General features: G+C 56.7%; 58 protein-coding genes (2 of these 58 only partly in view). 33 read left to right on the forward strand and 25 right to left on the reverse strand.

The annotated features are described in order from the left end of the window. Together ELY25_RS11805 and crtB are read left to right on the forward strand one after the other, a co-directional pair. Positions 1 to 432: the 3' portion of a phytoene desaturase gene (locus ELY25_RS11805; RefSeq protein WP_221885433.1), read on the forward strand. The gene continues 1,053 nt to the left of window position 1, outside the view; only the last 432 of its 1,485 coding nucleotides appear in the window; its start codon lies beyond the left edge, outside the window; the stop codon is at positions 430 to 432. Next, a complete protein-coding gene (gene crtB, locus ELY25_RS11810; protein ID WP_126951481.1) occupies positions 429 to 1,355 on the forward strand; it encodes a 15-cis-phytoene synthase CrtB in 927 nt (308 codons plus the stop codon). The genes ELY25_RS11805 and crtB overlap by 4 nt, the downstream gene beginning before the upstream one ends. On the opposite strand, the gene ELY25_RS11815 is transcribed toward crtB, so the two are convergent. Then, on the reverse strand, positions 1,294 to 1,824 hold the full coding sequence (locus ELY25_RS11815) for a sterol desaturase family protein (protein WP_126951482.1): 531 nt from the start codon (positions 1,822 to 1,824) through the stop codon (positions 1,294 to 1,296). The genes crtB and ELY25_RS11815 overlap by 62 nt on opposite strands. A 55-nt stretch (positions 1,825 to 1,879) precedes the next feature. Then, a complete protein-coding gene (gene tadA / locus ELY25_RS11820; RefSeq protein WP_221885434.1) occupies positions 1,880 to 2,332 on the reverse strand; it encodes a tRNA adenosine(34) deaminase TadA in 453 nt (150 codons plus the stop codon). A gap of 154 nt (positions 2,333 to 2,486) precedes the next feature. Between tadA and ELY25_RS11825 the strand changes: the two genes are divergently transcribed. Continuing rightward, a complete protein-coding gene (locus ELY25_RS11825; RefSeq protein ID WP_126951484.1) occupies positions 2,487 to 3,314 on the forward strand; it encodes an acyl-CoA thioesterase in 828 nt (275 codons plus the stop codon). Between the two features lie 83 nt (positions 3,315 to 3,397). Here the strand turns inward: ELY25_RS11825 and ELY25_RS11830 are convergent, their stop codons facing one another. Next, positions 3,398 to 4,669 carry a malic enzyme-like NAD(P)-binding protein gene (locus tag ELY25_RS11830; RefSeq protein WP_126951485.1) on the reverse strand — a complete coding sequence of 424 codons (1,272 nt, stop codon included), beginning with the start codon at positions 4,667 to 4,669 and terminating at the stop codon, positions 3,398 to 3,400. A gap of 311 nt (positions 4,670 to 4,980) precedes the next feature. After that, positions 4,981 to 5,196, reverse strand: coding sequence for a 50S ribosomal protein L31 (rpmE, locus tag ELY25_RS11835; RefSeq protein ID WP_087105934.1), 216 nt, complete (start codon positions 5,194 to 5,196; stop codon positions 4,981 to 4,983). Between the two features lie 148 nt (positions 5,197 to 5,344). Between rpmE and ELY25_RS11840 the strand changes: the two genes are divergently transcribed. From ELY25_RS11840 to tatC, 13 genes are all read left to right on the forward strand, one after another. Then, entirely contained in the window at positions 5,345 to 7,564 is a 2,220-nt protein-coding gene (locus ELY25_RS11840; RefSeq protein ID WP_126951486.1) for a primosomal protein N', read from the forward strand. 213 nt (positions 7,565 to 7,777) lie between these two features. After that, the gene (gene argS / locus ELY25_RS11845; RefSeq protein WP_126951487.1) at positions 7,778 to 9,463 is read left to right on the forward strand and encodes an arginine--tRNA ligase; all 1,686 of its coding nucleotides are present in this window, start codon (positions 7,778 to 7,780) and stop codon (positions 9,461 to 9,463) included. Positions 9,464 to 9,466: 3 nt separating this feature from the next. Continuing rightward, complete coding sequence (locus tag ELY25_RS11850) at positions 9,467 to 10,198, forward strand: SPOR domain-containing protein (protein ID WP_126951488.1); 732 nt, start codon at positions 9,467 to 9,469, stop codon at positions 10,196 to 10,198. Positions 10,199 to 10,342: 144 nt separating this feature from the next. After that, on the forward strand, positions 10,343 to 10,876 hold the full coding sequence (gene hslV, locus ELY25_RS11855; protein WP_018918810.1) for an ATP-dependent protease subunit HslV: 534 nt from the start codon (positions 10,343 to 10,345) through the stop codon (positions 10,874 to 10,876). 9 nt (positions 10,877 to 10,885) lie between these two features. After that, on the forward strand, positions 10,886 to 12,208 hold the full coding sequence (gene hslU / locus ELY25_RS11860) for an ATP-dependent protease ATPase subunit HslU (protein WP_126951489.1): 1,323 nt from the start codon (positions 10,886 to 10,888) through the stop codon (positions 12,206 to 12,208). A 105-nt stretch (positions 12,209 to 12,313) separates the two neighbouring features. Continuing rightward, a complete protein-coding gene (locus ELY25_RS11865; protein WP_126951490.1) occupies positions 12,314 to 12,709 on the forward strand; it encodes a gamma-butyrobetaine hydroxylase family protein in 396 nt (131 codons plus the stop codon). Positions 12,710 to 12,830: 121 nt separating this feature from the next. After that, positions 12,831 to 13,586, forward strand: a complete 756-nt coding sequence (gene ubiE / locus ELY25_RS11870; RefSeq protein ID WP_126951491.1) for a bifunctional demethylmenaquinone methyltransferase/2-methoxy-6-polyprenyl-1,4-benzoquinol methylase UbiE — start codon at positions 12,831 to 12,833, stop codon at positions 13,584 to 13,586. A 58-nt stretch (positions 13,587 to 13,644) separates the two neighbouring features. Next, positions 13,645 to 14,304, forward strand: a complete 660-nt coding sequence (locus tag ELY25_RS11875) for a ubiquinone biosynthesis accessory factor UbiJ (RefSeq protein WP_126951492.1) — start codon at positions 13,645 to 13,647, stop codon at positions 14,302 to 14,304. Further along, positions 14,301 to 15,923: a ubiquinone biosynthesis regulatory protein kinase UbiB gene (gene ubiB / locus ELY25_RS11880; RefSeq protein ID WP_126951493.1), complete on the forward strand. Its 1,623-nt coding sequence runs from the start codon at positions 14,301 to 14,303 to the stop codon at positions 15,921 to 15,923. Before ELY25_RS11875 ends, ubiB begins: the two co-directional genes overlap by 4 nt. A gap of 42 nt (positions 15,924 to 15,965) precedes the next feature. Then, the gene (locus tag ELY25_RS11885) at positions 15,966 to 16,325 is read left to right on the forward strand and encodes a phosphoribosyl-ATP diphosphatase (RefSeq protein WP_126951494.1); all 360 of its coding nucleotides are present in this window, start codon (positions 15,966 to 15,968) and stop codon (positions 16,323 to 16,325) included. A gap of 34 nt (positions 16,326 to 16,359) precedes the next feature. Beyond that, positions 16,360 to 16,623, forward strand: a complete 264-nt coding sequence (gene tatA / locus ELY25_RS11890) for a Sec-independent protein translocase subunit TatA (protein WP_126951495.1) — start codon at positions 16,360 to 16,362, stop codon at positions 16,621 to 16,623. 3 nt (positions 16,624 to 16,626) lie between these two features. Beyond that, complete coding sequence (gene tatB / locus ELY25_RS11895; RefSeq protein ID WP_126951496.1) at positions 16,627 to 17,061, forward strand: Sec-independent protein translocase protein TatB; 435 nt, start codon at positions 16,627 to 16,629, stop codon at positions 17,059 to 17,061. Continuing rightward, positions 17,058 to 17,840: a twin-arginine translocase subunit TatC gene (tatC, locus tag ELY25_RS11900; protein WP_126951497.1), complete on the forward strand. Its 783-nt coding sequence runs from the start codon at positions 17,058 to 17,060 to the stop codon at positions 17,838 to 17,840. The genes tatB and tatC overlap by 4 nt, the downstream gene beginning before the upstream one ends. 110 nt (positions 17,841 to 17,950) lie before the next feature. On the opposite strand, the gene elbB is transcribed toward tatC, so the two are convergent. Next, positions 17,951 to 18,628 carry an isoprenoid biosynthesis glyoxalase ElbB gene (elbB, locus tag ELY25_RS11905; protein WP_126951498.1) on the reverse strand — a complete coding sequence of 226 codons (678 nt, stop codon included), beginning with the start codon at positions 18,626 to 18,628 and terminating at the stop codon, positions 17,951 to 17,953. Positions 18,629 to 18,794: 166 nt separating this feature from the next. Between elbB and hemB the strand changes: the two genes are divergently transcribed. From hemB to ELY25_RS11920, 3 genes are all read left to right on the forward strand, one after another. After that, a complete protein-coding gene (hemB, locus tag ELY25_RS11910; RefSeq protein WP_126951499.1) occupies positions 18,795 to 19,808 on the forward strand; it encodes a porphobilinogen synthase in 1,014 nt (337 codons plus the stop codon). A 119-nt stretch (positions 19,809 to 19,927) separates the two neighbouring features. Further along, entirely contained in the window at positions 19,928 to 22,120 is a 2,193-nt protein-coding gene (gene ppk1 / locus ELY25_RS11915; protein WP_126951500.1) for a polyphosphate kinase 1, read from the forward strand. A gap of 311 nt (positions 22,121 to 22,431) precedes the next feature. Continuing rightward, on the forward strand, positions 22,432 to 23,370 hold the full coding sequence (locus tag ELY25_RS11920; protein WP_126951501.1) for a LysR family transcriptional regulator: 939 nt from the start codon (positions 22,432 to 22,434) through the stop codon (positions 23,368 to 23,370). Here ELY25_RS11920 and ELY25_RS11925 read toward each other — a convergent pair. Together ELY25_RS11925 and ELY25_RS11930 are read right to left on the reverse strand one after the other, a co-directional pair. After that, positions 23,333 to 24,928 (reverse strand): ATP-binding protein, encoded by a 1,596-nt coding sequence (locus ELY25_RS11925; RefSeq protein WP_126951502.1) that lies wholly within the window; start codon positions 24,926 to 24,928, stop codon positions 23,333 to 23,335. The genes ELY25_RS11920 and ELY25_RS11925 overlap by 38 nt on opposite strands. A gap of 21 nt (positions 24,929 to 24,949) precedes the next feature. Next, positions 24,950 to 25,708, reverse strand: coding sequence for a winged helix-turn-helix domain-containing protein (locus ELY25_RS11930; RefSeq protein WP_126951503.1), 759 nt, complete (start codon positions 25,706 to 25,708; stop codon positions 24,950 to 24,952). A gap of 225 nt (positions 25,709 to 25,933) precedes the next feature. On the opposite strand from ELY25_RS11930, the gene ELY25_RS18105 reads away from it, so the two are divergent. After that, entirely contained in the window at positions 25,934 to 26,068 is a 135-nt protein-coding gene (locus tag ELY25_RS18105; protein ID WP_260578994.1) for a hypothetical protein, read from the forward strand. A gap of 76 nt (positions 26,069 to 26,144) precedes the next feature. Here the strand turns inward: ELY25_RS18105 and ELY25_RS11935 are convergent, their stop codons facing one another. The 5 genes from ELY25_RS11935 to ELY25_RS11950 form a co-directional block, all read right to left on the reverse strand. After that, complete coding sequence (locus ELY25_RS11935; protein WP_126951504.1) at positions 26,145 to 26,324, reverse strand: PLDc N-terminal domain-containing protein; 180 nt, start codon at positions 26,322 to 26,324, stop codon at positions 26,145 to 26,147. A 72-nt stretch (positions 26,325 to 26,396) separates the two neighbouring features. Beyond that, on the reverse strand, positions 26,397 to 26,906 hold the full coding sequence (locus ELY25_RS11940; RefSeq protein ID WP_126951505.1) for a retropepsin-like aspartic protease family protein: 510 nt from the start codon (positions 26,904 to 26,906) through the stop codon (positions 26,397 to 26,399). A 23-nt stretch (positions 26,907 to 26,929) separates the two neighbouring features. Next, entirely contained in the window at positions 26,930 to 28,276 is a 1,347-nt protein-coding gene (locus tag ELY25_RS11945) for an MFS transporter (RefSeq protein WP_126951506.1), read from the reverse strand. 136 nt (positions 28,277 to 28,412) lie between these two features. Continuing rightward, positions 28,413 to 28,577 (reverse strand): hypothetical protein, encoded by a 165-nt coding sequence (locus ELY25_RS17810; protein WP_185856299.1) that lies wholly within the window; start codon positions 28,575 to 28,577, stop codon positions 28,413 to 28,415. Positions 28,578 to 28,620: 43 nt separating this feature from the next. Beyond that, on the reverse strand, positions 28,621 to 30,246 hold the full coding sequence (locus ELY25_RS11950; RefSeq protein ID WP_126951507.1) for a BCCT family transporter: 1,626 nt from the start codon (positions 30,244 to 30,246) through the stop codon (positions 28,621 to 28,623). Between the two features lie 322 nt (positions 30,247 to 30,568). Here ELY25_RS11950 and ELY25_RS11955 point away from each other — a divergent pair, with 322 nt between their 5' ends. Beyond that, positions 30,569 to 30,925 carry a hypothetical protein gene (locus ELY25_RS11955; protein ID WP_126951508.1) on the forward strand — a complete coding sequence of 119 codons (357 nt, stop codon included), beginning with the start codon at positions 30,569 to 30,571 and terminating at the stop codon, positions 30,923 to 30,925. Positions 30,926 to 30,978: 53 nt separating this feature from the next. On the opposite strand, the gene ELY25_RS11960 is transcribed toward ELY25_RS11955, so the two are convergent. From ELY25_RS11960 to trmB, 5 genes are all read right to left on the reverse strand, one after another. Further along, positions 30,979 to 31,872, reverse strand: coding sequence for an AEC family transporter (locus tag ELY25_RS11960; protein ID WP_126951509.1), 894 nt, complete (start codon positions 31,870 to 31,872; stop codon positions 30,979 to 30,981). A gap of 80 nt (positions 31,873 to 31,952) precedes the next feature. After that, positions 31,953 to 34,910, reverse strand: a complete 2,958-nt coding sequence (gene glnE / locus ELY25_RS11965; RefSeq protein ID WP_126951510.1) for a bifunctional [glutamate--ammonia ligase]-adenylyl-L-tyrosine phosphorylase/[glutamate--ammonia-ligase] adenylyltransferase — start codon at positions 34,908 to 34,910, stop codon at positions 31,953 to 31,955. Between the two features lie 26 nt (positions 34,911 to 34,936). After that, entirely contained in the window at positions 34,937 to 35,308 is a 372-nt protein-coding gene (locus tag ELY25_RS11970; protein WP_126951511.1) for a diacylglycerol kinase, read from the reverse strand. A 29-nt stretch (positions 35,309 to 35,337) separates the two neighbouring features. Beyond that, positions 35,338 to 36,762 carry a D-alanyl-D-alanine carboxypeptidase/D-alanyl-D-alanine endopeptidase gene (gene dacB, locus ELY25_RS11975; protein ID WP_126951564.1) on the reverse strand — a complete coding sequence of 475 codons (1,425 nt, stop codon included), beginning with the start codon at positions 36,760 to 36,762 and terminating at the stop codon, positions 35,338 to 35,340. A 132-nt stretch (positions 36,763 to 36,894) separates the two neighbouring features. Next, complete coding sequence (trmB, locus tag ELY25_RS11980) at positions 36,895 to 37,560, reverse strand: tRNA (guanine(46)-N(7))-methyltransferase TrmB (protein WP_126951512.1); 666 nt, start codon at positions 37,558 to 37,560, stop codon at positions 36,895 to 36,897. A gap of 209 nt (positions 37,561 to 37,769) precedes the next feature. Here trmB and ELY25_RS11985 point away from each other — a divergent pair, with 209 nt between their 5' ends. From ELY25_RS11985 to ELY25_RS12020, 8 genes are all read left to right on the forward strand, one after another. After that, positions 37,770 to 39,653, forward strand: coding sequence for a beta-ketoacyl synthase (locus ELY25_RS11985; protein WP_126951565.1), 1,884 nt, complete (start codon positions 37,770 to 37,772; stop codon positions 39,651 to 39,653). After that, the gene (gene coaD, locus ELY25_RS11990) at positions 39,650 to 40,144 is read left to right on the forward strand and encodes a pantetheine-phosphate adenylyltransferase (protein ID WP_126951513.1); all 495 of its coding nucleotides are present in this window, start codon (positions 39,650 to 39,652) and stop codon (positions 40,142 to 40,144) included. The genes ELY25_RS11985 and coaD overlap by 4 nt, the downstream gene beginning before the upstream one ends. Positions 40,145 to 40,224: 80 nt before the next feature. Then, positions 40,225 to 40,473: a YfhL family 4Fe-4S dicluster ferredoxin gene (locus ELY25_RS11995; RefSeq protein ID WP_126951514.1), complete on the forward strand. Its 249-nt coding sequence runs from the start codon at positions 40,225 to 40,227 to the stop codon at positions 40,471 to 40,473. A gap of 14 nt (positions 40,474 to 40,487) precedes the next feature. Continuing rightward, a complete protein-coding gene (locus tag ELY25_RS12000; RefSeq protein ID WP_126951515.1) occupies positions 40,488 to 41,777 on the forward strand; it encodes an MATE family efflux transporter in 1,290 nt (429 codons plus the stop codon). 123 nt (positions 41,778 to 41,900) lie between these two features. Next, the gene (locus ELY25_RS12005; protein ID WP_126951516.1) at positions 41,901 to 43,211 is read left to right on the forward strand and encodes a short-chain fatty acid transporter; all 1,311 of its coding nucleotides are present in this window, start codon (positions 41,901 to 41,903) and stop codon (positions 43,209 to 43,211) included. 57 nt (positions 43,212 to 43,268) lie between these two features. Further along, positions 43,269 to 43,784, forward strand: a complete 516-nt coding sequence (locus ELY25_RS12010) for an acyl-CoA thioesterase (RefSeq protein ID WP_126951517.1) — start codon at positions 43,269 to 43,271, stop codon at positions 43,782 to 43,784. Between the two features lie 59 nt (positions 43,785 to 43,843). Beyond that, entirely contained in the window at positions 43,844 to 44,848 is a 1,005-nt protein-coding gene (locus ELY25_RS12015) for an ion transporter (protein WP_126951518.1), read from the forward strand. Further along, on the forward strand, positions 44,841 to 45,446 hold the full coding sequence (locus ELY25_RS12020; RefSeq protein WP_126951519.1) for a LysE family translocator: 606 nt from the start codon (positions 44,841 to 44,843) through the stop codon (positions 45,444 to 45,446). Before ELY25_RS12015 ends, ELY25_RS12020 begins: the two co-directional genes overlap by 8 nt. Here ELY25_RS12020 and ELY25_RS12025 read toward each other — a convergent pair. Both ELY25_RS12025 and ELY25_RS12030 read right to left on the reverse strand, forming a co-directional pair. Continuing rightward, positions 45,443 to 45,793 (reverse strand): I78 family peptidase inhibitor, encoded by a 351-nt coding sequence (locus ELY25_RS12025; RefSeq protein WP_126951520.1) that lies wholly within the window; start codon positions 45,791 to 45,793, stop codon positions 45,443 to 45,445. The two genes, ELY25_RS12020 and ELY25_RS12025, sit on opposite strands and share 4 nt — an antisense overlap. A 95-nt stretch (positions 45,794 to 45,888) precedes the next feature. Beyond that, a complete protein-coding gene (locus ELY25_RS12030; protein WP_106373812.1) occupies positions 45,889 to 46,020 on the reverse strand; it encodes an entericidin A/B family lipoprotein in 132 nt (43 codons plus the stop codon). A gap of 186 nt (positions 46,021 to 46,206) precedes the next feature. On the opposite strand from ELY25_RS12030, the gene ELY25_RS12035 reads away from it, so the two are divergent. Continuing rightward, a complete protein-coding gene (locus ELY25_RS12035; RefSeq protein WP_126951521.1) occupies positions 46,207 to 46,629 on the forward strand; it encodes an HIT domain-containing protein in 423 nt (140 codons plus the stop codon). 7 nt (positions 46,630 to 46,636) lie between these two features. Here ELY25_RS12035 and ELY25_RS12040 read toward each other — a convergent pair whose 3' ends face one another. The 4 genes from ELY25_RS12040 to ELY25_RS12055 form a co-directional block, all read right to left on the reverse strand. Further along, a complete protein-coding gene (locus ELY25_RS12040; RefSeq protein WP_126951522.1) occupies positions 46,637 to 47,671 on the reverse strand; it encodes a nickel/cobalt transporter in 1,035 nt (344 codons plus the stop codon). Positions 47,672 to 47,693: 22 nt separating this feature from the next. Further along, positions 47,694 to 48,302 (reverse strand): DUF1007 family protein, encoded by a 609-nt coding sequence (locus ELY25_RS12045; RefSeq protein WP_236995727.1) that lies wholly within the window; start codon positions 48,300 to 48,302, stop codon positions 47,694 to 47,696. A gap of 77 nt (positions 48,303 to 48,379) precedes the next feature. Beyond that, positions 48,380 to 48,757: a hypothetical protein gene (locus ELY25_RS12050; protein ID WP_126951524.1), complete on the reverse strand. Its 378-nt coding sequence runs from the start codon at positions 48,755 to 48,757 to the stop codon at positions 48,380 to 48,382. Continuing rightward, positions 48,754 to 49,311 (reverse strand): hypothetical protein, encoded by a 558-nt coding sequence (locus ELY25_RS12055; protein WP_126951525.1) that lies wholly within the window; start codon positions 49,309 to 49,311, stop codon positions 48,754 to 48,756. Before ELY25_RS12055 ends, ELY25_RS12050 begins: the two co-directional genes overlap by 4 nt. A 106-nt stretch (positions 49,312 to 49,417) precedes the next feature. Here ELY25_RS12055 and ELY25_RS12060 point away from each other — a divergent pair, with 106 nt between their 5' ends. Both ELY25_RS12060 and ELY25_RS12065 read left to right on the forward strand, forming a co-directional pair. Continuing rightward, positions 49,418 to 50,557 carry a glycerate kinase gene (locus ELY25_RS12060; RefSeq protein ID WP_126951526.1) on the forward strand — a complete coding sequence of 380 codons (1,140 nt, stop codon included), beginning with the start codon at positions 49,418 to 49,420 and terminating at the stop codon, positions 50,555 to 50,557. Between the two features lie 200 nt (positions 50,558 to 50,757). Then, the gene (locus ELY25_RS12065; protein ID WP_126951527.1) at positions 50,758 to 51,234 is read left to right on the forward strand and encodes a Dps family protein; all 477 of its coding nucleotides are present in this window, start codon (positions 50,758 to 50,760) and stop codon (positions 51,232 to 51,234) included. 63 nt (positions 51,235 to 51,297) lie between these two features. On the opposite strand, the gene ELY25_RS12070 is transcribed toward ELY25_RS12065, so the two are convergent. Next, positions 51,298 to 52,764, reverse strand: coding sequence for an aminoacyl-histidine dipeptidase (locus ELY25_RS12070; protein WP_126951528.1), 1,467 nt, complete (start codon positions 52,762 to 52,764; stop codon positions 51,298 to 51,300). Between the two features lie 32 nt (positions 52,765 to 52,796). Continuing rightward, a complete protein-coding gene (locus tag ELY25_RS12075; protein WP_126951529.1) occupies positions 52,797 to 54,986 on the reverse strand; it encodes a tRNA(Met) cytidine acetyltransferase TmcA in 2,190 nt (729 codons plus the stop codon). 337 nt (positions 54,987 to 55,323) lie between these two features. Between ELY25_RS12075 and dctP the strand changes: the two genes are divergently transcribed. After that, a protein-coding gene (gene dctP, locus ELY25_RS12080; RefSeq protein ID WP_018918862.1) for a TRAP transporter substrate-binding protein DctP crosses the window boundary here: on the forward strand, positions 55,324 to 55,558 show its 5' portion. The gene runs 869 nt beyond the window's last position; only the first 235 of its 1,104 coding nucleotides appear in the window; its start codon is at positions 55,324 to 55,326; its stop codon lies beyond the right edge, outside the window.

Genomic DNA, 55,558 nt, shown 5'->3' on the forward strand with positions numbered 1-55,558 from the left:
TACCTGCATGCCCCGTGCGTTACCGACCCCTCATTGGCGCCGCCCGGCTGTGGCAGCTACTACGTACTTGCCCCCGTGCCGCACCTCGGCACCGCTGATCTTGATTGGGAGGTGGAAGGCCCGCGCCTGCGTGAGCGCATTTTTGATTACTTAGAGCAGCACTATATGCCGGGGCTTCGCGAGCAGCTGGTTACCCATCGGATGTTTACACCGTTTGATTTCCGCGACCAGCTAGGCGCGCATCATGGCTCGGCGTTTTCCATCGAACCCATCCTGACACAAAGCGCCTGGTTTCGCCCTCACAACCGCGACAGCCGCATTGCCAATCTTTATTTAGTGGGCGCGGGAACCCACCCAGGCGCGGGCGTACCGGGAGTGATTGGCTCAGCCAAGGCAACTGCCGGGTTAATGGTGGAGCAACTGGCCCCATGAACCAGCCCCTGCTTGACCATGCGACCCGCGCTATGGCCGTTGGCTCCAAGAGTTTTGATACGGCAGCCAAACTGTTCGATGCCGATACCCGACGCAGCGCTTTAATGCTATACGCTTGGTGCCGTCACTGTGATGACGTTATCGATGACCAGGAGATGGGATTCAATACCGGCGTCGCCAGTCAAACCGCCGCACAGCAGCGCCTGACCGTTCTCAAGGAGCAAACTCGGCAGGCCTACGCAGGCGAGCCGATGGAGACGCCCGCCTTTGCGGCATTTCAGGAAGTGGCCCTCAAACACGCCATTCCCCCACGACGGGCGTTTGAGCACCTGGAAGGCTTTGCCATGGACGTGCGTGAGGAACGCTACGTTACTTTTGAGGATACGTTGCGCTACTGCTATCACGTGGCAGGAGTGGTGGGTCTGATGATGGCTCAGGTCATGGGCGTGCGCGATGACAAGGTGCTGGATCGTGCCTGCGACTTGGGGTTGGCGTTTCAGCTCACCAATATTGCCCGGGATATCGTGGAAGACGCCCGCGTTGGGCGTTGCTATTTACCGGAAAGCTGGTTAGCCGAAGAACAGCTGTCCATAACCACTCTGGCTGACCCCAGCTACCGCCCGCGCTTGGCGCGGCTGGCCGGGCGCCTGATCAACGAGGCAGAACCCTACTACGCCTCTGCCCAGGCTGGGCTTTCCGGGCTTCCGCTCCGTTCGGCCTGGGCGATTGCCACGGCACACGGGGTATACCGCAAGATTGGTCTGAAAGTGGAGCGCGCTGGGGCGAATGCCTGGGATCAACGCCAGAGCACCAGCCGCCAGGAAAAGGTAGCGCTACTGACCAAAGGGAGCGCGCTGGCGCTCAGCTCTCGCGTGGCGACGCCAGTTCCTCGTCCGCCGGGGCTTTGGCAACGGCCGGCGTAGCCACTGGCTGGCGGTTTTTCAACGTCGCTTGAAGCTTTTCCACCGGCGGGGAGTACAGAAAACCAAACGACACGCACTCCTCCCGGCTCTTGACCGCATGATGCAGGCGGTGCGCCTTGTAGAGGCGCTTCAGGTAGCCGCGCCTGGGGATATAGCGAAATGGCCAGCGCTTATGTACCAGCCCATCGTGCACGATGAAATAGATCGCGCCGTAAGCCGTCATGCCCGCGCCAATCCACTGTAAGGGCCACACACCGGCAGTGCCTAGCGCAATCAGCCCAATGGCAAACAGCGCGAACACCACGGCATACAAATCGTTAAGTTCGAACCACCCCGTACGTGGCCGATGGTGCGAGCGGTGCCAGCCCCATCCCCAACCATGCATGATGTACTTATGGGCCAGCGTCGCGAAAATCTCCATGCCAGCGATCGTGAGCAGGACGATTACGGTATTCCACACTGCGAGCATATAGTCTCCATGCCACCTCAAGTGACCACTTAGTACAAAATCTACCCCGAATAGCCTAGCGCCTTGCTGCAAAAAACGCTTTTAACAATTTCCGGGACGCTGGCCCCAAAACACCTCCCGTCACCTCAACCTGGTGATTAAACCACGGTTGGGCCAGCAGATTGGCCTTGGATTCGACCATGCCGGTCCGCGGCTCGGCTGCTCCATATACCAGACGCTTCACACGAGCATGAACAATGGCGCCTGCACACATCATGCAGGGTTCCAGCGTGACATACAGCGTACAGCCCTCCAGACGATAATTGCCGCACTGCTGACCGGCTTCACGTAGGGCACGAATTTCCGCATGTCCGCTAGGATCACAGCTGGCGACAGGGGCGTTATGCGCAGTGGCTAGAATATCACCCTCGGCGTTCACTACCACGGCCCCCACCGGAACTTCGCCAGCCTCAGCCGCCAGATGCGCCTGCTCAAGGGCCCGGTGCATGTAAAATTCGTCGCTGCGTATCAAGGCAAACTCCGCTAAGGTAGCAAAATGATTGGTACGGCCAACTTGCCGTAGGCGGTAGGCTTTGTATGAAAACTGCTTGCGCTCAGCGACTTTTCGTACAAACCCTAGCTCGCCACCATGGACCGCATTGGATAGCCCAAGGATACCCAGAATGACCGACGCGCTGAACACGCTAGTAAATTTACTTGAGCTTGAAGCCCTCGAAGAGACGCTATTTCGTGGCCAGAGCCAGGATTTAGGCTTTCCTCAGCTATATGGTGGACAGGTACTTGGGCAGGCACTTTCCGCAGCCTCTCGCACGGTGCCTGCTGAACGTCGCCCGCACTCCCAGCACGGCTATTTTCTACGCCCCGGCGACCCTCACCGTCCGGTGGTTTACCAGGTGGACAACGTGCGCGATGGTGGAAGCTTTACCACCCGCCGCGTGACGGCTATCCAGAAAGGCCGGCCGATATTTTTCTGCAGCGCCTCGTTTCACAGCCCTGAGGAAGGCTTTCATCATCAGCGCGCCATGCCCGAGGTTAGCACGCCAGAATCACTGATCGAGAGCGGTGCCGCCAAGCACTCGCGCTTTCCTGGCCACCCTATCGAGTTTTTACATATCAAGGGCAATCCGGACAGCGGCGCTCCGGCCGGGCAGTGCCTGTGGTTTCGGTTTTCAGGCACGCTGCCTGATGACCCGGCGCTGCACCGGCATCTGCTTTCCTACGCCTCCGACTTCAACCTGCTGACCACCAGCCTGCTGCCCCACGGCATCGAGTTCACCGACCCGAAGCTTCGCATTGCAAGCCTGGACCATACGCTGTGGCTACATGAAGATGCCCGTTTGGATGAGTGGTTGTTATACGTGATCGACTCACCCTGGGCAGGCGGCTCGCGTGGGTTGGCGCGAGGGCACATTTATAGCCGCGATGGGCGCCTTATTGCCTCTACCGCGCAGGAAGGCCTGACCCGAATGCATGACGCGCCTATCCGTTAACCATTGAGATCAAAAGTCTGTGCTAAAAAAGCACAACGCCCGCAGCAAGTGCGGGCGTTGCTAACAGCAATCGAGCGAATCGATTAACCGCCGTAGACGTCGTTAATCGTCTTCAACGGGTAGTGGGCCGGGTAAGGCTTACGCGCCACGCCAGAATCCACTGCGGCCTGGGCAACCGCGGATGAAACACGCTCCAGCAGACGGATATCTACCGGCGTGGGGATAATGTACTCGCGGCCAAAGCTCATTTCCGTGCGCTCATAGGCGCTAAGCACTTCTTCCGGCACCGGCTCACGGGCCAGGTCCTTCAGGGCATGTACGGCGGCAAGCTTCATGGCTTCGTTGATGCGCGTTGCCCGCACATCAAGCGCGCCACGGAAAATGAACGGGAAGCCCAGCACGTTATTGACCTGATTGGGGAAGTCGGAGCGGCCGGTTGCCATGATCACATCCGGGCGTGCTTCACGGGCAACATCCGGGTGAATTTCCGGGTCCGGGTTGGTGCAGGCAAAAATCACCGGGTCTGCAGCCATTTTCTTGACCTGCTCTGCTGACAGCAGGCCAGGGCCGGAAAGACCGATAAACACATCGGCCCCGTCGATGGCGTCATCCAAGGTGCGCATCTCGGTATCGAGTGCAAACTCGGCCTTGTACTCATTGATGCCATCGCGACCGGCATGGATAACCCCACGACGATCCAGCATCACCAGATTTTCTTTTCTGGCGCCGCAAGAAACCAGCAAACGCATACAGGCGATGGCCGCCGCACCGGCGCCCATGCAAACGATCTTCACGTTTTCGATAGTCTTACCGGCGATTTCCAACGCGTTCAGCATGCCAGCGGCCGTTACAATCGCGGTGCCGTGCTGGTCATCGTGAAACACGGGGATGCTGCAGCGCTCAACCAATGCCTTTTCAATCTCAAAACACTCAGGCGCCTTGATATCTTCAAGGTTAATGCCACCCCAGGTATCGGCAATACGGGCAACGGTGTCGATAAATGCCTGCGGGCTTTCTGCGTCTACTTCAATATCCACCGAGTTGATTCCGGCAAAGCACTTAAACAGTACGCCCTTGCCTTCCATTACCGGCTTGCTGGCCAGTGGGCCAAGATTGCCCAGGCCCAAAATGGCGCTGCCATCGGTAATAACGGCTACCAAGTTACCCTTGCCCGTATAACGGTAAGCATTTTCTGGATCGCGAGCGATTTCGCGAACCGGCTCCGCGACGCCTGGACTGTATGCCAGTGCCAAGTCGCGGGCCGTTGCGGTGGGTTTGGTCAACTCCACCGACAGCTTGCCGGGAATCGGTTTTGCATGATAGTCCAGCGCTGCCTGCTTGTTTGCATCCGTCATGGTCGCGTCCAATTAGCCTAAAGTAGATAAGTCCTTTCAGAATATAGAAAAACTCAAGAAGCCTCAAGCACGCCGTCAACCCAAAAAGAAACCTATCCTTTTTAGCGAATTTCCCTCACGTTAATTACTTTTCACAGCTATTTACTGAAACTTATGCAAGTGAGCGTTAGCTATAACGCTTTGCTTATTGCTGTAATGCAGCATTTATGGAAATTTCTTCCATTCTCATAGGCAATAAAAAAACCCACGCCGGAGCGTGGGTTCTTCTACAACGCACGTGATGTGCTTGCAGTAGGCTGATCCGGTAAGGATTAGCCGCGCTTGACAGCAGCGCCGAAACGCTTGTTGAAGCGCTCTACGCGGCCACCGGTGGTCGCTTGCTTCTGCTTGCCCGTGTAGAAGGGGTGGCAGTTGGAGCATACGTCCAGCGAGAAATCCTGGCCAGAAGTAGAACCAACCTGGAAGCTAGCACCGCAAGAGCAGTTAGCGGTGACCGTGTTGTAATTCGGGTGAATACCTTGTCTCATCGTGATGACCTCATAAGCTATATGCCGCCACCTGATCCGTTGCCAGGCACCGCATACGGGTTTGGAAAAACTGCTAACCGGTTAACCACTCGATCGTTTAGATTCTGAGCGGCCGTATATTTTAGCAAAACTTATCGCCGGAGGCCAATTGCCTGACTCTGTTTCTTTGCAGGTGCTAAAAATCGCCTTGCCATCCCCACTGCGCCGCCTGTTTGACTATTTGCCGGCCAATCGGCCTCCCCCCTGCGGATGGCAGCCGGGGCTTCGCGTGCGCGTGCCTTTTGGACGGCGCGACGTGGTGGGTGTGGTTGTTGAACTTGCGAATGGCAGCGAGCTGCCACGCAGTCAGCTACGCGCCGTTACCGAGGCGCTGGACGACGCTCCTTTACCCGAAGACTGGCTATGGCTGTGCCGCTTTGCTGCGCGCTACTACCAGCACAGCCTGGGCGATACGCTCCACCACGCCATGCCGGCCAGGCTGCGTCAGGGTCACCCCATGGCCGGGCGCACGCAAACGCTATGGCTTGCCAATACGCAAGCGTCTTCGGATTTAAGCCGCGCTCCAAAACAGGCAGAGCTCTATGCGCTGCTTCGCCAGCATCCCCACGGCCTGCCCACTCGGGCAGTCAGCGCTCACGGGTTTACCCGAGAACAGCTTTCCGCGTTAATGAAAAAGGGCTTGGCAAGCCAGCGGGAAATTACCCTGACGGCTCCCGAGCCGCCCAGCGGCAGCCTGCTTGCTACACCGGCGCTGCCCCTCAACCGCGAACAAGCAACGGTGCTTTCAGCACTGCACGAAAAGCTAGATAGCTACCACCCTTGCCTGCTTGAGGGTGTGACCGGCAGTGGCAAAACAGAAGTGTATCTACAGCTTATTGAGGCGGTAGCCGCCAAGGGCAAGCAGTCGCTGGTGCTGGTGCCGGAAATCGGCCTGACCCCGCAAACCCTGGCGCGCTTTAGAAACCGCTTTCGCGTTCCCGTAGTGGCTTTGCACTCGGGTTTGACCGACCCCGAGCGGCTGGATGTCTGGGAAGCCGCGGCAAACGGGCGGGCACTGATTATCATCGGGACGCGCTCGGCAATCTTTACCCCGCTTGCCAATCCGGGTGCAATCATTGTCGATGAGGAGCACGACGGCTCTTACAAGCAGCACGACGGGCTTCGCTACCACGCCCGGGACCTGGCCGTGGCGCGCGCCCACTACCATGGCATTCCGTTGCTGCTGGGCAGCGCCACGCCCTCGCTCGAAAGTCTGCAACAGGCACTGTCCGGCAGCTACCGCCATTTGCGGCTTACCCAGCGCCCCAGCCGCCATCAGCCGGCCAAGCTCGAGTTGATCGATTTACGCCACCAGCGTCGCCAGGGCGGCTTGCTGCCTGGCGCCATCAAGGCGATCAAGTCAACGCTTGCCGCGGGTAAGCAGGTGCTGATCTTTATCAACCGGCGTGGCTTTGCGCCCACCCTTGCCTGCCACGCCTGCGGCTGGATAGCGGAGTGCGGCCAGTGTGATTCACGCATGACGCTGCACCGCCAACCGCCGTTGCTCGCCTGCCACCACTGCGATAGCCGTCGGGCGCTTCCAGATGCCTGCCCCGAGTGCGGCAGCGGCGACCTGCGTGCGCTGGGCAGCGGCACCGAGCGCACCGAAGAGACACTGCAAGGCCTCTTTCCTAAAGTGACCGTGCACCGTATCGACCGTGACAGCACGCGCAAGAAAGACAGCTTCGAGCAGATACTCAAGGAGATCCAGCGCGGCGAACCCTGCCTGCTGGTGGGGACGCAGATGCTCGCCAAAGGCCACCACCTGCCCCACGTGACGCTGGTCGTGGTCATCAATGCCGACGGCGGCTTGTATGCGGCCGATTTTCGCGCGCTTGAACATAGCGCTCAGCTTCTGGAGCAGGTTGCCGGGCGCGCCGGTCGGGCGGCCGATCGGGGCCGGGTATTGGTACAAACCCTGCATCCGGATGATCCGCACCTGGGCCAGCTCGCCGAACAGGGCTATGGGGCGCTGGCCAGAAATCTGCTTGAAGAGCGCCGTTTGGCCCAACTGCCGCCATTCACCTTCATGGCGCTTTTACGCATTGAAAGCCCCAAGGAGGAAGCCGCGCTAGCGCTTGCCCAGCAGGCCGGTCAGGCGCTTCGCCAATGGCTCAAGGAAACAGCACTTGCCACCAACTGCCTGGGTCCTGTGCCTGCGCCCATGGAGCGTCGCCAGAACCGCTACCATATTCACCTGATGCTGGCCGCCGGCAAGCGCAGTCAGCTGCACGCCGCCGCCAGTTGGCTTGTGCAATGGCTGGAAGCCAATCGCGAGGCGCGCAAGGTGCGCTGGTCGATTGATATCGACCCGCAAACGCTTGCCTGAGCGTTGCAACTGCCCTTGAAAATATAGCCAGCCCGCTGATCTGGCAGAAAGACTTGAGACATTGATCGCATCAACAACTTTGAAACTGGGCGCCAAATGCTGATAATGACCGTTTTGCCGCTGCACCTAGGCCAGGTTGATACACCTAATGTTGATGCACCTAGACAAGTGCGCGCCTGCACACGCCGCCACCGACGTTATCCGGATACCTAAATGAAAGACACGATTATTTCCCTGCTCAACGGCGCCGTAGACGCGCTAAAGCACCAAGGCGTGCTGCCCGCTGACCTTCAGCCCACTATCAAAGTCGACCCCACCAAAGACAAGGCCCACGGCGATTACGCGACCAATCTGGCGCTGATGCTGGCCAAACCTGCCGGTAAAAATCCCCGTGAGCTGGCCGGTGCGTTGATTGCCGCACTGCCCGAAAGCGACGCTATCCAGAAAACCGAGATTGCAGGCCCCGGCTTTATCAACTTTTTTGCCGCCGCCGACGCCGCTGCGCAAATTGTCGCCCAGGTGCTGGATAGCGGTGATGCCTTTGGCCGTAGCCTGGTGGGCAAAGGTGAAAAGGTGCAGGTTGAATTCGTTTCCGCCAACCCCACGGGCCCCCTGCACGTGGGCCACGGTCGGGGCGCGGCCATTGGTGACTGCTTAAGTCGCCTGCTGGAAGCCACGGGTTACGACGTTACCCGCGAGTTCTACTACAACGATGCGGGTGCCCAGATCGCCAACCTGGCGCGCTCGGTGCAGGCGCGCGCCAAGGGCCTGGGCCCGGACGACGCCAGCTGGCCGGAAGACGGCTACCGCGGCGAATACATTATTGATGTCGCCAACGACTATCTGGCCGGCAAAACCGTGACCGCAGATGATCGTGAAGTGACGGCCAAAGCTAACCCCGACGACCTGGACGCCATTCAGGAGTTTGCCGTGGCCTGGCTGCGCCGCGAACAGGACCTGGACCTCAAAGCCTTTGGCGTCGAGTTTGACGTTTACTTCCTCGAATCCTCGCTTTACGAAGATGGCAAGGTGGACGAAACGGTCGAAAAACTCGTCGCCAACGGCCATACCTATGAAGAAGACGGCGCCATGTGGCTGCGCACTACCGACTTCGGAGATGACAAGGACCGCGTCATGCGCAAGCGTGAAGGCGGCTACACCTACTTCCTGCCCGACGTGGCCTACCACCTGAACAAGTGGCAGCGCGGCTTTACCACGGTGATCAATGAACAGGGCGCCGACCACCACTCGACCGTCACCCGGGTTCGTGCAGGGCTTCAGGCGCTGGAAGTGGGCATTCCCAAGGGCTGGCCAGATTACGTGCTGCACCAGATGGTGATGGTTACACGCTCAGGCGTTGAGGTGAAACTTTCCAAGCGTGCCGGTAGCTACGTCACGGTGCGCGATTTGATCGACGAAGTAGGCCGGGATGCCACTCGCTTCTTCCTGGCGGCGCGCCGTGCCGACTCACAACTGACGTTTGATATCGACCTGGCGCGCTCGCAGTCCAACGACAACCCGGTGTACTACATCCAGTACGCACACGCCCGGGTCAGCAGCATGCTGCGCAAGGCCGAAGCTGCTGACCAGCCGTTTGACCACGCGCGGGCCATGGCTAACCTGGCCCTGCTGGATAGCGATCAGGAAAAGGCTGTACTTAACCGCCTAGCGCGCTACCCAGAGGTTGTTCAGACCGCCGCCAGAAACCGTGAACCGCAGCAAGTGGCTCAGTACCTGCTGGATCTGGCCGGCGATTTCCACACCTGCTACAACGCGGTCAAGGTAATGGTCGACGACGACACATTGCGTAATGTTCGACTGGCGCTTGGCCTGGCGACTCGTCAGGTGCTGCGCAATGGGCTGGATCTGATGGGCGTCAGCGCCCCAGAGGAGATGTAATTCATGGCTAGCCCGCGCAAAAAGCCCTCCCGCCGCGGCGCCACTTCGCAGCGCAAAGCCCCCCGCGCTGCCGGTGGCGGGTTCCGCCTGCCCGGTTGGCTCTGGGGGCTTGCCGGCATGGCGGCAGGCTTTTTCCTGGCCCAGCACCAGCACGGCACGGCACCCTGGCAGGACACATCTAATGACCAGCCCCAGGCAACAGTGCTTTCCAAACCGGAAAGCACTGAACGAGCCGCTGCACGGGATAGCGAATCAGCCAGCCAGCCCTCCATGCCTACCTTTGAGTTTTATACACTGCTGCCTGAAACCGAGGTGATTGCGCCGGGCGTTCGACTACCTTCCAACGTTACTCGCCCTGAAGTCGCCGAGCAGCCCGCCGCCGATGCTGATGATGCGCAAGCCCCAGGCGATGATCCGATTGCCCAGGTTATCGCGGCCAATACACGGCCCGAAGAGCAGGCAAGTGCCGTGCAACCGACAGCCGCCGCTAGCGCCGAGCCGAAACGCTACGTGCTCCAAGCCGCCTCTTTCCGCGAGCTAAGTGACGCCGAACAGTTGCGTGGCCGGTTACGCAACCTGAGCCTGCTGGCACAAATCAGCGAAGTACAGGCTGGCGGCGATACGTGGCACCGTGTCCAGGTAGGCCCCTATGAGGACACCCGCGAGCTAAACCGTGCCCAGGATTTAATGGCTACACAAGGCATTGAGCCCCTGTTGATTCAGCTGCAAAACTGATAAAGCGATGCGTGTTACCCGGCGGGCGGTTGATTTTTTATCAGCCGCCCGCACTTTATTGTCCATCGTCTTTGTAAGCGGTCGCTTTTTCGTTAAGCGGCCGGTCAGTTACCGGGAGCAAGCCTCCCTCAAGGAGTCATCTCCATGACCACTATCGTATCTGTACGTCGCGGTAATCAGGTTGCCCTGGCGGGCGACGGCCAAGTATCGCTTGGCAATACCGTGATGAAAGGCAACGCCAGCAAGGTGCGTCGCCTCTACCGTGGCAAGGTGCTTGCCGGTTTTGCAGGCGGCACTGCTGATGCGTTCACTCTGTTCGAGCGCTTCGAAGCCCAGCTTGAGAAGTACCAGGGCCACCTGACCAAGGCGGCCGTCGAGCTTGCCAAAGATTGGCGCACCGACCGCGCCCTGCGCCGGTTGGAAGCCTTACTTGCCGTAGCCGACCACAGCGCCTCGCTGATCATTACCGGCAACGGCGATGTGGTCGAACCTGAGCGCGGCATTATCGCCATCGGCTCAGGTGGCAACTTTGCTCAGGCGAGTGCCCGGGCGCTTCTGGAAAACACCGAACTTTCAGCGCGGGAAATTACCGAGAAATCGCTGCAAATCGCTGGTGACATCTGTGTATTCACCAATCACCACGTGACGCTCGAAGAGCTGAATATCAACGAACGTTGAGGTTGCCTTATGACTCAGATGACACCCCGCGAAATTGTTCATGCGCTTGATCAATATATCATCGGCCAGCAGGATGCCAAACGCGCCGTGGCCATTGCGCTACGTAACCGCTGGCGCCGCATGCAGCTTGATGACGACTTGCGCCCCGAAGTTACCCCAAAAAACATTTTGATGATTGGCCCCACGGGTGTGGGTAAAACTGAAATTGCCCGCCGTCTGGCCAAGCTTGCCCGCGCGCCGTTTATCAAGGTAGAGGCCACCAAATTCACTGAAGTGGGCTATGTAGGCCGCGACGTTGAGTCAATCATCCGCGACTTGATGGAAGCGGCCATCAAGATGGTGCGCGAACACGCCAAGGAAGAAGTCGGCCACCGCGCTGAAGATGCCGCCGAAGATCGCGTATTGGATGCTCTGCTGCCGCCACCCCGCGGTCAGGAAGACAAGCCCCGCGAAGATAACAGCACGCGCCAGTCGTTTCGCAAGAAGCTGCGCGAAGGCCAGCTGGACGATAAAGAGATCGATATCGAAGTATTGTCTCAGGGCCAGGGTGTCGACATCATGACCCCGCCGGGCATGGAAGAGATGACCAGCCAGCTGCAGAGCCTGTTCTCCAGCATGGGCCAGCAAAAGCGCGAGCAGCGCCGGGTAACGGTTAAAGAAGCCTTGGTGCTTCTGCGCGATGAAGAAGCGGGCAAGCTGGTCAATGAAGATGAGATCAAGGCACGCGCTGTTGAGTCCGTCGAGCAGCACGGCATCGTGTTCCTGGATGAGATCGACAAGGTCGCCAAGGGCAGCGGGCAGTCCAGCGGTGGCGAAGTCTCCCGCGAAGGCGTGCAGCGCGACCTGCTACCGCTGATCGAAGGGTCCACTGTCTCTACCAAGTACGGCATGGTGAAAACCGATCACATCCTGTTTATTGCTTCGGGTGCCTTCCACCTGTCGCGCCCGTCGGATCTAATCCCCGAGCTTCAGGGCCGCCTGCCGATTCGCGTTGAGCTCGATGCGCTCACCCCGAATGATTTCAAGCGCATCCTGACCGAGCCGTCGGCATCATTAACCAGGCAGTATCAGGCACTACTGGCAACCGAAGGATTGGATATTGAGTTTACCCCCGATGGTATCGAGCGTATTGCGGAGATCTCCTGGCAGGTAAACGAAGGCACCGAAAATATCGGCGCCCGCCGCCTCCACACCGTGATGGAGCGCCTGTTGGAAGAGGCCTCGTTCAAGGGGGGCGATATGGATAGCCCGCTGACCATCGATGCGGACTACGTGAACGCTCAGTTGGGCGAATTAGCCGTCGACGAAGATCTGTCGCGCTATATTCTGTAAATCCGCCCATCGGTATGGATGAAGACAGCTTGCCCTTGCGCATTCGCTACGGCTTAAATCGCGGGGCAAACTGCTTTTTACCGTCTATCGTCACGAGGTGATGTCATGAACGCTCCTACCCCCGCCCCCATTCCCCGCCGGGTTCACTACCACAAGCAGGCTCGTGAGCTGGAGCTTGGCTACTCAAACGGCGACAGCTATCGACTGCCGGTCGAGCTTTTACGGGTCTATTCCCCGTCTGCCGAGGTGCGCGGCCACGGTGGCGACAGCGCCGTGCTGCAGGTGGGCAAAAAGCTCGTCGGGCTTGAGAACATTACCCAGTCGGGCAACTATGCGTTAAAGCTTTCTTTTGATGATGGCCACAACAGCGGCCTTTACAGCTGGGAGTATCTGTTCGAGCTTGCCACTCACCAGCAGGCGTACTGGGATAACTACCTACAGCGTCTTGCCGACGCCGGTGCTTCACGGGAGCCCGCAAGCATTCATTTCAAGGCACTCTAATACAGCGCGCCTGCTCAGGCGCAGACAAATCGGGGCAGACAAGGCTACAATATCGTCAATCTTTTAACACGGCGACCACCTGGTCGATTGTTACCGCCTCGAACTCGGGAGCTAGAGCCCCATGCGCCCCACGGAAAAACGCACCACCGATTTTGGTTACCAAGAAGTCCCGGTCGATGAAAAAGCATCACGTGTGGCGGATGTCTTCCACTCTGTCGCCGCCCGTTACGACGTAATGAACGATTTGATGTCGATGGGTATTCACCGTATCTGGAAACGCTTCACCATCGAGCGTGCGGGCGTGCGCCCCGGCCAGCATGTACTGGATATTGCAGGGGGTACAGGCGATTTAACGCTTAAGTTTTCACGTTTAGTTGGCCCGCGAGGCAAAGTGGTTCTGGCCGATATCAACGCCTCGATGCTTAAGGTGGGCCGCGACAAGCTGATCGACAACGGCGTCGGCGGTAACGTGGAGTACGTTCAGGCCAACGCCGAATGCCTGCCGTTCCCGGACAACAGTTTTGACTGCATCACGATTGCCTTTGGCCTGCGTAACGTCACTGACAAAGACGCTGCGCTTCGCTCCATGGCACGAGTGCTGAAACCGGGTGGCCGCCTGCTGGTGCTGGAGTTCTCCAAACCCAACAACCCGCTACTCTCCAAAGCCTATGATGAGTACTCATTCCGCCTGCTGCCTAAAATGGGTGAGCTTGTTGCAGGCGATAGCGAAAGCTATCGGTACTTGGCTGAATCCATCCGTATGCACCCGGACCAGGAAACACTCAAGGCCATGATGGAAGCTGCGGGCCTTGAGCGGGTGGAGTACACCAATCTTACTGGCGGCATCGTCGCCTTGCACCGCGGCATCAAACTATGACGTTGCAGCCACTGATGATCTGGCAACGCCTCAAAGTGTCCCTTATCAAGAGGTTAGCATGCTGGTAACCCCGACCCTGCTATTGGCCGGTTGTGAACGCACGCTTAATGCCCTGCTGGCCCGTGACCCTGCGGCTCCTTCCCGCCTGGCAGCGTTGGCCGGTAGCCGTCTGCTGGTCCGCCTGGAAAAGCCTCATCTCCAGCTGGTGCTGCACTACCATCTGGCGGGGGTTGATCTGCTGCGCGGCGACGATGTAGAAGAGACTGACGTGGATGCGGTGGTAGAGCTTACTCCGGAAACGTTTTCCGAGTGGGTCAGCGGGGCATCCATTGAGAGGCTCATGTTTGACGGCAAACTTGCCGTTCGCGGCCAAATCCATCTACTGGAAGCCACGCGTGATTTGCTGTTTGATCTTGATATCGACTGGGAAGGCGAGCTTGCTCGCTGGCTGGGCGATATGCCGGCCCACTCGCTTGCCGAGGGGGTACGCCGCCTGACACGCTGGGGGCTGCGTGCCAAGGACGAGCTTCTTCAGGATGTCTCTGAATATGTGTTTGAAGAAGCCCGCCTGTTGCCAGGCCGCCAGCAGCGTGACTTGCTGCGCGACCACCTGACCGAGCTTGAAGTGGCTACCGACCGTCTGGAAGCGCGCCTTAATCGGCTGCACCGACGCTTAACCCTTGAAACATCGCCTGCCTCCCAGGAGTCGTCTTCATGAGCTTGCGCTTGTTCAAAATTCTTTGGGTGATTGCACGCCATCGGCTTGATACATTGATTCCCGTTGAGCGACTGCCCTTTTGGCTGCGCACGTTGATGTGGTTCTCACCGCTGCGGTTAATGGCCGTGGGCCGGCGTACACGCGGTGAACGACTACGTCTGGCACTGGAAGCACTCGGTCCCATTTTCATCAAATTTGGCCAGATGCTTTCCACACGGCGCGACCTTCTGCCCGAGGATATTGCGGATGAGCTTAGGCGCCTTCAGGATCAGGTGCCGCCCTTCCCTGGCGAGCTTGCCGTGGCCCGGGTTGAAAAAGAGCTTGAGATGTCGCTGACAGAGGCGTTTGCCGAATTTGAGCAGATGCCGCTCGCCTCGGCCTCCATTGCTCAGGTGCATGCTGCCAGGCTACACAGCGGCGAAGAGGTGGTGGTCAAAATCATTCGCCCGGGCATTGACCGCATCATGCGCCAGGACATGGCCCTGATGTATCAGGTCGCCAAGCTGCTTGCCAAGGTGCCCGAAGCGCGCAGGCTGCGCCCTGTGGAAGTTATCCGCGACTACGAATCAACGCTGTTCGATGAGCTCGACCTTTACAAGGAAGCGGCCAACACCTCCCAGCTCAAGCGTAATTTTAAAGACTCGCCGCTGTTGTTTGTGCCGACCATCTACTGGCCCTTTACGCGCCGTCATGTGATGGTTCAGGAGCGGATTCGCGGGATTCCCGTGGCGGATATCGATGCTTTGATGGCCAAGGGCGCCAACCTCAAGAAGCTGGCCGAGCGCGGCGTCGAGATATTCTTTACCCAGGTATTTCGCGACAACTTCTTTCACGCCGACATGCACCCTGGCAATATTTTCGTCAACTGCGACAATCCCGAAGACCCCCAGTACATCGCCATCGACTGCGGCATCGTGGGCAGCTTGACTCGCGAGGACCAGGACTATCTGGCGCGCAACCTGCTGGCCTTTTTCCATCAGGATTATTACGAAGTGGCCGCGCTGCATATCGAGTCAGGCTGGGTAGGCGAAAACACCCGTGCCAATGAGTTTGCCGCGGCCATTCGCACCGTTTGCGAGCCCATATTAGAAAAACCCTTAAAGGATATTTCCTTTGGCCAGGTGCTATTAGGGCTTTTTCAAACCGCACGCCGCTTCAATATGGAAGTACAGCCGCAGCTGGTGCTACTACAAAAGACCCTGCTCAATATTGAAGGCCTGGGCCGCCAGCTCTACCCGGAACTGGACCTGTGGAGTACCGCTAAACCGTATCTTGAGCAGTGGATGAAAGAGCGTGCGGGCGTCAGCGGCCTTTGGGAGTCGTTAAAGCGTCAGGCCCCCGAGCTTTCCCACCAGTTGCCGGAACTCCCCGTGCTTGCTCATCAGGCGCTTACCCGTATGGAAATCGAGCACCGCCAGCGCCACCAGCAGGTTGATGCCATTTACCATATGCAGCGCCATATGGCCCGCCAGGGAAAACGCCACTACCGTTTGCGCATAGGGTTTCTGCTGGTGGCCATCGCCTTGGCTTGGCAGCCGCTGAGCGGCTGGGCAAGTGCCCAGGAGTGGCCGGTGCTGGCCGCCGCGGGCCTTGGTCTGCTGCTGCTGCTGTGGCAATAGTCAATCAGGCAATAGCGATGCCTACTGTTTAAAAGGAGAGTCATGAACACGCCCCCCACACCTGAGCCTGCACCCGTGCTGGACACCCTGGCCGAGGTGCTCAGAGAGCGTCGAAACGCCTCTCCAGATAATTCTTATGTCGCTTCCTTGCATCACAAGGGTTTGAACAAGATACTCGAAAAAGTAGGCGAGGAAGCGACGGAAACGCTGCTGGCCGCCAAGGATGCCGAGCACGGCAGCGAAGAACAGCGTCAGGCGGTGATCGCAGAAACGGCTGACCTGTGGTTTCATAGTCTGGTCATGCTGTCTCACCTGGAGCTTGACCATCAGGATGTTTTAAATGAGCTGGCGCGACGCTTTGGCATTTCCGGCCATGACGAAAAAGCCGCTCGTACGCCATAATGGTCCGACGACCCGAATCAATGAGGAAATGCATATGTTAGGTGGCATCAGTATTTGGCAGTTGCTGATTGTATTAGGCATCATCATCCTGATCTTCGGCACCAAAAAATTGCGCAACGTGGGCAGCGACCTGGGTGGCGCTGTCAAGGGCTTCAAGAAAGCCGTCCATGAAGATGAAAAGGACGAGAAACCTGACGCCGACCAGCCTCACGCCAAGGTAGGCCATGAAGAGCCGGTCAATACCTACGACGTGCAGGCGGAAGAGAAACCTATGCCCCGCAGCGAAGAGCGCAAATAATCTATGCTGGATATCGGTTTTCTTGAACTGATGCTGATCGGCATCGTTGGGCTGTTGGTACTTGGCCCCGAGCGCCTCCCTCGGGCGGCGCGCACGACCGGCCTGTGGGTTGGCAAGATCAAGCGCACGATATCCGGCATGCAGCGCGAAATCAGCGCCCAGCTTGAAGCCGAAGAGCTGCGCCAGACGCTCAAGGACCAGCAGAAGTCCCTGAACAACAGCCTGAAGAAGGCCAAGCAGGAGGTGGAAAGCATTGCCGAACCCTCCTCGCCAGCAGCGTCTAAAGCCACTGCTCAGGTACCCAAGGAAACCGAGCGGCGCGTGGCTCAGGCAAGTGCGCAGCTTGATGACGCCCTGCAGGAAGTCAACGACACGCCGCCCGAGTCCGCCTCTTCAGAAACTCCGGCGACCTCTCACAAGGATAGCAATCACCCATGAGCACTCCTGGCGACTCTCGGGAGCCCCCGCAGGACCAGCAGCAGGCACCGCTGATCGAACACCTTATCGAGCTGCGCATGCGGCTGGTGCGGGCGGTCGCCGTGGTACTGGTGGTTTTTCTGGGCCTCTACGCTTTTGCCAATGATATCTACAGCTTTGTGGCCGAGCCGTTAATGGCCCTTCTGCCGCCCGGCTCACAGATGATTGCCACCGAAGTGGCCTCGCCTTTTCTAGCCCCCTTCAAGCTGACCTTGGTGGTCGCGGTCTTTATTGCGATTCCGTTCGTGCTTCACCAGGCATGGGCATTTATTGCTCCCGGACTTTATGACAATGAAAAAGCGCTGGCGGTGCCCATTCTGGTATCCAGCATCGCGCTCTTCTATGCAGGCGCTGCGTTTGCCTATTATGTGGTATTCCCACTGCTGTTTGCCTTTTTCACCCAGACAGGCCCTGAAAACGTCGCGGTGATGACTGATATCAACCAGTATTTAAACTTCGTGCTAAAGCTCTTCTTTGCTTTCGGCCTGGCGTTTGAAATACCTATCGCAACGTTTTTATTGATTCTGTCTGGGGCAACCAGCGTTGAAAGCCTTTCCAAAAAGCGGCCGTACATTTTTCTGGGTTGCTTTGTAGTGGGCATGCTGCTGACGCCACCGGATGTGGTATCACAAAGCCTGCTCGCCCTGCCCATGTATCTGCTTTATGAGGTAGGCCTGCTATTTGGCCGCCTAGTGCGCAAAAAGCGTGAGGAAAGAGAAGTAGAAGAGCAGGACCCTTAGTACTCCATTTGCCCTAGGCGTTCGCTCCAAGCTCTTTAAAGCGTTCACGATAAAAAGCCCTGTCAACCAAGATGACAGGGCTTTTGGGTTTAGCGTGCTGAGCGTTGGCGTTATTGATTTAACACTTTCTGATCCATCATCTCACCGATTCGATCCACCAGCTTGAAAATACCGGTGGCAGCTTCACTGATCCGGGTCGCCAGCATATAGGCGGGGGTTGTCACGACACGGTGTTCAAGGTCCACCACAATATCATCCACTGCGCAGCTGCGGTGCAGACCACCCATGGCGCTGATGGCTCCCGCAACGCTCGGGTCATGACCAACGGTGACTGCAATGCTGTCGCCTAAAAGGCGTGGCACTAGTACGGGAGAAATACACATCATGCCAATCGGCTTGGCGTTTTCCCAGAACGGCGTCAGAGTCTCTTTAAGAGCATCCAAAACCTGCATGCCGTCGCCTTCGCTGGCAAAGTCGGAAAGGTTTTTAGCCACGCCGAAACCGCCCGGTACGATCACCGCGTCAAATTCATCGGCTTTCAGCTCTTCAAGCGGCTGTATATCGCCGCGGGCAAGGCGCGCTGATTCCTGCAATACATTGCGGGACTCGCCTTCAACCGGCTCCTGAGTAAGGTGGTTAATTACATGATGCTGCTCTATGTCGGGCGCAAAGCAGCGGTAACCGATGCCCAACTGATCCAAACGCAGCAGCGTCAATGTGGTTTCATAGATTTCTGAACCATCAAAAACGCCACAGCCTGCCAATACGACTGCCACCTGTTTGGTCATGCCTTTCTCCTTGTCCCTGGGTTGCCTATTGTGATCAGGCAATCAACTGCTCACTTTAGTCAGTCTGGAAGAGAGCCACAAGACGGCTTTCGCCGTAAGCCATGCCTGATATACTCAAGCCAAGCCTTTGGGCACCCTCATTTTCGACCCACTTGGGAGAGAGACGTTGAGTACATTAAGCCCCCGCCAGTTTCCCGGCACGCGCATGCGCCGCATGCGCCGCGACGATTTTTCCCGCCGCCTAATGCAGGAGTCTACGTTAACGCCTTCTGACCTGATCCTGCCGGTGTTTGTGCTAGAAGGTGAAAACCAGCGCGAGGCGATCCCCTCAATGCCGGGCGTTGAGCGTTTGTCGATCGATCTGCTTATCGAGCAGGCAAGAGAAGCCCATGCACTTGGCATCCCCGCCCTGGCGCTGTTTCCCGTGGTGGGCAGCGAGCAGAAAAGCGAGTTTGCTGAAGAGGCTTACAACGCAAGCGGCCTGGTTCAGCGCAGCGTGCGAGCACTCAAGGAAGCGCTACCGGAGCTTGGTATCATTACCGATGTAGCACTCGACCCTTACACCGTTCACGGCCAGGACGGCATTCTGGATGAGCACGGCTACGTTCAAAACGATCGCACGGTCGAAACACTGCTGAAGCAGGCGCTTTCTCATGCCGAAGCGGGAGCTGATGTGCTCGCCCCATCAGACATGATGGATGGGCGTATTGGTGCGATTCGCCAGGTGCTAGAGCAGGAACTTTTACACAACGTGCGGATCATGGCCTATAGCGCCAAGTACGCGTCCAAATACTATGGCCCATTTCGCGATGCAGTCGGCTCGGCAGGCAACTTGGGCAAAGCAGATAAACGCACCTACCAGATGGACCCGGCTAATAGCGATGAAGCGCTGCACGAAGTCGCCATGGATATCACCGAAGGGGCCGATATGGTAATGGTCAAACCCGGCATGCCTTACCTGGATGTTGTTCAGCGTGTCAAAACCGAACTTAAAGTGCCTACCTTCGCCTATCAGGTCAGCGGTGAGTACGCCATGCATCGCGCCGCTTTTGATAACGGCTGGCTGGAAGCGGAGCCGGTCATTCTGGAATCGCTGATGTGCTTCAAACGAGCTGGGGCAGACGGCATTTTGACCTATTTTGCTCTTGAAGCCGCGCGCTTGCTGCAAAACCAGCGATAATTCATATGTCACTAAGATGACAAATAGGTGACGCTTATTTGTCATCTTTCTCCCCCATACTGCTTCAAGCGCTAGCGATCGCGCTATGCTAGTTAAAGCCATTACTGCGGGGAGCAATTATGGACGAGCACGTTTCAACATCCACGACGCTATCATTAAATGAATCACCTGGCGTCGAAGGTGATGGCCTGCCTTTGCGTATTAATCGTACGCTTAGCGGCGTACACGCCAGAGAGGCGCTGAGCGAAACCGACCTTGACGACCCGCAGCTTTATTTCAACCGCGAGCTTTCCCACCTTCAGTTCAATATTCGCGTGCTGGAACAGGCGTTAGACGATGCTCATCCGTTGCTTAACCGCCTGATGTTTTTATTGATTTTCTCATCCAATATGGATGAGTTCTTCGAAATCCGCGTGGCAGGTTTAAAACATCAGATGGCGCTGGGCGATGATACAACAGCCGCCGATGGCCGCCTGCCCAAGGCGGTGCTTGCTGAAATTTCAGAAATAGCCCATAAGCAGATCGCTCGGCAGTACCAGATTCTTAATGACACCCTGCTTCCCGCACTGGAGCATCAGGGGCTCCGCTTTCGCCGCCGCGACCAGTGGACCGATGAGCAGAAAGCCTGGGTGTATGAGCTGTTCAACAACGAAATTATGCCGGTCATCAGTCCGATCGGCCTTGACCCTTCACATCCCTTTCCCCGACTGGTTAACAAAAGCCTTAATTTTATTGTTGAGCTGGAAGGCAAGGATGCCTTTGGCCGAGCCGGGGGCATGGCGATTCTCCCCGCGCCGCGCTCGCTCCCCCGGCTGATGCCCCTGCCCAAAGAGCTGTGTGCCGAAGGGTTTTCTGAGTATGTTTTCCTGTCATCAATGATTCATGCCCATGCCGAGGAGCTGTTTCCTGGCATGCGTGTGCGTGGCTGCTATCAGTTCCGGCTGACCCGTAATGCGGACATGACCGTGGACCCTGAAGAGGTCTCGGACCTGGCCTCTGCGTTACGCGGCGAGCTCCTCGCTCGGCGCTACGGCCGTGGCGTGCGCCTGGAAGTCGCCGACAACTGCCCAGATGACCTGACCAACTTCTTGATGCGCCAGTTTGAGCTGGATGCAGAGGATCTATACCGCGTTCAGGGGCCGGTTAACTTAACCCGCATGATGTCAGTGTTAGGCGATGTTGACCGCCCTGAGTTGGTGTATCGCCCTTACACGCCGAGCCTTCCCAAGGCGCTGAAAAGCGGCAGTCTGTTTGATGCCATTGCTAAAAACGACGTACTTCTGCACCACCCATTCCAGTCGTTCTCACCCATCGAGGAGCTGCTGCGTGAAGCCGCCCGCGACCCCGATGTGCTGGCCATCAAGCAGACGCTTTACCGTACGGGGGCTGACTCGTCTATTGTCAGCGCCTTGGTAGAGGCGGCAAGTCAGGGTAAAGAAGTGACCGTGGTGATCGAGCTGCGCGCCCGTTTTGATGAAGCGGACAACCTGCAGCTTGCCTCACGTCTGCAGGAAGCCGGTGCTATCGTCATTTATGGCGTGATGGCGTACAAGACGCACGCCAAGATGTTGCATATCGTTCGGCGAGAGAAGGGGGAGCTGCGTCATTACGCCCACCTAGGCACGGGCAACTATCACGCCAAGACCGCCAAGCTGTATACCGATTACAGCCTTCTGACGGCCAATAAAGCGCTATGCGCCGATGTACACAAGGTGTTCCAGCAGCTTTCCGGAATGGGCCGGGCACGCAAGATTGATACGCTGTTGCATGCCCCCTTCACCCTGCATGAACGCTTGGTGGAAATGATTGATCGTGAGGCCCAACTGGCTCTTAAGGGCAAGCGCGGGCATATCATTATCAAGTGCAACTCATTGACTGAGCCCAAACTGATTAAAGCGCTTTACCGCGCCTCTCAAGCGGGCGTTGAGTGTGACCTGATCATTCGTGGCATGTGCTGCTTGAAGCCCAATCTGCCCGGCATTTCTGAAAATATCCGCGTGCGATCGATCATCGGCCGGTTTCTGGAGCATACCCGAGTCTTTCATTTCCATAACGACGGCAAGTCAGAGATCTGGTGCTCAAGTGCCGATTTCATGTCACGCAACATGTTCCACCGGGTCGAGACCTGCTTTCCGCTGCTGGATAAAAAACTCGCCACCCGGGTGCGCAAGGACCTGGAAACCTACCTGGTCGATAATTGCCAGAGCTGGCTGCTGCAAAGTGATGGCTGTTACCGCTTGCAAGACCCCAGTAACGGCGATGCTATCAGCGCTCAGGAAACCCTGCTTTACGCCTACGCGACCAAAAGCTAGCCGTGGCGTTAACGCCAAAGGCCGGCAACCACCGACCTTTGGCGTGCGTTTAGATATAGTCAGCCCCACAGCGATACGTTCATTCAAACCAGGTGAAATAGCCTGCCGACCAACTCTTTTCAGTACTTTTCTTTTCAGAAAACCTCAGCACTATTTTTAAATTCATATGAGTTATAGATACGTACATGGTTAAGCGTATGAACAACTATCACGATAAATTGTTTTTACATGAATAATTTCACATGCCTTGGTTAACCCGTTACCATTACCCGATCTAATTTTTATTATTAGTAAGGTGAATAAAACTCAACATGATTGAATTACGCCATCTACGCACGCTGCTTGCCCTGCGTGAGACGGGGTCGTTGGTGGAGGCGGCCGAACGCGTTCACCTTACCCAATCGGCGCTTTCTCATCAGTTAAAAGATCTGGAGAGCCGGGTTAACAGTGCGCTGTTTGTGCGTAAAACGCGTCCGGTTGAATTTACCCGCGCCGGTTTGCGGCTATTAACGCTGGCCGATCAAATACTGCCGGAGGTGCGCAAGGCTGAGCGCGATGTGGCGCGCCTGGCAGGCACCGAGCAGGGCCGCCTGCATATGGCCATTGAGTGCCATAGCTGCTTTCAGTGGCTGATGCCGACGGTAGATTACTTTCGTGACCACTGGCCTGAAGTAGAAATTGATATCCCCAGCGGCCACCACTTCGACCCATTGCCTGCACTGGCCCGCGAACAGCTTGATCTGGTGATTACCGCCGACCCCCAGCCGCTTGACGGCGTGCACTATGCGCCGCTGTTTCGCTATGAAGGGCTTCTGGCCGTGGCAAAACAGCACCCCTATGCTGGGCAAGGCTTCGTGGAGCCGCAGGCACTGGGAGACCAGACGCTGATCACCTACCCCGTTGAGCAGTCTCGCCTGGATATTTTCACCCAGTTCCTGGACCCGGCCAACGTACGCCCCCAAGAGATCCGTACGGCGGAGCTCACCATCATGATGATGCAGCTGGTTGCTAGCGGACGCGGCGTTTGTGCGCTGCCCAACTGGGCGCTGACGGAATACCTGGAGCGGGACTACGTCAGTGCCGTGAAACTGGGGGAAAGTGGTATCTGGAGCACGCTTTACGCCGCCGTTCGGGAAGAGACCCTGGAGGCCCCCTGGATGCAGGATTTTTTACGCACTGCCCAAGAGACCTCGTTTGCCGTGCTATCCGGGATTAAGCCAGCGGCTCACGACGAGGAATCAGCAGCGTGAAGCGGGCGCCGCCCAAGGTTGGGCTGGTATCCACCGTGACACTGCCCCCATGGCCTGCCATGATTTTCTGGACAATGGATAACCCCAGGCCATAGCCGCCCAGGCTACGCGCCCGACTATCATCCAGGCGAGTAAACGGCTTGAATATATCCACACGAGCTTCAAACGGAATGCCCGGACCATCGTCTTCAACGTCGATACGCACTAGGTGCTCCTCGCTCCAGAGCCGAATCGTGACGTGTTTTTTACCATAGCGGCAGGCGTTGCCCACCAGGTTCTGCAGCGCCCGCTGCAAGTAGCGTGGCTCGGCTAGAAGCTCGATTTCAGGGCCTTCAGCAAGTGACAGGGTAAGCTCCTTGTGCAACGGTGCCAGCGTATCAATCACCCGTTCGGCCATGGCTCGGCAGTCCACCAGCGCCATTTCAAGTTCGGCACCGTTAACCGTTTCACTGCCCAGGCGGGCATAGGTAAGAATTTCGTCCACCAGTTCGTCAAGCTCGGCAATATCGGCATCAATACCCTGTAACTGACGCCGAATAGCCGGCTGGTCGGTCATGTCCTCCACCATCTGAACGGCAAAACGGATCCGTGCCACGGGGGTGCGCAGCTCATGAGAAACGGCACGAATCATCTCCTGCTGGCCGCGTAACAGCGTTTGTACCTGACTTGCCATGCCGTTGAAGGCCATTCCCAGGCGGCCCAGAAAATCATCGCTCTCTACCTTGACGCGCGTTTCCAGCCTGCCGCTGGCGATCCGGGTGGCGGCCAGCTCCAGGCGTGCCATACGCGTTTCAAGACGGCGCATAATTAGATAGATGATTAAGCACAGTACTACCATGACCCCGATCAGCAGCGGCAGCTGCAAGTTCATGGGTAGCGTACTACTTTGAGTAACAGGCCCGGCCATGATCCAGGCCTCTTCATTGGGCACCTGGTAGAGCAAACTAATGGCCAGTTTCTCGGAGGCCAGCAGGGTAAGAACATTGCCTAGGGCCAGCTGACCTTGCTGTTGAGGTGTTAAATTATCCGGCGGGCTAGTCAACAGTAACAGCGGCCAGCTGCCGGAGCGCAACGTAGCCAGAGAGGCTTCACGCTCTTCACTTGGCAACGTTGCCAGCCACTCCCCTAGCAGTAATATACTGCCCTGCCACTGGCGCTCGCTCCAGATAGGCAGGGTTGCCTCCAGCAGCCACTGACTTTCCGGCAGCCGCTGACGAAGACGCCATGGATCTTCAGTCACGAGTACACTGCCACGCTCAATCCGCCGAGAGGCAAAGTAGCCAAGCTCAACCTCACCAATGCGCCGCAGGGTCAGCTGCATCCCCAGCCGCTCGGCAAAATGGCTGATCAGCTGTTCCCGCTCATTCTCGGCGGCGTCGGCCAGTTGACGCGTCATCAACGACATGGGTAGCGCCGCAAGCTGCTCGCGATGCTCCTCATTGCGCACCTGCTCAATAACCGAGCGGCCGCCTAACATGATCAGCAGTACGACGCACAATGCCAAACCTAACAATAAGTAGAACTTTAAAAACGAGCTGTGGCTAAGCGGCCGTTGCATGATACCTGCCCCTTACGTTCATTAGCTGTCTTTGACAAAAAGATAGCCCTTACTGCGAACGGTTTTGATCCGGTGAGGCTGGTTGGGGTCATCACCAACCTTGGGGCGGATGCGTGATACCCGCACATCAATTGAACGATCCTGACCGTCGTATTTGATACCGCGCAATTCGTTAAATATCTCTTCACGGGTGAGTACCCGGCCTGCGTTACGTGCTAATAACCATAGCAAGTCGAACTCGGCACTGGTTAGGTCGATACGCTCGTCCTCAAGCCACGCTTCACGGGTCGCATTGTCAATTTCCAGGTTATCAAACCGCAGCCGCATTTCCCCATTAGGCGCCGGGCCGTCAGCACGGCGCAGCAACGCCCGCATGCGGGCCAACAGTACGCGGGGCTGAACGGGCTTTGGCACATAATCATCTGCCCCCATCTCCAAACCAAGTATCTGGTCCAGGTCATCTGTGCGCGCGGTCATCATCATGATGGGGCCAGCAAAGTTGGGCCGCACTCTACGGCAGATCGACAGACCATCTTCACCTGGCAGCATCAAATCTAGAATAACTAGATCCGGCTGCAGAGTAAGAATGCGATCCGCTCCTTTTGCGCCATCAGCCTCAAGGGTAACTTGAAAACCATTGGCTTCCAGGTAGTCGCGCGTGAGCTCTGCAAGGCGCTGATCATCTTCAATAATCAGTATGTGGTCCTGATCAGGATAATCGGGCATTATCGTTTCTTGCGAGCCAAGCGCCTGAAACTGTTCTTCCAAGTGATTCACCATCTTACCCCTCACTCTGCTTAGGCAGTTTGTTATCCATCCGGCCACCTGTTATAAAAAAGCAGTTTATCACTTGTAACAGAATACCTTAAAATCTATAAATATCTGACTTTGTTGCTGCCTGCTTTTCCTTGCTTAATCACTCACTACCTTTCCTCTTGATTCTTGTACCGGCGAGGTCTAATGTGAAAGCGCAGACTGTCGACAATCTGACAGGAGGATTGAGCCATGGGAAATGGCAAGCCGAAAAGTATCATCAAGCGCATTTATGTTCCTACCCAAGTACGCGATCTGCCTAATGGGGAGAAACTCAAGATTCCGGGGCATTATAAAGCGCCACCGGATCAAAGAAATAATGCGTAACATTGAGTCCCAAGGGAAAAGGCAGGCGCAAGGCCTGCCTTTTTTGATTCAACCATCTGTGAAGGTAACGGGGCAGCTACCCCTTGGGCCCTAGCAGTAGCCAAGCAATCAAACCTACAAGCGGGAAAAACAGCAGCGCGAGTATCCACAACAATTTGGCAACACCGCCTGCCGAGCTTTTAGCTACCTTGACGATGGCCCAAACCAGAATGATGAGCCAGATAAGCCCTAGCAATCCACCTACTTCAATACCCATAGCAGTTCCTTAGCGTGTTGGTATCCATGAGCTTTAAGCTAAGCACATCACTGTTGTGTTCACAAGCGCAGGTTATGGATCGGGCAGGCTTAGCACCATCTCGCCGCTGCGTATTTCAATATTGAGCAGATGCAGGAAGCTCATTCCCAACAATACCGTGTTATCGTCCATGCCGGGGCTGATGGAGCCCTGCACGTTACTTGCCCGGATTCCGCCCAACACTACCTCATCAAGTTCGGTAAGACTGCCCTGCACTCGGCCATTGGCCGTGTTGAACCAGGCATTTCTTCCCCGCTCAAGACCCAGTTGACTAGCCAGCTGATCAGAGACGGCCACATAAGTGGCGCCGGTATCCAGCAAAAACGTGACCGGTTCACCGTTAATCTCGCCTGGCGCCTGATAGTGCCCTGAACGGTTACGCTTAAGTGTCACGGGGCCACCATCAGACGCTGTTTGCACAATATGAGCATTGGGGCTCAGGACTTTCTCCATCCCACCATCCAGCCACCACGTCCCCAGCCCAATGAGCAGTACCCAGAAGAGCATCATCATCACGATGCCGCCACGCTGCGCTGAATGCATTCTGTGCTCCTTGTTTTAATGTTTTAAGCGTTTTCCCAGGCAATCGCGGCCTCACGGCCGCGGCGCTCGTTAACGTTTGCACAAATAAGCATGGCAATCACAAACAGCCCTACACATAAAAGAATAGACGCCTGCAAGCCAATAATCGCCTGCAGCACGCCCAGCATTACGATACCCAGTACGCCCGCCAGTTTGTTGGCCAGCCCCCAGAAACCAAAAAACTCAGCGGATTTTTCAAGCGGTGAAAATAATCCTACCAGCGCTCGGCTTGCCGACTGGCTGGAACCCAGGCTAAGCCCCGCCAGGCAACCGACCACTAGAAAGACGTGCTGAGCCTGCCACTGCCAACCAAAACGCGTATTTGCCAGGGCCGCTATTTCCGGGGTTGCCCAGATGGCAATAATCGCCACTACCCACAGGCCAAGAGTGATCTGATAGGTACGCTTTGCCCCCAAGCGGTCCTGAAGCCAGCCAAATCCCAGCGCCCCGGCGGCAGCGGTGACCTGAACAATAATAAACATGATGTTGCGGACACTTTCATCCCAACCAATCACCTGGGCGCCGTAAATAAACGCGAACGCAATAATGATGTACACACCAGCCATGGAAAACAGCAGGGAGATCAGAAAGACCGTGAGATCTCTAAAATAACGCAGTTCGTGCATGGTCGACTGCACGCGCTGACGGGCAATACGCCAGTATGCCACGCCAGTGGGTTGTGGAGTGCCACGCTCTTTAAGCCATAAAAAGGTTGGAATAGCCGTAATCAGGAAAAAACCCGCTGCGAAAGGCCCCACCCAGCGTATACGCTCAAAGTTCTCCTCAGTAGCCTCCCCTAGCACCACAAGCGTAAAGCCCGCCGCAAACAGCCCGCCGATGTAACCAAGCGACCAGCCGAATCCGGAAATCTTGCCAAGTTTATCCGGCGGGCCAAGCTCAGGTAGAAAAGCGGCGATAAAGGATTCGCCCATGGAATAAGCATAGTTGGAGATAATAATTAATATTAGCCCCATGACGACGTAGCCGGGGGCGACAAAATAGAGCATTGCCGTAGTGCCAACCGTGGCTAGGTAACTTACCAACAAAAAGCGTTTTTTTTCGGCCCGGTAGTCCATCACAGCGCCGCACAGAGGTGCGGTTATCACCACCATCAGGTAGCTGATGGCCAAAGCCAAGCTCCATAAGAAATTGGCCAGACGAAACCCATCGCCACGATCACCCACAATCACAGTGGTAAACAGTTCACCAAAGACCACCGTAATAATCAGTAGGGTATAAGCCTGGTTGGCAAAGTCGAACATGGCCCAACCAAAGATTTCGCGGCGCGAAGCATAGGAAGGAGCGGCCTTTGCAACATCATTTAACAACATGCAAGTCTCTCTTGTAGGGGCAGCAAACAGGGACTACAAACCTGACCATAGCGATTAATAGTGATAATAAGAATACGGCTAAAGCAAACGCCCGGCCTGTAGCCGGGCGTTTTAACTAGCGTTACAACAGGTTGGCCTACAAGAGCCAATGTGCCAAGACAGCCGATAGACCCACTACTAACGCAGTGACGACGGCAACTGTCACCACCCGATCAAGCCAGCGGTCTAACCAACGGTCAAGTACAGCTCCCTTGGGCTGACGCCGTGTCGCACCGTGACGCCCCTGCCGAGCCATCAGCATCCCCGCTCCATGTGTCCGCTCCTGAAGGCCTGATTAATCCCATTTAGCTATTGATGCGCCGATTGATGACATTCGGCGCGCGGCGCAAGCGCTCCTCTTCGCCCATCTGTTCAGCCTCAAAAGCATCGGCCCCAACAGGCGTTTCGCCATGACGACGATAAAGCTGTGTCAGCATTGACTTGCGGTCAGCACGCAGCTCGCGTACCAGCACAATTACCATCATATACAGAATGAAGGTAAACGGTAGTGCCGAGAGCACCGCCGCGGACTGAAGTCCTGAAAGGCCGCCAGCAACAATCAGCGTCAAGCAGATGGCAGCAATCAGCACGCCCCAGATAATGCGTTTGTAGAGAGGCGGATTGATCGAGCCATTATCGGTCATCTGCGCCACGATATACGAGGCGGAATCAGCCGATGTCACCAAAAAGATAAAGATCAGCATCATGGCGACAACAGAGAGCACGCCAGAAAAAGGCATTAGTTCGAACATTTCAAACAGAGCAACCGTAATATTGTCCTGGGTGGCCGCCGCCAGGCCAACGTTATCACCGTTAAGCTCCATATTTAGCGCCGCACCGCCAAACACGCCGATCCACAGGCAAGCCAATAGCGGCGGCACCAGCAGTACACCAAACACATACTCTTTGATCGTACGTCCCCGCGAGACCCGTGCCACGAACGTACCCACAAAAGGTGACCAGGCAATGACCCAGGCCCAGTAGAAGATCGTCCAGCTGCTGGCCCATTCATTATCGCTATAGGGCGAAATCCGCAGACTCATGCCGATAAAGTTTTGCAGGTAGTCACCGATCCCCAGGGTAATGGTTTCGAGTATGGCAATCGTCGGCCCGGTTACCAGCACATAAAGCATCAGCCCGATACACAGCGCCATGTTCAGGTTGGAAAGACGCTTGATGCCCTTATCAAGCCCCGACCAGGTCGACAGCATATAAGCACAGAACATTACCAGCAGGATGATGAACTGCCAGAAGCCGTTTTCCGGCAGGCCAAATACGGCATTCAGGCCGCCGTTCATCTGCAGTACGCCAAGCCCCAGTGACGTTGCCACTCCCATGACGGTGGCCACCACGGCAAACACATCAAGCCAGGAAGCGTAAGGCCGCAGACGCGGCTTCTTGGCGGTTACCGATGAGAGCACCGAAGAGACAAGCCCCGCCTGGCCTTTACGAAACTGGAAGTAGGCGATGATGAGACCCACCACCGAGAACGCTGCCCACTGGTGAATACCCCAATTGAAATAGCTGTACTGAATGGCATAGCGCGCCGCTGCCTCGGTTTCGGCGGTCACGTCACCATAAGGAGGCTCGATATAGTGGGTCATAGGCTCGGCCATGCCATAAAACACCAGCCCCACGCCAAATCCTGCCGCCAGCAGCATGCTGATCCAGGAAAAGAAGCTGTAGTTGGGTGTGCTGTCCTGTGGCCCCAAGCGTACCTTTCCATATTTGCTGAACGCTAGGCCAAACAGGAATACAACAAACCCAAAAACTGAGAACAGATAAAACCAGCCAAACAGTCGTGTCACGGTTTCCAGTGCTGCCTCAGCAGCATTACCGAACCCTTCCGGAAAAGCGGCCCCTACCACCACTAAGCTAAAAATGATTACAGTCGATGCAATAAAAACCGACTTTCCTCCATGATTTGTCATATAACCACCCTGTTAGATAAGCAATCGACTAAAACTGCATATAGACGTGTATAACCCTAGCGCTTGATTAATGTTTATGTACAGTTTTCGTTATTTTGAAGGCAAATTGCGTCTTTTAAAGCGTTTATTTAACTTTAGCTATAGCGTTTGATATAAGCCCTTTTTACAAAACGGTTTCTCGGTAGCGGCACTGCTATTGAGTATGAAAGTTTAAGTAAAAGCTATTTTCCTACCGTTTACCTAAACATGATACGCGCCACCTTGGAGTGAACTTGCCCGGTTACCTGTGTTCCAATGGGGGCAAACGATGATGGAGGCTTTTATGCCACAGATGAATCGCGACCAACGTAATGCTGCCTGGCAGGCTGCTCACCAATGGCGTGCCCGTGCCACACAGACGCAACCCAGCGGACTGATGGGCAGCCTGAAGCTTTTGCTAACGTGGCTGGCGTTTGGTGCATTGATGGTGGTTGGCGTTGTGCTTGGCCTGGTATTTCTTTTAATCGGCTGGGCGATGATGCCTTTTGTGCGCCACAAGATGAAAAAGCGCATGGAACAGATGCGGGCCGATCAAGCTCAAGATATTGGCGGGGATTATGCCCATACCCAGCCGCGATCAGGTTATCAGGACGCGCTGGAAGGTAGTTATGAAGTCAAGCAGGAAACGCCCCACCGCTAACGGCTGATGATTTGAATTAGCTTGTTTTACCGATCCGATTCCTTGCGCCGCTTTCAAAGCGGTGCATACACCCACGCAAAGGTGGCCGCCAGTGTCAGCGGCATTACGATCAGGCTACCCAGGTTTCCAATCAATACCAGTGATGCCACCTTTTGAGGGGCCAGCTTGAACTGCTCGGCAACCAGGTAGTTAAGTACGGCAGGCGGCAGCGCGGAAAAGATCAGCAGCACCGCCAGTTGCAGCGGCTCTAGCGGCAGTAACCACATCAGCGGCAGGGCAATCAGCAACCCAGAAAGCGGGCAAAGTAGCGCGCCTAACAGCCCCGTGCGCCAATCGCTCAAGTCCACCTCAAGTAACCTGACGCCCAAGGCAAACAGCATCAGCGGAATACTTACGCCACCCAGCATATGCATGGCTTCAAGTAGCCAGCCAGGCAGCGCCGCCCCACTCATGTTGACTAAAAGCCCTGCCATACTCGCGGCCACAATAGGCATACGCAGGATATGCCACATGGAGGTACGCGGGTTTATCATGTAGAGCCCTACCGAGAAATGCAGCATCATTTCCACGATAAAGACCACCACGGCAGCAGGCAGTGCGGCTTCGCCAAACGCCAATACCAGTAGGGGTACGCCCATATTGCCCGTATTGTTAAACATCATGGGCGGCAGGAACGTTTTTATGTCCAGCTTTAACCAGGCCACCAGCGGCCATAACACAAGCCCTGACCCCAACACCACGGCGGCGGCGCCAAACGCAAGCCACGCGTAGTCGGCAAGCGGCGCCTGCCGGTCAGCCAGCACGGCAAACACCAGCAAGGGAACGAAAAGCTCCATATTCAGCGTGTTGAGGCTTTTAATATTGGGCGTACGAAAACGCCCGTAGAGAGCACCGCTACCCGCAATCAGGAAAACCGGCAGCAGCGTGGCCAGAATATGCGCGATCATTGACCCCGCCCAGATTCACGTTGATACATTTTTCATCCTCTTATTGTTGTGTTCGTCCCTGTAGCAATGGATTAGCGCGTTTAAGCAGGTTCTAGAAAGCGCTGCCAAAGAGCCCCCACCGCCCCACGATGCGCTTTGAAATCCTCGGCCTTGCCAACGGCTTTTACACCGGTTAGAGCCGCGCGATGGGTGCGGCTTCGATAAGCCAGATAGGCCTCTTTTAACTGCTCGGCTTCACCTGAAGGTAAGTGCCCACTTTCGGCCAAGGTATCTAAAATACGCATGTTGTCGCTGTAAACCAGCAGCTCAGGCGTTTGGTGAGCAAGCGCTAACACCGCGTATTGACATAGAAACTCGATATCGACCATGCCGCCGGCATCATGCTTCAGATTAAAATCTTTGCCGGGCTCCTTGCTGCCCAGATGGTCGCGCATCTTGTGGCGCATCTTTACGACATCTTCGCGCAAGGTGTGGGTATCGCGCTTGCGACTGAGGATGTCGCCGCGAATCTGATCAAACCGTTTGGCCAGTGCTTCGCTTCCGGCCACCACCCTGGCGCGCACCAGCGCCTGATGCTCCCAGGTCCAGGCGCTTTGCTGCTGATAGTCGGCGAAGGCATCAAGTGAGGTTACCAACAGCCCTGCATTGCCCGAGGGGCGCAGGCGCATGTCGACCTCAAACAGGCTGCCCGCAGGAGTGACGGCGGTTAATAGGTGAATAATCCGCTGACCCAGGCGGGTAAAAAATAGCGGCGTATCAATCGGGCGTGGGCCGTCGGTAGTACCTTTCCCATCGCTATCGTGAAGAAACACTAGATCCAGGTCAGAACCATAGCCAAGCTCAATGCCCCCTAGCTTGCCATAGCCGATGACCAGAAAGGCCGGCTCGTGTTCATTCAGGCCTTGGGGAACACCGTGCTTACGGGTTGCGTGCTTCCAGGCCATGGCGAGCACGGCATCCAGTATTACTTCGGCGATGTAAGTTAAGTAATCACTTACTTTCATTAAATGACGCGTACCGGCCACATCTGAAGCGGCAACGTGGAGCATTTGCGCGTGTTTGAAAACGCGTAGCGCCTCTAGCTGAGCTTCTTCATCATCTTCTGGCAAACGGTTAAGCGTCTGGCGCAGCTCGTCGGCCAGGCGTGCCTTGTCGGCGGGGGTATACAACGTTTCCGGCGTTAGCAGTTCATCCAGCAAAATGGGGTAACGTGCCAGTTGCTCGGCAATCCAGGGGCTGGCGACACATAGCCGCATCAAGTGCTCTAGCGCCTGAGGGTTTTCGCGCAGCAGCGCAAGGTAAGCTGTACGCCGCAACACAGCCTCGATAAGTGGCTGCACGCGGGCAAGTGCGGTATCCGGTTTCTCATTTTCGGCTACTGCAGCCAGCAATAAGGGCATCAACGCGTCGAGTCGCTCAAAACCGATTCGCTGCATGCCTTGCACTTGTCGCGATTGATACAGGCTTTGCAGACGCTTTAGTATTTTATCGGGTTCGGCAAATCCCGCATCGCGTAAGTAAGCAATTGCTTCGTCCTGCTCAAGCTCGTTGCGCCAGATTAATCGCCACTGAGCGGGTGCAAGGCGGTTTTCGTTATTAGCTTCCTCGGCATCCTCCTCGGGGTCAGCAATCACCGCATCGAAATGGCAGCGCACGCGCTCGCGCACCTTATCAAGCTGCTCCAGTAGCGCAGCCCAATCTTTATACCCCATGGCAAAGGCAACGCGCGCCTGATCGATCTCATCAACGGGCAGCATTTGCGTCTGACGATCTTCAAGCGCCTGAATGACGTGTTCGATATCACGCAAAAAGGCGTAATCAGGCAATAGTTCGTCGACCACCGCCTGGGGTAGCAGCCCCAGGTCGGGCAGACGTTTCAGGGCCGTTTGCAACGACGTGACCTGCAGTTCGGTATCGCGGCCGCCACGAATCAGCTGAAAGGCCTGAACCACGAACTCCACTTCACGAATACCGCCAGAGCCCAACTTGATATTGCTCTGCATACCCTTGCGCTTCACTTCGCGATTGATCATGGCCTTCAATTCACGCAGCGACTCAATCGCGCCAAAATCCAGATAGCGGCGATACACAAAGGGCTTGAGGCTGGACAGAAGTTCTCGACCTGCCTCGATATCCCCGGCAACCGGGCGTGCCTTGAGCATGGCGTAGCGCTCCCACTCGCGCCCCTGGTCCTGGTAGTAACTTGAGAGCATTGAGAAGCTGCCCACCAACGGGCCACCGTCACCCAGTGGGCGCAGGCGCATATCCACCCGAAACACAAAGCCATCGGCACTCATTGCATCAAGTGCGGCAATCAGCTTCTGGCCAAGCTTGGTGAAGTACTCCTGATGCTCTAGTGGTTTGCGCCCACCCTGTGTTTCTCCCTTTTCCGAGAAGGCAAAAATAAGATCGATATCGGAGGAAAGATTAAGCTCGCCCGCCCCAAGCTTGCCCATGCCAAGCACGACCAACCGCTGCGGCGAGCCGTCGACACGCGCGGCAGGCACCCCCCAACGCGTGGCGTAGAACTGCTCAAGCCACCCAAGCGCGGCCTCAAGACATAGCTCAGCGAGCTGAGAAACCGCCTGCGCGGTATGCCACATGGTATAGCCTGGCGGGCGGTTTAAATCGCGCCAAACAATGCCCAGCATTCGCGCCCGCCGAAAACGGCGCAGTACGCGATGCATGGCCGTCTCATCTTCTGCATCTTCCAGTGCGGCATGTAGCCACTGCTGAAGCTCGCGGCGGTTGGGCGTGGCATCCAGCTCGCCGGTGACCTCAAGCTCAGCAAGCCACTGGGGGTAGCGCGCCAGCGTGTCCACGGCAAAGATAGAGACCGCCAGAACCTTGGTCAGCGCCTCGCGGCGCGATTCCGTTAGCGCCTCCCATTGCCGGGAGGGCAACGGCTGCTTGGTCATTGAGGCAACATTGTCAGCCTGGCTAAGCGCATCGTTTAGCCGCTGGCCTGCCTTTTGCACTACATCTTTCAGCACCTCAGGCACGGTCTGTAAGGATAAAAAACCATCGTCTAGTTGCATAACCACCTCATTGCCAAGCGAAAACGCTAGCCGAAGAATTTTTCCCAGCCCAGAAGCCCCCAAGTAAGCCCGGCCATAATCAACGACAGCATGACCGCCGCCGAGCCGATATCCTTGGCGCGGCCGGAAAGCACGTGATGCTCGGTGCCAATGCGGTCAACGACATTCTCAATCGCGCTATTTAAAAGTTCGACGATCAGAACGAAAAACAGGCTGCCCACCAGCATCAGCCAACTGATCGAATCGTTACTGAGCCACCAGGCAAATGGCAGCAACACGGCAGCAATACCCACTTCCTGACGAAAGGCCGTCTCATTTCGAAACGCGGCCTTTAACCCCTTCCAGGAATAACGCGTTGAGTGCATCAAATGGAGTAAACCGGTATGCCCTGGTTTCATGCAGCTTGCCTCATCTAGGCGTAAGTGAATCAGTTAGCCAGAATCATCGCGTCCAGATCGAGCGACAATGGGTCCAGCACCTCAGACCAGCTTAAATAAGGTGTGTTACCACTTCCGTTCACAAACACACTAAATACACCCCACTGCCCGCTGACAGTACGAAAGTAGCCGGCCGCTGCGCGTACCGCAAAAGGCTGGTTCAGCGTGCCGGTCTTTAGCATGACATTGTTTTGAAACGTGGGAGAGCCACGCCGTATAAAGCGCATCACACCATTGGCGGGCGACTGAAACGCAGCCACAAAACTTGGAAACAATGCGCTCTGGCGGTACATATCTTCGAGCATGACGTTGGCACCGTGGGCCGAGGTACGGTTTTCCGTGGTCAAGCCACTGCCACTATACAGGGTAATCGGCCCGTGCCCTGGCAGCTGCTGGGCGTAGGTTTCGATAGCCGAGCCTGCCTGACGCAGCTGAGCTTGCGGTGTTTGCACCAGATTCAGTGCCAGCACATCGGCCATATAGTTGTTGGAGTAGTTCATGGTGCGCAGAAGTAACTCTTGCAGCGGCTGGCTATCTACCGCTGCCAGGCGCCGCGCACTACTGGGTGGCTGCGTTGACGTCAAACGCCAGGGATCACGCACATGAATACCAGCCTGATTCAACATGGCCAGCAGCACCTGGGCGGTCTCTTCGGCGGCATCGCCCGCGCCACGGTAGACATCCTGGGCCATGGCATTGGTTGAAACCTGACCGCTTACACGCATCACATCGCCACGCTCATCGGTAATTCGTTCAGCGCTGATCTCGGTGCCGCTATTAGCGGGACGGGTAATCACTTGGTTATCAATGGTGATAAGTGGCAGTTGGCTATCACAGAGCGCAGTGCGGGCAGGCTCTCCTGGAACGGCTGAAGGCGCCACATTAACGCACCAACTGCCGAAGTTGACTCCCGCCGAGGTCAGCGGCGCGCTGTAGGCATTGGTGACGCGAGTGCGGGCACTGCAGCGATCGTTGGTAATACATTCGACGGGCCCAAAACGCCACTGACTGATCACCAGGGCACCATCAACTTCATTGACGCCCGCCATTTGCAGACGTTGAACCAAACGCCACAGATTCTCCGTGGTAAGGCCCGGGTCGCCACCGCCCTCGAACACCAGATCGCCGCGCAGCACACCGTTATCAATGGCACCGTTGCTGACGAGCTGGCTGGTAAAGCGATGCTGGGGGCCAAAGCGATTCAATAACGCGGCCGCCATATAGGCTTTGGTCACCGAGGCGGGAGCCATCTGGCGTTCGGGGTTAAGGCTGCCCAGTAGGGCAGGCGTATCGGTATTCAACAGACGTGCTTCGGCACTGATCGAAAACCCCTTTTCCTGCAGTTGGCTCAAGCGGCTGAAGTCGGCCAGCAGCAAGGGGCTTGCCATCAGCGACACCGCCGCCGCCCCTGCCATCACTACACAGCGCCATGGGCGCACCGCTGACTTAAAGAAGTACGTCACTGTTATCGGCCTCAATACACATTCATGGTGGAAAATATCTGCAGAACACTCATGTCTGCCATCATCAAGCTAAGAATACCCATGTCATACCCGTTCTAGATCAACCTGCAGGCGCCAAAGCGTTTGCCCGCTCTGATCGTACTTGGCTTCAAACGGGGTTAAATACTCACCATCAGGTGCCCACACGCCGGTTTCAGCCTGCTTACCGGTAACGTGCGCTACCGCCAGGGCAAACTCTTCGATATACAGCTGCCAGTTGGAGCGCACCTCAAGACGCCCGCCCAGCGCCAGCAGTGTGGGTAATATTGGATGCCCTTGCCAGCGCATCTTTAAATGTGCTGCTTTGGGATATGGGTTGGGGTACAGCAGATAATGCCTCGCCGGCGCCCATTGCGCCTGATCCGCCAGCCTCCAGAAATCCACCAGATCTGCCCGCACCAGAAGCGCATTATCGGGAAGCGCGCCATGATCACGTCCTAACCGATCTTCGCTGCGATCAACTCCAATCACCAGATGATCCGGGAACTGCGTAGCCAAATGCCGTGTCGAAAGCCCAACGCCACACCCTGCATCCAGAATCAGCGGGGCCTGACGAGCTTGATACCAGCGCTGGGCCTGCTCGAACGCCTGTTGAGTGTGATCCGCAATTGGTTTACGCAGCGGTTGGGCAAGTGCGCGTTCTACCCGGCGTGCCAAATCATGATGAGGGCCTGGCTGATTGGATATGATGGGTCGAGAATTGTGCTGCATGCCATCTCTCGGATTGAAAAGAGGTGATTCTATCAGTCTCCGGTGGTTGCAGCATGACGTCGTGAGGTACCCGGTGCTATGATCACGCCCGAGATATTTATTAAGCTCAACGATACGGCCCGTTTTAGCCTGTCGTTGACAATAACTGTTATTAAAAACCACCGCACCACGAGGAACCCGGCTTGTCACACTTACCGGTGATTGTCGGCATGGGCGGCATCAATCCTGCCGGCAGAACCTCGGGCCACCAGGCCTTCCGCCGCACTGTACTTGATGCCCTTCCTGCAGACCAGCAGCGCCAGACACTGGAGGGCCTTGCGGCCCTCATGCAGCTTGTCGAGCATTCTGAAAAGGGCTGGCATGACCGTACAGGCCAGCCTGTAGACTCCCCTGCTCAGTCACTGCGCGAACAGGTGCTGAACCATACGCTGGTTCGTCGCAACGAGGACCCCAAGTTCCTCGACCCTGGGCTGCCTGCCAATCGCCAGGCGAGCCTTCAGCTTGCTGAGCCGTTGCGCTTTACGCTACGCCGTCGCCAGTTGCCCGACAGCCTGCCAGACACCTGGCAGGTACGCGAACTGGATGCCCGCGAGGTAGAGGTCACTGTGCCTGCTGGCGTTTTCGAGGCGCTGCTGCCCGACGCTCAGATTCCTAAAGTGCGCGCGGCCGCTCAGTTGCCCAGTGGCTTTGACCCGGCGAGCCTTTACCGCAGCGTGCATCATCCGCGCGGGTTATCAATGGCCGTGTTTGGCGCCAGCGACTGTTTGGGGGCCAGCGGCTTCTCCTGGGAAACGCTGCGCCAAACCCTGAACCCCGATCATATTGCGGTTTATGCCGGCAACTCTATCGGTCAGTTGGATGATTCTGGCTGGGGTGGGTTGATGAAAAGTTTGGTCAGCGGCCAGCGCGCCACTTCCAAACAAATGCCGCTGGGCTATGGGCAAATGCCTGCCGACTTCCTCAACGCCTATGTCCTAGGCAGCGTCGGCGGTACCGGTGCGGTCTTGGGTGCTTGCGCAAGTTTCCTCTATAACCTGCGCTTGGGTATCGAGGATATTCGCGCAGGTCGCCGCAGAGTGGTCATGGTGGGCACCGCTGATGCGCCGATCACCCCGGAAATTATTGAAGGGTTCCGGGCCATGGGGGCGCTTGCCGATGATGCCAGCCTGAAGGCACTGGATGCGCTTGAGCTTCTCACCGATGCGGATTATCAACGTGCCAGCCGCCCCTTTGCGCGCAACTGTGGTTTTACCATGGCGGAAGCCAGCCAGTTTGTGCTGCTGATGGATGACGCGCTGGCGCTGGAAACAGGTGCCGATATCCTGGGCGCCGTACCTGAGGTTTTTGTCAACGCCGATGGCTTCAAACGCTCGATCTCGGCTCCTGGAATCGGCAACTACCTGACGTTGGGCAAAGCGGCAGCATTGACACGTGACATATTGGGCGAGAAAGGCCTGAGAGAACGTACGTTCCTGCATGCCCACGGTACCAGCACGCCCAAAAACCGCACGACCGAATCCCATGTGCTGGATGAAATCGCCCGTGCCAACGGAATCAGCAACTGGCCAGTAGCCGCGATCAAATCCTTTATTGGCCATTCTCAGGGATCGGCCGCAGGCGATCAAATGGCAAGCGCTTTAGGCAGCTTTGCCCACGGTTTATTGCCGGGCATTCCCACCCTGGATGCCGTGGCCGATGACGTGTATGCCGATCGGCTAAGGTTTTCTCAGACCACCATGGCGTTCAAGGCAGATGCTTCCTTTATTAACGCCAAGGGCTTTGGTGGCAATAACGCCACCGGCGTGGTGCTCTCCCCTGACGTGACCGAGCAACTACTACTGCAACGCCACGGTGCGGCTGCGATCAGCGCCTGGAAAGCGCGCCGCGAAACGGTACGCGCAGAGGCAGTGGCGTACCTTGCCCAGGCAGACGCAGGCCACTACGCGCCTCGCTACCAGTTTGGCGAAGAAGTGCTCGAAGGCCCTGAGCTTGATATCCATGCTGATCGGATTCACATTCCGGGCTACGCTCAGCCGGTATCGCTTTTAAGCGACAACCCCTTTGGTCGGATTGACGAGGAGAGCTCGCAATGAGCACGCCACGCGTCAATATTGCCGTCTATCCGGGTACTTTTGATCCGATCACCAACGGGCATTTAGACCTTATCGAGCGCGCGGCCCGAATGTTCGACAAGGTGGTGATCGGCATAGCGGCAAGCCCTGGCAAACGGCCAGCGCTTGACCTGCCAGCGCGGATTGAACTGGCCCAGGCCGCCTGCTCGGCGCTGACTAATGTCGAAGCCGTAGGGTTTTCCGGCCTGCTGACCACCTTCATGCGCGAGCAGAACGCCACGATCATTCTGCGTGGTCTGCGGGGGGCGTCGGATTTCGAATATGAGCTTCAGCTTGCCAATATGAACCGCGTCCAGAATCCCGAGCTTGAAAGCGTCTTTCTGACACCGGCGGTGGAAAACTCGTATATTTCTTCCACCATCGTGCGTGAAATTGCCAAGCTGGGCGGCGATATTTCACCACTGGTGCCTTCCCAGGTCGCAGAAGCGTTGCGTAAGCACTACAATACGTAACCACCCACATTGTTGAGTAAAACACTCGGGTATCCTGTTGGGTGATACCCCGATGTGCCAGCCATTCGCGAGGTATGCCCATGGCCCTGATGATTACCGATGAATGCATTAACTGCGATGTCTGCGAACCTGAATGTCCTAACGATGCGATTTCTCCCGGCGAGGAGATTTATGTCATCGACCCGAACCTGTGTACCGAGTGCGTGGGCCACTATGATGAGCCGCAATGCCAGCAGGTTTGTCCGGTAGATTGCATTCCGCTTGATCCAGCACGTCCAGAAACGCAGCAGCAGCTGCTGGAGAAGTACCGCATCATCACCGCCGCCTGACGCCCAGCGGTCGCGTGCGTATATGGGCCATTGCCTGGCCAATCATCCTTTCCAATATTACCGTTCCCCTGCTGGGACTGGTGGATACTGCCGTGGTCGGGCACCTGCCCGACTCGCGCTATCTGGCAGCGGTTACCTTGGGTGCTACGCTTTTCAGCTTTCTTTACTGGGGCTTTGGTTTCTTGCGGATGGGCACCACGGGCCTGGTGGCCCAGGCAATGGGCCGGGAAAGCGATAGCGACGTACAGAACCTGCTAGGCCAATCGCTGATCATCGCCGCCGTGATTGGCGTTTTACTGATTACCTTTTCCACTCCGCTGATTAATCTAGGCCTTTGGCTTTTAGATGGAAGTGAGGCCGCCACGCCGCTGGCCCGCGAATACGCGGAGATACGCCTGTGGTCGGCGCCCGCCGTACTGGCCAATTACGCCATTCTGGGCTGGTTTCTGGGCCAACAGAACTCCCGCGTTACGCTGATGATTCTGGTGCTGACCAACGCGATCAATATCGTGCTCGATCTATGGTTTGTTGTGGGCCTGGGCATGACCAGCAATGGGGTTGCCTGGGCAAGCGTTATTGCCGATTACAGTGCATTGGGGTTTGGCGGCTATCTGGTGCTTCATCAGCTCAAACGACTAACCGGACGCTTTTCACGGGCGCGTTTACTGGCCCTTTCCGCTTATGCCGCGCTTTTCAACATCAACGCCAATTTGTTTGTACGCACGCTTGGCCTGCTCTTTGTAATGGCATTTTTTACCGCTCAGGGCGCTCGCCAGGGCGACACCGTACTGGCTGCCAATGCCGTTCTGTTGCAGTTCATCATGCTTACAAGCTACGCACTGGATGGTTTTGCCCACGCGGCAGAGTCGTTGGTGGGCCGGGCCTATGGGCGACGTGACTGGCAGGAGCTGGCCTCGATTGTCCGCCGAACTGCACTGTTCTCCTTCTGGACGGCGGGCAGCGCATCACTGCTTTTTGCTCTTGGCGGCAATCAGCTGGTAGCGTTATTAACCGGTCTTGAAGAGGTGCAGGCAACGGCTGCCCTGTACCTACCCTGGATGGTGGCGATGCCTTTGATTGCCGTTTGGAGCTACCTGTTTGATGGCGTCTTTATTGGCGCAACCGCCGTACGCGAAATGCGTAACAGCATCTTTATCGCCATGGCCATTTATCTACCCGCCTGGTGGTTTACCCAAGGCCTGGGTAACCATGGGCTTTGGCTTGCCTTTACGCTGTTTATTACGGTGCGCTCCGGGGTGCTTGTCTATTACTATCGTCGATACCGGAACGCCTACTGGCGCTAGACGCTCAGCCCAAGCCTTCTCTTCTTCGATCATGGCTCAAGCTGTTAGCTTTTAAACGTGAAAACCCTCACGCTCCGCCGTATATTAGCAGCGCACTTCCTATAAAAAACAAGAGAATCCGCCATGCTTAAAATGATATCCAAACCGGCCGTCAAGCTGGTCGAGCGTTATCTTCCCGACCCATATATCTTTGTGCTGCTGTTGACCATCGTGGCGGCGGTAGCGGCCATTGCCGTGGAGCGTCAGACGCCGCTTGCTGTCATGCGCATGTGGGGCGATGGCTTCTGGGGGTTATTAACCTTCTCCATGCAGATGCTTTTAGTGCTGGTCACGGGCTTTATGCTGGCAAGCTCGCCACCGGTGAAGCGTATTCTGCAAAAGCTTGCCGGCACGGCCAAAAGCCCGGGCGGCGCGATTATCCTGGTTACTCTGGTATCGCTTGCCGCCAGCTGGATCAACTGGGGGTTTGGCCTGGTAGTGGGCGCGCTGTTTGCCAAGGAGCTTGCCCGGCTGGTGCGGGTCGATTATCGCCTGCTGGTCGCCAGCGCCTACTCAGGCTTTATCGTCTGGCACGGCGGCCTGGCCGGCTCGGTACCGCTGACGATTGCCACCGAAGGTCACTTCACCGCCGACCAGATCGGCGTGATCGGCACGGGCTCGACCATCTTCGCGTTCTTCAATCTGGCGATTGTGGTGTGTCTGTTTATCGCAGTGCCGCTGGTCAACCGCCTGATGCTGCCCGATGAAAAGGATAGCGTGTATGTCGACCGCCAACTGCTAGACGATGAGCCCGTGCCCTTGGGTCGTATTACCCGCCCGGCCGAGAAACTTGAAAACAGCCTGGCACTATCACTTCTGGTAGGCGTCCCCGGGCTTTTGTATCTGCTTGATCACTTTATTCTGCGGGACGGCAGCCTCAACCTGAATATCGTCAACTTCCTGTTTCTGTTTTTAGCGATTGTGCTGCACCGCACGCCGCGCAACCTGCTGACCAGCCTGAATGAAGCCATCAAGGGCGGCGCGGGTATTGTTATTCAGTTTCCTTTTTATGCAGGCATCATGGCGATCATGGTGCAGTCGGGCTTGGCCCAGAGCATGTCGGAGTGGCTGATCTCCTTTGCCACGGCAACGTCGCTGCCGTTCTGGTCGTTTATTAGCGCTGGCATTGTTAACCTATTCGTCCCATCAGGCGGGGGGCAATGGGCCGTACAGGCGCCGGTTATGCTGCCTGCTGCGCAGGCGCTAGGAGCAGACATCTCACGTGTGGCGATGGCCGTTGCCTGGGGTGATGCCTGGACCAACCTGCTGCAGCCTTTCTGGGCACTGCCGGTATTGGCCATTGCAGGTCTGAAGGCCAAGGATATTATGGGCTTCTGCCTTGTTCAGCTGTTTATTACCGGCATTATTATCTCTATGGGCTTAGTCTGGTTCTAAGCTCTTGAATGCTCTGCCCGCCGTTCATGCGGGCAGAGGCCTAACCAAGGACTCACTATGTCAGACGCAGCACAAACGGCCCTGCCAGGACAGCACGAGCTGTCAATGACCGTACTCATGACTCCCGACATGGCCAACTTTAGCGGTAAAGTACACGGCGGGGCCATCCTCAAGAAGCTGGATGAAGTCGCCTATGCGTGTGCCAGCCGCTACTCTGGTCACTACGTGGTGACGCTTTCGGTCGACCAGGTACTCTTCAAGCAGCCCATTCACGTCGGTGAGCTGGTCACGTTTCTTGCCTGTGTGAACCATGTGGGCCGCTCTTCCATGGAAATTGGCATCAAGGTGGTAGCTGAGGATATTCGCAACAAGCTTATTCGCCATACCAACAGCTGCTACCTGACCATGGTGGCCGTTGACCCGGAGGGTAAGCCGGCCAGTGTGCCCCCACTGACACTGACTACCCCCATTCAGAAACTTCGCTTTGAGAAGGCGGCACTGCGCAAGAAGCACCGCAAGCAGGCCGAGCAGGAAGAAAAAATCACCCAGCAGCACTACCAAACGCAAGCTTAACCTAACCAGCGCAGGCCGTTGACTGGCTGACGCTTCAATGCCCATGACAAGGAGGTTGCATGCCTATCAGGCGGCGCTACCCACAACTCCCCAGGCCCGTTGAGTACGCGCATATTGGCTGGGATTTACTGATTCTTGTCGCGGTGGTGCTTAATCTAGGACTGTTGCTCTTTGACTCCCTATTTCTGATCGGGCCTCTTAACCAGGCTCTGGCAAGCGTAGCCCCCAGCTTTCACGGGTTCTACGATAGCGAAATCCATAGCCGTTTCTTTACGATCGACCTTTTCTTTGTCGGCTTTTTTGTGGCTGACATTGCGTTGGGCTGGGCGGTCGCCATTGCAGAGCGGCGCTATCATCGTTGGTTTTTCTACCCCTTTGTACACTGGTACGACGTACTTGGCTGTATCCCGCTAAGTGGTTTTCGCCTACTGCGGGTACTGCGTGTGGTGTCGCTGCTTCATCGGCTGCACCGCTTGCGTATTATCAACGTTACGCACTGGTCGATGTATCGGTTCTTCTTCAAGTACTACGATATTTTGTTGGAAGAGCTTTCCGACCGGATTGCCCTGCGGCTTCTGGGCAATGTACAGCAGCAGATTCTTGCCAGCGATTCGCTCACCGAACGGGTGATCGACCGCGTAATCATGCCCCGCAAGGCGGCGCTGATCAGCGAGATAGTACAGCGCCTGGAGAGTACCGTTGGCGAGGCGTACCAGCTTAATCGCGTCTCGGCCATGAAGGCCATTGATGACCTGGTCAGTCGCACGCTGCGCGAAAGCCCGGAAATTCAACGCCTGCACCGCCTACCCATGGGCCAGACTGCAGCCAACGCTATGCAGGCCTCCATCAGCGGCGTGGCTCAACGGCTGGTGGACGAGCTGGCACTGGGCATTCACTCGCCTGAATTCAAGCAGCTGGTCGAGCGTACCGCGGAAAGCAGCTTTGACAGCTGGCTGACCGTGGATAAGGAAAGCAACCGAATTACCGAACTGGTGCTTTACGACATTCTCGAAATGCTTAAAGAGCAGGTTAACCGCCAACGTTGGAAAGACCGCTATGAATAGCCAGTGGATGATTCTTGGCCCCGCAACCCTCTACATGATGTCGATGACCCTAACACCTGGGCCTAATAACATCATGCTGACCGCCTCAGGAGCCAACTTTGGATTTAAGCGCACTTTGCCGCATATGGCGGGGATTGTTGGCGGCTGTTTCTTGCTGTTTTCCGCGATTGCACTAGGCCTGGGTACGCTATTCGAGCGTTTCCCTTCTATACAAATCGCTTTGCGCTGGCTGGGGAGCGCCTATTTGCTGTACCTGGCCTGGAAAATTGCCAGTGCGCCACCGCCTGATTTAAAGCGTCAAGCACACAGCGTGCCCCTTACCTTCTGGCAGGCCGCCGCTTTTCAGTTCGCAAATCCCAAGGCCTGGGTGATGGGGCTTGCGCTGATCGCGGGATTTATTCCCGAGCAAGGCTCGGTAATTGTGAATGCGCTAATCTTGGTAGGCTTTGTGGAGCTGATGGCATTCCCCTGCCTAGCGCTCTGGGCCGGGTTTGGCATGGCGATTGGCCACTGGATCAAAAGCGACGGGGCTTGGCGGCTATTCAACGTCACCATGGGGCTGCTCACCGCCGCTTGCGTGGTGCTGATCTTACGTTAGCCACAGCGCAGGGCTTCAATGTTCTCGCTGCTATCAATATGGATATTCAAACGGTCGGGTCGATGATCCATGGTCGCTGCATCACCTGGCCGCAATACCCGAACCTGACGTGATTGGCTTTCACTCTGCAGCTGGGGCACATTAGCCTCGTCAAAGGTTTCGCCAATCGCATAGCTGATCGCCGCCGTATCGCAGCTATCCATGGGTATCGGCTGAGCATCCTCCGGCTCATCAGCGGCCTGATTTTGCGTACCGGAACCAGTCGCGCAGGCCGAAAGCAGCGTCATCGCGCCGCTGACGATCACCATTTTCGAGTACCGCACAGCGTTATATCGCCACGTTTTCATAGGCCTACTCTTGTTCTGGTTATTGACAGATTACCCGCATACAAAACGGGCCGGGCAAACGCCCAGCCCGCTGACATCGTCAAGGTGTTGCTAATTTAATCTGCAGCATCCTGAACGGCCTGGCCGCCTCGCTCTACATCCTTGCCGGCACCGGAAATCGTATTGCAGCCGGCTAATGTGCCTGCCGCCATCAGTAGGATAAGGCTCGTCGCTAAAAGTTTTTTCATGGGTGTTCTCCTTAACGTGTCAATCAACAACGGAAATCCCCTCTAGCATTGGCTGCCTTTCTGAGGAGTATTTTCAGCGTAACAGCGTTTTGGCTTTTTCGCCTGTTTTCCATGGCTTAAGTTTCCACGCAATGCCTTCACCGACTATGATGCACAGCATCCTGTGAACGCCTGGAGGGCGCCCTCGTGAACGATTTCAATCTTGATCAACGCCTGGATGCCGACACTTTTCCCTTGGCGGACCTGCCACTTTGCCGGGTGCTGCTGATGAACGACGCACGCTACCCCTGGGTGATTCTGGTGCCTCGCCAGAACCATATCAGCGAGGTAGCCGAGCTCTCTGAGGCCGATCAAGCCCAGCTGTGGCGAGAAGCAACGCAGCTGGGCAGCGTCATGAAAACGCTATTCGAGGGTGACAAGCTCAATATTGCAACACTTGGCAACGTGGTGAAGCAGCTGCACGTGCACGTTGTGGTGCGTAAACACGAGGACGCCACCTGGCCTGCGCCGGTATGGGGTAACGGTAGTGCCGAGCCTTACGCGCTTGAGCCGCTTGCCAACCTGCGCGATCAGCTTATCGCCCATATTGATCGTCTAACGTTTGATTGATCCACGATCAACGCATCAACGGGTTGCCCTGCCTGGCTGGCGGCTCACCTAGCAGCGGCGTACTGGCAGGCTGGGAAACGCTGGCAATGGAAAGCGTTACCCCCAGCAGGATAATCAGCAAGCCACCGGCTAATGCTACCCAGCCAACCGCCTTATGGATATGTTGAGATGCCTGCTGCTTGGCTAGACGCCGTGTTGCCCAGCGCCGTGCAAAAACGCTGGCCAGCGCCAGTGCGGATACCGTGATGCCCGTCCCTAGCGACATGGCCACTACCGATAACACGCCCACGTAGAACTGGCCCAAGAGGCTGGCTGCCCCAAGTAAAAGCACGGCGCCGCTACAGGGTCGCATACCAATGGCAAACACCGTCATGATCGCCGTGCGCCAGTCCAGCGCCTGCTGCGGTTCCACATGATGGGCACCGCCACAGCAGTGATGATGCCCATGACCGGGTGCATGACCTGCTGCGTAGTGGTGAACATGGCTTGGCGAGTGACCTTGAGCAACAGGCTGAAACACCGCCGGACGATAAGCGTGGCGTAGCTGCTTAGCGGCGCGAACGCATAACCAGATACCTAGCAGCGTTACCAGTAAAAAGCTTGCCTGCTCCACCCAGACAACGCTCCCCATGGCCTGACGTGTTAGCCACCCCAGGCCATGAACTAAAACGGCCACCATCACAATGGCGGTTACCCCTTGCAACAGCGAGGCGGCAAACGAGAGACCCAACGCTCGCCGGGTGGCACCACCATGAGACGCCAAATACGTCGCTAGCACGGCTTTTCCGTGGCCAGGCCCAGCTGCATGAAAGACGCCATAACCAAAGCTTACGCTTAACAGCACCCACCAGGTGGCGCGTGTGGGCTCCCGGGCAAGCTCGGTAATCGCCAGAGTAAGCGCCCGGTGAAGGTCTCTCTGCCAGGCCAGCAACTGATAGCTTACCCCTTGCAGGTTACCTTGAAGTAACCACACCAACATTAAAACGGCCAATACCAATAGCCCAGCCAGCACAAAGGGCTTACGTATAACCAGAGATTGCATAGCGCAAAACACCCTATTTCCGTTAGCGGCAATCAACATGCCCGGTTTCGGCAAAATGTCTGCCAAGCCCCGGTTCCCCTTCCTCGTCTACATCCAAGAGCGCCGCCTGCATGACAAGTTCAGGGTCGGGATCTGCGCTCAGAATGCTCAGCTCACAGACAGGTTCGCCGTGGAGTACCAGTGCATCCGCGTCAGGCTGATTGTTCTCCGCTTCATGAACCATTTCGATGTAATAGGTCGGGTCGAAAATCTGATAATCGAGGGAATGCCCCGCCAGTGGATGGGGCGTTTCTAAAGGCAGGATAAAGCTGAAGGTAAGCCGTCCATCCTTTTCCATTGCCGTGTACTCGCTCACCTCGCCCAGCGTCAGTGGCTTGCCATCCAGGCGCACTTCCGTAAAGTAGTGCTGCTGGGCAAGGTTATTGCGTATTTCATGGCCAAGCTGGTCAAGCCCTTCTTCAAGGCTAACGCCATCCACCTGGGTCAACTCCTCAAACACCACTAGGCTGTAAAATGGATCCATCCGCCAGGTTTGATGCAGCCCACGGACAACGCCCTCGTCATTGGTCATTACCCTGATACTGAAATCGATCCAGCCATGAGGGTGAGCCGAAGCCCACATGCTAAGCATCAGACTAACAACGCCTACCCCCATCGCCCAGCGCCTGGCATTACACGGGCCTTTGTTTACCTTATAACTGCGTTGCTTCACGGTGCTAATCCCAATTTTGCTTGTAAACTCACGAGCCAAGGGTCCAGTAGATAAGGCGGCAAGGGCTGGCTGCCCCGCCAGGCCGCCACGCTTACCCGGCTGCCACCGCCTGCTTCACTTACCTGAAGCTGCAGGCGATATTCAGGCCAGCGGGCCAATGAAGCTTCTGCACGGCCTAACGCCAAGTCTGCATGGCGTATGACATAGCCCTGCTCCATCATCAGCTCAACTGCGCTGCGCAGCGTCGTCTCCACTGGAGCAGCGTACACCAGTTCACGTGGCGCTGAAGGTGAGGTGGTCGCACAGCCTGCCAATATCGCCAGCAAGGCGCTGATGCCCACCCACTTGATCCACTGCCCACCGTATCGCCTCATGGCGCGTTCCCCGCTGGTGTGCTGGTTTGTTGAAGTACTGCTTGAAAACGCCGGCAGAAATCATCGTTGCTTGCGCTATAGGACTCGCGTAAATCGCCCGAATGATCATAGCGGCGTAGATCACGCGAGATTCGCACGTCACGATCACCTACCAGCAGCGACACCCGCTCGACTTCGATCGGCTGATGATTAAGCCCGCCCCCAAAACCCAGCCCAATGCCAATGCCACTGCCGCGCCCGATGCCAAACCCACCAAACATGCGCATGCCCCGACCATAGCCGTAGGCGTTATCATAGGGGTCGTAGTAGCCATGCAAGGCCTTCTCACGACTGGCACTGACCAGACCTAACGATGTGTCGGTAGAATCAAGTTCAAAGCCCCATTCGGTCAACACCGCTACACTTTGTCGCAGCACGGCCTGCGTATTGGCCGAGCTGCTGGGAAAGTAGCACGTGGCTGAAGGGGCAGGCTCGGCCTGGGGCAAGCGGTCTGGCGTTGCCTGACAACCCGCCAGTGCCAACAGGCAGGTTAGCGTAACTGATATCGGCTTCATGTTAGGTCCTCTAACGGTCGTCACGGCTGGTCTACCACCGAGCAGCGCGTTAAGCTCGCTCTCTTATCACGATAGATCAAAGACAATCATTCGCGGAGGTCGTGCATTGAATATCCTGCTTTGCCCCGACAGTTTTAAAGATGCCTTAAGCGCGGAACAGGCAGCCAAGGCCATGGCCCAGGGCGTTCTCGCTGCCGCCCCTCATGCGCAGACATGCTGCTGCCCACTGGCCGATGGCGGGGAAGGAAGCCTGGATGCCCTAATTGCAGCAGCCGGCGCCGAGCGCTACGAGATAACGGTTCAGGATGCACTTGGCCGCCCCCGCAAGGCAGCCTGGGGCTGGCTCGGCGAACAGCGTACCGCGTTTATCGAGCTGGCAGAAGCCAGCGGCTTACAACACTTGAGCACGCAGGAGCGCGATGCCCTGCATACCTCCACCTTCGGCGTAGGCGAGCTGTTTCTGGCCGCTCTGGGCAAAGGCGCTAAGAAAGCCCTACTGCTGCTAGGCGGCAGCGCGACCAATGACGGTGGCGCTGGCATGCTTAAGGCGCTGGGCGCCAAGTTACACGATGTCCAGGGTAACCCGCTTCCGCCAGGCGGCGCAGCACTGACATCGCTTGAGATGCTGGACCTCTCAGGCCTGGACCCACGGCTTGCATCACTAAGCGTGGAAGCCGCGGTGGATGTGGATAACCCACTTCTAGGCGAGCGTGGGGCGAGCGCTGTCTTCGGCCCGCAGAAAGGCGCCACACCTGAGCAGGTTGCCACACTTGACCAGGCGCTCGGCCGTTTGGCCGAGATCAGCGCCCGCGTACTGGGTGAAGATTATCGTGATTTGCCCGGCGCAGGAGCAGCGGGCGGCATGGGCTTTGCCGCGCGTGCATTTCTAGGCGCAACATTAAAGCCCGGCATTGAAATGATCATGCAGCAGGCCAACATGCCTGAGCTGTTGAATAACGCCGATTTGGTGATTACCGGTGAAGGCCGCCTGGATGGGCAAAGCTTGGCGGGTAAAACACCCATTGGCGTTGCCCGCGCCGCGCAGCGCCTGGGTAAGCCGGTGATTATTCTCGCCGGAAGCCTAGGCGACGGTTGGCAGGCCTGCCTTGACGAAGGCGTCACGGCCGCGTTCGCCCTGGCCGATGGCCCAATGACGCTTGAACAGGCGCTGCCCCGGACAGCTGAACTGCTGGCCGCACGCTGCGAGAATATTATCCGGGTGTGGATAAACCGGCCCGCCCCTTGAAAAATCACTCTGCCATCAGCATTACTGATAGAGAAGTGCAACGCCAATACAAACGCTGCACGTAAGGTTTAGCGGCAGTAACGATGTCATGACGCTATAGGCACGATGTAGAAAACCTGTTTTGCAACATCGCTGCGACGTTTTATGCTGATCAAATGATTTGATAGCCGTTTTTCACGGCTCCAACATGGAGAGACGATATGACTGATACCAATAGCATCGGCTTACACGAAAGCAGTGCCAGCCAGCTCGCAGAAAAGCTGAACCATCTGTTGGCCAACTATCAAGTTTTTTACATGAACGTGCGTGGCTACCACTGGAATATCAAAGGTAGCGATTTCTTTGAGCTGCACGTCAAGTTTGAAGAGTTCTACACAGACCTGCTGACCAAGGTCGATGAGGTCGCCGAGCGTATCCTGACCCTGGGCCACAAGCCGGTACACGCTTACAGCGACTACGCCCAGCTCTCCCATATTCAAGAAGACAAGGACGTTCATGATGGCCAGGCCTGCGTCAACGGCGTGGTCAAAGGGTACCAAACCCTGATCGAGCTTCAGCGCGAATTGCTGTCGCTGGCATCTGACGCCGACGATGAAGGCACCGCTTCACTGGCTAGCGACTACATTCGCGAGCAGGAGAAAACCATCTGGATGCTGAACGCCTACCTCGGCAAGTAAAGCGTTTTCGTTCAGTAAAAACGGCACCCTTGTGGTGCCGTTTTTTATGCGTCTGAGAGTTGGCTAGCCTTTCTTAGCCAAATCCTCCATCAGCGCGCGCAGCATTTTCCAGAACTCCTCCACCGATTCAAGCTCAACGCGCTCATCCGGTGAGTGGGCGCCGCGGATAAGCGGACCAAACGAGATCATATCCAGGTGTGGGTATTTGCTGCCTATAATGCCGCACTCAAGCCCGGCGTGAATGACCTTGACGGCGGGTTCTTGCTCAAACAGAGCGGCATGGCGCTTGTTAAAGATGGCAAGTAACGCACTGCCTGGGTGAGGCACCCAACCGGGATAGCTGTTCTCCACACGCACGCGCGCGCCAATTAATCCAAACAGCGCCTGAAAGCGGTCGGCCAAGGCGGCGGTTGCCGTATCGTGCAGGGAGCGTACTAACGCACATAGGTGCAGACGCCCTGCTTTAAGGCTTAATACGCCTAGATTATTGGACGTTTCCACAACGCCGGGCACATCGGCGCTCATGCGCTCAACCCCGCACGGCGCGGCATGCAGCGCCGCCACCAGCATAGTGCTGGCATCCAGGGTTAGCGGCTCAACAGCCTCATGATTTACGCTTCGAGTGGCGCTCAAGACCAAACCGCTATCGCCCGTGCTTAGCTCGGCACGCAGGGTATTTTCCAGCGCCTTCAGCGCTTCAAAAGCGGCATCCACTTCGTCAGCGGGCAGGGCAAGCTGAGCAAACGCTTCGCGGGGAATGGCGTTACGCAGCGTGCCACCCTGGTAGCTCACCAGGCGCGCATCAAACGCTTCCAGGATGCGCAGTGCCCGCACTAACAGGCGGTTGGCGTTACCCAGCGGCTTATGAATATCAATCCCCGAATGGCCGCCTTTCAAACCCGTTAGGGAGATTTCGATCAGCTGTTCACCGTCACGCAATGCGATACCCGGTAGGAGGGCGTCAACTACCACGTCAGCACCACCCGCACAGCCGATATACACTTCGCCGCGGTCTTCACTATCCAGATTGAGCAGCAGTGAGCCTTTCAGCCAGTTTTCGGCCAGGTTCAGCGCACCGCCCATGGAGGTTTCTTCTTCAAGGGTAAACAGGGCTTCAAGCGGGCCATGGGTAAGCTCTGTATCCTCAAGCACGGCAAGAATAGCCGCCACGCCCATTCCGTTATCGGCCCCAAGCGTTGTGCCCTCGGCGTGCAGCCAGCCATCAGCTACATAGGTGCTGATCGGGTCGCGGGAAAAATCATGGGTGCTGTCGGAATTGGCTTGGGCCACCATATCCAAATGGCCCTGCAGAATAACCCCCGGCGCCTGCTCACAGCCAGGCGAGGCAGGTTTACAAATACGTAAATTGCCAAAGCTATCGCGGTCGTGGGCAAGCCCCTGAGCATCGGCCCAGGCTTCGAGTATCGCGACCAGCTCGGCTTCCTGCCCAGACGGGCGCGGGGTATTACACAGCGTACGAAAGTGGCGCCAAACGATGGACGGCGTCAACGCGTCTAAATGTGCGTTCATAAAAACTCTTCATTATCGACAATGGGAACACTTTACTCCTCCACGCCGTGAGGGAAAAGCATACCGTGAGCCGTTAGCTGTTCGATGGCCTGACGTAGTGCGCGAACGGCATCACCATGCGCGACGGCCAACGGGCGATTCTGGAAGGCCCAGGCCGCCAGCTGCTGATGGGCAATCAACGCCGCCTGTGTGACGCTGGTTTCCCGTGCCAGGGCCTGCAGTGCCGGGCGCGCCAGCACCGGGTCGCGATGCGCGTAAGCTACGTCGTTTACCGCTTGGCGCTCGTCTGCCGTCAACGGTGCCCTGGGCAGTACCTGTAGCAGCAGTGAGACAACCTCTGCCGGCAAGGTGGGCAGCTCAAACGCCAACAGACCGGGCAACGCGGCCGCAAAGGTTGTCTTCAAAGTGCTCAAGACAGCCTGCCCTTCGGCGTTCAGCGCTTTGGCGGCCATGACCGCAAACTCGCCCGTGGCTGTTTCTCGGGTAATACCCAGGCGTACGGGGGTAAACCCCTGCGCCAGCCAAAAGCGGAGCAGTGAAGCTTCGGCGCCAAACGTGGCGCCATACAGGGCGATGCCTTGGCGCGCGGCCTCTCTGCTGTCGTCATCAATAAGCTTTCGGCCCAACCCTTCCCGGCGACGTTCAGGATGAGTCGCAATACGCACCACACGGCGCCAGCTAGCGGTCAGCGCAGCGCGACTTCCCATATGCGCCGCCAGGGACTGAGCCATCAAGTGGCCTTGGGGGCGTCGCTTGCCAAGCGCTACCTGCTCGGCAAGCGACGCGTCGAAACCGCCCTCCTCCCGCGCGACAAGCACCGCCTGGGGTGCATTTGTCTGCCCCACCAGGCGTAGCGTGGTGCCGGGCCCGTCCAACAGCTGACGCAAATCACTGGGTGAGGTTCGATAATGTGACTGCACCAACAGGCCAAACACGGCCTCAAGTGCATTCTCGTTATGCGCAAGCTCACCACGTATTATCACCTGCGATGTTAGCGGGCCATTAAAGCGCTGCCCCGCCGGTAGCGGTGCCTTAAGCATCAGCAACTGGTTAACCGTAGCCTCGAGCGGGTCACCTACCGCCCAGCGAATGGGCGTATTCGGCGTTAGCGCTTTCCACTGCGGCGTAAGCCGATCAAGCACGCTGCGAAAGCGCAGTGCAAAACCGCGCCCGGAGCCTTCGTAGCCATCAATGGTGGTGGCAAACGCGATCCGCGGAAATGCAGAAAGCCACTGGCCCAGTAGGAAAGCCGGAATCGCCGCCGCTTCATCAACCATCAAATAGCTGCCGTCGCCTCCCAGCTTTTGGGCCGCCACCTGCTCGGTGAGCACATCGGGGGGCAAAAAGCATAGCTCGCTTTTATTAGCGAGCTGAAAGCGGCTGGGAGTGATACGCGCCCCCTCCGGGCAGAGAGCTTCCAGACGCGTAAACAGGCTTTCCACCGCGTCCAAGCGCGGAGCCGTGACGATAATAATCGGCATGCCGCTTTCCAGAAGCCGTGCACAGGCAATTCCCAGGGCGGCGCTTTTGCCCCGCCCTCGATCCGCGGTAATGACCAGCGGACGGCGGCGCTTTAAGTTCATCAGTTGGGTAACGGTAGCTGCCTGATCGGCCGTGGCGCATGCGCTATCGTTAACGCTCTCTAGATGCGCTGAGCGTGCGGTTAAGCGAGGTAGCTGCGGCCACCCGGGCGCGTGCCAGGTGACGATATCCGTGCGCTCATCAAGCAGGCGAGCCAGACGCGCTAAATAGTGGGCGGTTAACTGCTCCCACTGCCAGGGGTGATCAGCAAACCGGGCATAATCAGGGTCTGGGCGCTCACCCCAAGGGTAAGGCGTTATCAGCACCAGCAAGCCGCCTGCCGTCAGCGTACCTGCTAGCGCTCCTAACGCTTCAGGATCAAAGCCTGCGCTGCCGCTGGCATCCATGATAACAAGCTGATGCTCGGTACCCAAACGCGTACGCGCTTTGCGCGGCGTGATCCAAGGTTCAACCGGCGCATTATCTGCCTGATGGGCAACCCATAAAGGCGCTAGCCAATAAGCGCCCTGCCAAAGTTCGAGAGCTTGAGCACGACACTCGGCGGGCTCTCCCGTTAGCCATACCAGCTGCCGCCATCGGCGCCTGTGTAAGCGTTTGGCATGGGCCAATAACGCTGGCACGGGCGACTTACCGGGCATACTTAACGTTTTCGTCAACCCTTCGTGTGGCAACGCTGGCATTAAGACTCCTAAGATCCACTATTTCTTTAAAACTTCTTTAGAACTTTGGTTGAACAAAAAGGCGTTTTTCAACGTTACTTGTTCTGACCAAGCATGTAAAAAACTCATAATGAAAATGTAAGCCACTGATTAAAATAAATATAAAACTTTTAAAAAAACTATAAGTAGCGCTTTTTACTTATCTTACTCAGGTTGCACCGCAGCAGTAAGAGTGTGCTAATTTAGCGGTGCAGCCCGGTGCTTTCTCTACTTTACGTAAACGTTAGCTCCTTTATTGCACTTTCCTGCATTGCGGTAACAAACACTAATAATGCCTTAAGCCAACCAGGAAAATAACATGAAAACGATCGCTCGATTCAGCCTCACTACGCTGGCGGCTAGCATCACGTTCGCCGCGCTCACCACTACTGCACAAGCCCAAGAACAGTGGACAATGACCTCTACCTGGCCGGATAACCTTGATCTGGTTCAGATTGATCAACACTGGGTAGAACTGGTTAATAAACTTGCCGGCGACGAAGTACAGATCAACTTTCGGTCTGGCGGTACACTGATGCCCGGTACAGAAGTGT

It is taken from the genome of Vreelandella populi, assembly GCF_003989825.1.
GTDB classification, from domain to species: Bacteria; Pseudomonadota; Gammaproteobacteria; order Pseudomonadales; family Halomonadaceae; genus Vreelandella; species Vreelandella populi.

What these genes read in the sequence shown, in the direction of transcription:
- ELY25_RS12030 (WP_106373812.1), bottom strand. Translation starts at nt 46,020, where the DNA reads ATGAAAAAACTTTTAGCGACGAGCCTTATCCTACTGATGGCGGCAGGC.
- ELY25_RS11955 (WP_126951508.1), top strand. Translation starts at nt 30,569, where the DNA reads ATGCCACAGATGAATCGCGACCAACGTAATGCTGCCTGGCAGGCTGCT.
- ELY25_RS12020 (WP_126951519.1), top strand. Translation starts at nt 44,841, where the DNA reads ATGAATAGCCAGTGGATGATTCTTGGCCCCGCAACCCTCTACATGATG.
- ELY25_RS11985 (WP_126951565.1), top strand. Translation starts at nt 37,770, where the DNA reads ATGGGCGGCATCAATCCTGCCGGCAGAACCTCGGGCCACCAGGCCTTC.
- tatA (WP_126951495.1), top strand. Translation starts at nt 16,360, where the DNA reads ATGTTAGGTGGCATCAGTATTTGGCAGTTGCTGATTGTATTAGGCATC.
- ELY25_RS11875 (WP_126951492.1), top strand. Translation starts at nt 13,645, where the DNA reads ATGCTGGTAACCCCGACCCTGCTATTGGCCGGTTGTGAACGCACGCTT.
- ELY25_RS12075 (WP_126951529.1), bottom strand. Translation starts at nt 54,986, where the DNA reads ATGCCAGCGTTGCCACACGAAGGGTTGACGAAAACGTTAAGTATGCCC.
- ELY25_RS11995 (WP_126951514.1), top strand. Translation starts at nt 40,225, where the DNA reads ATGGCCCTGATGATTACCGATGAATGCATTAACTGCGATGTCTGCGAA.
- ubiE (WP_126951491.1), top strand. Translation starts at nt 12,831, where the DNA reads ATGCGCCCCACGGAAAAACGCACCACCGATTTTGGTTACCAAGAAGTC.
- ELY25_RS11960 (WP_126951509.1), bottom strand. Translation starts at nt 31,872, where the DNA reads ATGATCGCGCATATTCTGGCCACGCTGCTGCCGGTTTTCCTGATTGCG.
- hslU (WP_126951489.1), top strand. Translation starts at nt 10,886, where the DNA reads ATGACTCAGATGACACCCCGCGAAATTGTTCATGCGCTTGATCAATAT.
- ELY25_RS11920 (WP_126951501.1), top strand. Translation starts at nt 22,432, where the DNA reads ATGATTGAATTACGCCATCTACGCACGCTGCTTGCCCTGCGTGAGACG.
- coaD (WP_126951513.1), top strand. Translation starts at nt 39,650, where the DNA reads ATGAGCACGCCACGCGTCAATATTGCCGTCTATCCGGGTACTTTTGAT.
- ELY25_RS17810 (WP_185856299.1), bottom strand. Translation starts at nt 28,577, where the DNA reads ATGCTGATGGCTCGGCAGGGGCGTCACGGTGCGACACGGCGTCAGCCC.
- ELY25_RS11970 (WP_126951511.1), bottom strand. Translation starts at nt 35,308, where the DNA reads ATGAAACCAGGGCATACCGGTTTACTCCATTTGATGCACTCAACGCGT.
- ppk1 (WP_126951500.1), top strand. Translation starts at nt 19,928, where the DNA reads ATGGACGAGCACGTTTCAACATCCACGACGCTATCATTAAATGAATCA.
- ELY25_RS11830 (WP_126951485.1), bottom strand. Translation starts at nt 4,669, where the DNA reads ATGACGGATGCAAACAAGCAGGCAGCGCTGGACTATCATGCAAAACCG.
- ELY25_RS11950 (WP_126951507.1), bottom strand. Translation starts at nt 30,246, where the DNA reads ATGACAAATCATGGAGGAAAGTCGGTTTTTATTGCATCGACTGTAATC.
- ELY25_RS12040 (WP_126951522.1), bottom strand. Translation starts at nt 47,671, where the DNA reads ATGCAATCTCTGGTTATACGTAAGCCCTTTGTGCTGGCTGGGCTATTG.
- hslV (WP_018918810.1), top strand. Translation starts at nt 10,343, where the DNA reads ATGACCACTATCGTATCTGTACGTCGCGGTAATCAGGTTGCCCTGGCG.
- ELY25_RS12010 (WP_126951517.1), top strand. Translation starts at nt 43,269, where the DNA reads ATGTCAGACGCAGCACAAACGGCCCTGCCAGGACAGCACGAGCTGTCA.
- ELY25_RS11815 (WP_126951482.1), bottom strand. Translation starts at nt 1,824, where the DNA reads ATGCTCGCAGTGTGGAATACCGTAATCGTCCTGCTCACGATCGCTGGC.
- ELY25_RS12025 (WP_126951520.1), bottom strand. Translation starts at nt 45,793, where the DNA reads ATGAAAACGTGGCGATATAACGCTGTGCGGTACTCGAAAATGGTGATC.
- glnE (WP_126951510.1), bottom strand. Translation starts at nt 34,910, where the DNA reads ATGCAACTAGACGATGGTTTTTTATCCTTACAGACCGTGCCTGAGGTG.
- ELY25_RS11825 (WP_126951484.1), top strand. Translation starts at nt 2,487, where the DNA reads ATGACCGACGCGCTGAACACGCTAGTAAATTTACTTGAGCTTGAAGCC.
- ELY25_RS12015 (WP_126951518.1), top strand. Translation starts at nt 43,844, where the DNA reads ATGCCTATCAGGCGGCGCTACCCACAACTCCCCAGGCCCGTTGAGTAC.
- tatC (WP_126951497.1), top strand. Translation starts at nt 17,058, where the DNA reads ATGAGCACTCCTGGCGACTCTCGGGAGCCCCCGCAGGACCAGCAGCAG.
- crtB (WP_126951481.1), top strand. Translation starts at nt 429, where the DNA reads ATGAACCAGCCCCTGCTTGACCATGCGACCCGCGCTATGGCCGTTGGC.
- ELY25_RS11940 (WP_126951505.1), bottom strand. Translation starts at nt 26,906, where the DNA reads ATGCATTCAGCGCAGCGTGGCGGCATCGTGATGATGATGCTCTTCTGG.
- ELY25_RS11930 (WP_126951503.1), bottom strand. Translation starts at nt 25,708, where the DNA reads ATGGTGAATCACTTGGAAGAACAGTTTCAGGCGCTTGGCTCGCAAGAA.
- tatB (WP_126951496.1), top strand. Translation starts at nt 16,627, where the DNA reads ATGCTGGATATCGGTTTTCTTGAACTGATGCTGATCGGCATCGTTGGG.
- ELY25_RS12070 (WP_126951528.1), bottom strand. Translation starts at nt 52,764, where the DNA reads ATGAACGCACATTTAGACGCGTTGACGCCGTCCATCGTTTGGCGCCAC.
- ELY25_RS11865 (WP_126951490.1), top strand. Translation starts at nt 12,314, where the DNA reads ATGAACGCTCCTACCCCCGCCCCCATTCCCCGCCGGGTTCACTACCAC.
- ELY25_RS11945 (WP_126951506.1), bottom strand. Translation starts at nt 28,276, where the DNA reads ATGTTGTTAAATGATGTTGCAAAGGCCGCTCCTTCCTATGCTTCGCGC.
- rpmE (WP_087105934.1), bottom strand. Translation starts at nt 5,196, where the DNA reads ATGAGACAAGGTATTCACCCGAATTACAACACGGTCACCGCTAACTGC.
- ELY25_RS12065 (WP_126951527.1), top strand. Translation starts at nt 50,758, where the DNA reads ATGACTGATACCAATAGCATCGGCTTACACGAAAGCAGTGCCAGCCAG.
- dacB (WP_126951564.1), bottom strand. Translation starts at nt 36,762, where the DNA reads ATGGCAGGGGCGGCGGCGGTGTCGCTGATGGCAAGCCCCTTGCTGCTG.
- ubiB (WP_126951493.1), top strand. Translation starts at nt 14,301, where the DNA reads ATGAGCTTGCGCTTGTTCAAAATTCTTTGGGTGATTGCACGCCATCGG.
- trmB (WP_126951512.1), bottom strand. Translation starts at nt 37,560, where the DNA reads ATGCAGCACAATTCTCGACCCATCATATCCAATCAGCCAGGCCCTCAT.
- ELY25_RS11925 (WP_126951502.1), bottom strand. Translation starts at nt 24,928, where the DNA reads ATGCAACGGCCGCTTAGCCACAGCTCGTTTTTAAAGTTCTACTTATTG.
- elbB (WP_126951498.1), bottom strand. Translation starts at nt 18,628, where the DNA reads ATGACCAAACAGGTGGCAGTCGTATTGGCAGGCTGTGGCGTTTTTGAT.
- ELY25_RS12005 (WP_126951516.1), top strand. Translation starts at nt 41,901, where the DNA reads ATGCTTAAAATGATATCCAAACCGGCCGTCAAGCTGGTCGAGCGTTAT.
- ELY25_RS11885 (WP_126951494.1), top strand. Translation starts at nt 15,966, where the DNA reads ATGAACACGCCCCCCACACCTGAGCCTGCACCCGTGCTGGACACCCTG.
- ELY25_RS12045 (WP_236995727.1), bottom strand. Translation starts at nt 48,302, where the DNA reads ATGCTTAGCATGTGGGCTTCGGCTCACCCTCATGGCTGGATCGATTTC.
- ELY25_RS18105 (WP_260578994.1), top strand. Translation starts at nt 25,934, where the DNA reads ATGGGAAATGGCAAGCCGAAAAGTATCATCAAGCGCATTTATGTTCCT.
- ELY25_RS11935 (WP_126951504.1), bottom strand. Translation starts at nt 26,324, where the DNA reads ATGGGTATTGAAGTAGGTGGATTGCTAGGGCTTATCTGGCTCATCATT.
- ELY25_RS12050 (WP_126951524.1), bottom strand. Translation starts at nt 48,757, where the DNA reads ATGAGGCGATACGGTGGGCAGTGGATCAAGTGGGTGGGCATCAGCGCC.
- ELY25_RS12055 (WP_126951525.1), bottom strand. Translation starts at nt 49,311, where the DNA reads ATGAAGCCGATATCAGTTACGCTAACCTGCCTGTTGGCACTGGCGGGT.
- ELY25_RS11850 (WP_126951488.1), top strand. Translation starts at nt 9,467, where the DNA reads ATGGCTAGCCCGCGCAAAAAGCCCTCCCGCCGCGGCGCCACTTCGCAG.
- argS (WP_126951487.1), top strand. Translation starts at nt 7,778, where the DNA reads ATGAAAGACACGATTATTTCCCTGCTCAACGGCGCCGTAGACGCGCTA.